Annotated in this window: 52 protein-coding genes and 1 tRNA gene (2 of these 53 running past the window's edge); 27 read left to right on the top strand and 26 right to left on the bottom strand. The window is 64.0% G+C overall.

All coding sequences use genetic code 11. The features are described from left to right. Positions 1-990: the end of a DUF6923 family protein gene (locus BLR66_RS03755; protein WP_143014538.1), read on the top strand. The gene continues 2,328 nt to the left of window position 1, outside the view; the window shows 990 of its 3,318 coding nt (coding positions 2,329-3,318); its start codon lies beyond the left edge, outside the window; the stop codon is at positions 988-990. 89 nt (positions 991-1,079) lie between these two features. Here BLR66_RS03755 and BLR66_RS03750 read toward each other — a convergent pair whose 3' ends face one another. From BLR66_RS03750 to BLR66_RS03740, 3 genes are all read right to left on the bottom strand, one after another. Further along, positions 1,080-1,415, bottom strand: coding sequence for a hypothetical protein (locus BLR66_RS03750; protein WP_143014537.1), 336 nt, complete (start codon positions 1,413-1,415; stop codon positions 1,080-1,082). 203 nt (positions 1,416-1,618) lie between these two features. Then, on the bottom strand, positions 1,619-2,098 hold the full coding sequence (locus BLR66_RS03745) for a hypothetical protein (RefSeq protein ID WP_093280272.1): 480 nt from the start codon (positions 2,096-2,098) through the stop codon (positions 1,619-1,621). A 201-nt stretch (positions 2,099-2,299) separates the two neighbouring features. Next, positions 2,300-3,328 (bottom strand): LysR family transcriptional regulator, encoded by a 1,029-nt coding sequence (locus tag BLR66_RS03740; protein WP_093280271.1) that lies wholly within the window; start codon positions 3,326-3,328, stop codon positions 2,300-2,302. 354 nt (positions 3,329-3,682) lie between these two features. Here BLR66_RS03740 and BLR66_RS03735 point away from each other — a divergent pair, with 354 nt between their 5' ends. The 7 genes from BLR66_RS03735 to BLR66_RS03705 all read left to right on the top strand — a co-directional run bounded on the left by BLR66_RS03735 (position 3,683) and on the right by BLR66_RS03705 (position 13,011). Further along, positions 3,683-4,456, top strand: coding sequence for an SDR family oxidoreductase (locus BLR66_RS03735; protein ID WP_093280270.1), 774 nt, complete (start codon positions 3,683-3,685; stop codon positions 4,454-4,456). After that, positions 4,453-5,658: an efflux RND transporter periplasmic adaptor subunit gene (locus BLR66_RS03730; protein WP_093280269.1), complete on the top strand. Its 1,206-nt coding sequence runs from the start codon at positions 4,453-4,455 to the stop codon at positions 5,656-5,658. Before BLR66_RS03735 ends, BLR66_RS03730 begins: the two co-directional genes overlap by 4 nt. A gap of 211 nt (positions 5,659-5,869) precedes the next feature. Next, positions 5,870-9,046 carry an efflux RND transporter permease subunit gene (locus BLR66_RS03725; RefSeq protein ID WP_093280268.1) on the top strand — a complete coding sequence of 1,059 codons (3,177 nt, stop codon included), beginning with the start codon at positions 5,870-5,872 and terminating at the stop codon, positions 9,044-9,046. Between the two features lie 136 nt (positions 9,047-9,182). After that, on the top strand, positions 9,183-9,917 hold the full coding sequence (locus BLR66_RS03720) for an SDR family oxidoreductase (protein WP_093280267.1): 735 nt from the start codon (positions 9,183-9,185) through the stop codon (positions 9,915-9,917). 88 nt (positions 9,918-10,005) lie between these two features. Beyond that, a complete protein-coding gene (locus BLR66_RS03715) occupies positions 10,006-10,737 on the top strand; it encodes an SDR family oxidoreductase (protein WP_093280266.1) in 732 nt (243 codons plus the stop codon). Next, positions 10,731-12,170, top strand: coding sequence for an efflux transporter outer membrane subunit (locus BLR66_RS03710; RefSeq protein WP_093280265.1), 1,440 nt, complete (start codon positions 10,731-10,733; stop codon positions 12,168-12,170). The genes BLR66_RS03715 and BLR66_RS03710 overlap by 7 nt, the downstream gene beginning before the upstream one ends. Before the next feature lie 136 nt (positions 12,171-12,306). Next, positions 12,307-13,011 carry a pirin family protein gene (locus BLR66_RS03705; RefSeq protein ID WP_093280264.1) on the top strand — a complete coding sequence of 235 codons (705 nt, stop codon included), beginning with the start codon at positions 12,307-12,309 and terminating at the stop codon, positions 13,009-13,011. 105 nt (positions 13,012-13,116) lie between these two features. On the opposite strand, the gene BLR66_RS03700 is transcribed toward BLR66_RS03705, so the two are convergent. The 3 genes from BLR66_RS03700 to BLR66_RS03690 are packed head-to-tail and all read right to left on the bottom strand — an operon-like array spanning position 13,117 to position 15,110. Continuing rightward, positions 13,117-13,713 carry a hypothetical protein gene (locus tag BLR66_RS03700; RefSeq protein WP_218119592.1) on the bottom strand — a complete coding sequence of 199 codons (597 nt, stop codon included), beginning with the start codon at positions 13,711-13,713 and terminating at the stop codon, positions 13,117-13,119. After that, on the bottom strand, positions 13,664-14,278 hold the full coding sequence (locus BLR66_RS03695; protein WP_093280263.1) for a hypothetical protein: 615 nt from the start codon (positions 14,276-14,278) through the stop codon (positions 13,664-13,666). The genes BLR66_RS03700 and BLR66_RS03695 overlap by 50 nt, the downstream gene beginning before the upstream one ends. Beyond that, on the bottom strand, positions 14,256-15,110 hold the full coding sequence (locus BLR66_RS03690) for a tetratricopeptide repeat protein (protein ID WP_093280262.1): 855 nt from the start codon (positions 15,108-15,110) through the stop codon (positions 14,256-14,258). Before BLR66_RS03690 ends, BLR66_RS03695 begins: the two co-directional genes overlap by 23 nt. A 263-nt stretch (positions 15,111-15,373) precedes the next feature. On the opposite strand from BLR66_RS03690, the gene BLR66_RS03685 reads away from it, so the two are divergent. Continuing rightward, a complete protein-coding gene (locus tag BLR66_RS03685; protein ID WP_093280261.1) occupies positions 15,374-15,793 on the top strand; it encodes a hypothetical protein in 420 nt (139 codons plus the stop codon). Positions 15,794-16,060: 267 nt separating this feature from the next. On the opposite strand, the gene BLR66_RS03680 is transcribed toward BLR66_RS03685, so the two are convergent. The 4 genes from BLR66_RS03680 to BLR66_RS03665 form a co-directional block, all read right to left on the bottom strand. Beyond that, positions 16,061-16,429 carry a VOC family protein gene (locus tag BLR66_RS03680; protein WP_093280260.1) on the bottom strand — a complete coding sequence of 123 codons (369 nt, stop codon included), beginning with the start codon at positions 16,427-16,429 and terminating at the stop codon, positions 16,061-16,063. A gap of 11 nt (positions 16,430-16,440) precedes the next feature. Beyond that, positions 16,441-17,277 carry a DUF6929 family protein gene (locus tag BLR66_RS03675; protein ID WP_218119591.1) on the bottom strand — a complete coding sequence of 279 codons (837 nt, stop codon included), beginning with the start codon at positions 17,275-17,277 and terminating at the stop codon, positions 16,441-16,443. A 93-nt stretch (positions 17,278-17,370) separates the two neighbouring features. Then, positions 17,371-17,997: a TetR/AcrR family transcriptional regulator gene (locus tag BLR66_RS03670; protein WP_093280259.1), complete on the bottom strand. Its 627-nt coding sequence runs from the start codon at positions 17,995-17,997 to the stop codon at positions 17,371-17,373. A 22-nt stretch (positions 17,998-18,019) separates the two neighbouring features. Continuing rightward, positions 18,020-18,277: an acyl-CoA-binding protein gene (locus tag BLR66_RS03665; protein WP_093280258.1), complete on the bottom strand. Its 258-nt coding sequence runs from the start codon at positions 18,275-18,277 to the stop codon at positions 18,020-18,022. A 163-nt stretch (positions 18,278-18,440) separates the two neighbouring features. Between BLR66_RS03665 and BLR66_RS03660 the strand changes: the two genes are divergently transcribed. Continuing rightward, positions 18,441-20,429, top strand: a complete 1,989-nt coding sequence (locus BLR66_RS03660; RefSeq protein ID WP_093280257.1) for an SDR family oxidoreductase — start codon at positions 18,441-18,443, stop codon at positions 20,427-20,429. Positions 20,430-20,607: 178 nt separating this feature from the next. Here BLR66_RS03660 and BLR66_RS03655 read toward each other — a convergent pair whose 3' ends face one another. The 3 genes from BLR66_RS03655 to BLR66_RS03645 all read right to left on the bottom strand — a co-directional run bounded on the left by BLR66_RS03655 (position 20,608) and on the right by BLR66_RS03645 (position 23,750). Next, positions 20,608-21,624, bottom strand: a complete 1,017-nt coding sequence (locus tag BLR66_RS03655; RefSeq protein WP_093280256.1) for a restriction endonuclease — start codon at positions 21,622-21,624, stop codon at positions 20,608-20,610. Between the two features lie 220 nt (positions 21,625-21,844). Further along, the gene (locus tag BLR66_RS03650) at positions 21,845-22,384 is read right to left on the bottom strand and encodes a phasin family protein (RefSeq protein WP_093280255.1); all 540 of its coding nucleotides are present in this window, start codon (positions 22,382-22,384) and stop codon (positions 21,845-21,847) included. 100 nt (positions 22,385-22,484) lie between these two features. Next, positions 22,485-23,750, bottom strand: coding sequence for a patatin-like phospholipase family protein (locus BLR66_RS03645; protein WP_093280254.1), 1,266 nt, complete (start codon positions 23,748-23,750; stop codon positions 22,485-22,487). Between the two features lie 129 nt (positions 23,751-23,879). On the opposite strand from BLR66_RS03645, the gene BLR66_RS03640 reads away from it, so the two are divergent. After that, a complete protein-coding gene (locus BLR66_RS03640) occupies positions 23,880-24,593 on the top strand; it encodes a DUF8198 family protein (protein ID WP_093280253.1) in 714 nt (237 codons plus the stop codon). A 57-nt stretch (positions 24,594-24,650) separates the two neighbouring features. On the opposite strand, the gene BLR66_RS03635 is transcribed toward BLR66_RS03640, so the two are convergent. Continuing rightward, positions 24,651-24,926, bottom strand: coding sequence for a polyhydroxyalkanoic acid system family protein (locus BLR66_RS03635; RefSeq protein WP_093280252.1), 276 nt, complete (start codon positions 24,924-24,926; stop codon positions 24,651-24,653). A gap of 87 nt (positions 24,927-25,013) precedes the next feature. Here BLR66_RS03635 and BLR66_RS03630 point away from each other — a divergent pair, with 87 nt between their 5' ends. Beyond that, positions 25,014-25,814, top strand: a complete 801-nt coding sequence (locus tag BLR66_RS03630; RefSeq protein WP_093284290.1) for an FHA domain-containing protein — start codon at positions 25,014-25,016, stop codon at positions 25,812-25,814. Here the strand turns inward: BLR66_RS03630 and msrQ are convergent. Further along, positions 25,783-26,412: a protein-methionine-sulfoxide reductase heme-binding subunit MsrQ gene (gene msrQ / locus BLR66_RS03625; protein ID WP_093280251.1), complete on the bottom strand. Its 630-nt coding sequence runs from the start codon at positions 26,410-26,412 to the stop codon at positions 25,783-25,785. The two genes, BLR66_RS03630 and msrQ, sit on opposite strands and share 32 nt — an antisense overlap. Before the next feature lie 162 nt (positions 26,413-26,574). After that, positions 26,575-27,543, bottom strand: a complete 969-nt coding sequence (gene msrP, locus BLR66_RS03620) for a protein-methionine-sulfoxide reductase catalytic subunit MsrP (RefSeq protein ID WP_093280250.1) — start codon at positions 27,541-27,543, stop codon at positions 26,575-26,577. A 154-nt stretch (positions 27,544-27,697) separates the two neighbouring features. On the opposite strand from msrP, the gene serC reads away from it, so the two are divergent. From serC to aroA, 3 genes are all read left to right on the top strand, one after another. Further along, positions 27,698-28,783: a phosphoserine transaminase gene (serC, locus tag BLR66_RS03615; protein WP_093280249.1), complete on the top strand. Its 1,086-nt coding sequence runs from the start codon at positions 27,698-27,700 to the stop codon at positions 28,781-28,783. Positions 28,784-28,905: 122 nt separating this feature from the next. Beyond that, entirely contained in the window at positions 28,906-30,066 is a 1,161-nt protein-coding gene (gene pheA, locus BLR66_RS03610; protein ID WP_093280248.1) for a prephenate dehydratase, read from the top strand. A gap of 444 nt (positions 30,067-30,510) precedes the next feature. Next, complete coding sequence (aroA, locus tag BLR66_RS03605; protein WP_093280247.1) at positions 30,511-31,824, top strand: 3-phosphoshikimate 1-carboxyvinyltransferase; 1,314 nt, start codon at positions 30,511-30,513, stop codon at positions 31,822-31,824. Here aroA and BLR66_RS03600 read toward each other — a convergent pair. Both BLR66_RS03600 and BLR66_RS03595 read right to left on the bottom strand, forming a co-directional pair. After that, on the bottom strand, positions 31,811-32,383 hold the full coding sequence (locus BLR66_RS03600; protein ID WP_093280246.1) for an energy transducer TonB: 573 nt from the start codon (positions 32,381-32,383) through the stop codon (positions 31,811-31,813). The genes aroA and BLR66_RS03600 overlap by 14 nt on opposite strands. A 119-nt stretch (positions 32,384-32,502) precedes the next feature. Further along, complete coding sequence (locus tag BLR66_RS03595; protein ID WP_093280245.1) at positions 32,503-33,165, bottom strand: energy transducer TonB; 663 nt, start codon at positions 33,163-33,165, stop codon at positions 32,503-32,505. 248 nt (positions 33,166-33,413) lie between these two features. Between BLR66_RS03595 and serS the strand changes: the two genes are divergently transcribed. Next, positions 33,414-34,694 carry a serine--tRNA ligase gene (gene serS, locus BLR66_RS03590; protein ID WP_093280244.1) on the top strand — a complete coding sequence of 427 codons (1,281 nt, stop codon included), beginning with the start codon at positions 33,414-33,416 and terminating at the stop codon, positions 34,692-34,694. 255 nt (positions 34,695-34,949) lie between these two features. Here serS and BLR66_RS03585 read toward each other — a convergent pair whose 3' ends face one another. Continuing rightward, positions 34,950-35,528 carry an FMN-dependent NADH-azoreductase gene (locus BLR66_RS03585; protein WP_093280243.1) on the bottom strand — a complete coding sequence of 193 codons (579 nt, stop codon included), beginning with the start codon at positions 35,526-35,528 and terminating at the stop codon, positions 34,950-34,952. A 116-nt stretch (positions 35,529-35,644) separates the two neighbouring features. Here BLR66_RS03585 and BLR66_RS03580 point away from each other — a divergent pair, with 116 nt between their 5' ends. The 5 genes from BLR66_RS03580 (at position 35,645) to BLR66_RS03560 (ending at position 39,630) form a co-directional block, all read left to right on the top strand. Further along, positions 35,645-36,631: a LysR family transcriptional regulator gene (locus BLR66_RS03580; RefSeq protein ID WP_093280242.1), complete on the top strand. Its 987-nt coding sequence runs from the start codon at positions 35,645-35,647 to the stop codon at positions 36,629-36,631. Between the two features lie 67 nt (positions 36,632-36,698). Further along, positions 36,699-36,788 (top strand) — tRNA-Ser (locus tag BLR66_RS03575). Positions 36,789-36,862: 74 nt separating this feature from the next. Continuing rightward, positions 36,863-37,441 (top strand): HD domain-containing protein, encoded by a 579-nt coding sequence (locus BLR66_RS03570; RefSeq protein WP_093280241.1) that lies wholly within the window; start codon positions 36,863-36,865, stop codon positions 37,439-37,441. Between the two features lie 40 nt (positions 37,442-37,481). Beyond that, complete coding sequence (locus tag BLR66_RS03565; protein WP_093280240.1) at positions 37,482-38,702, top strand: DUF418 domain-containing protein; 1,221 nt, start codon at positions 37,482-37,484, stop codon at positions 38,700-38,702. Between the two features lie 280 nt (positions 38,703-38,982). Further along, on the top strand, positions 38,983-39,630 hold the full coding sequence (locus BLR66_RS03560; RefSeq protein ID WP_093280239.1) for a response regulator: 648 nt from the start codon (positions 38,983-38,985) through the stop codon (positions 39,628-39,630). A 29-nt stretch (positions 39,631-39,659) separates the two neighbouring features. Here BLR66_RS03560 and rne read toward each other — a convergent pair whose 3' ends face one another. Next, positions 39,660-42,854, bottom strand: coding sequence for a ribonuclease E (gene rne, locus BLR66_RS03555; RefSeq protein ID WP_093284287.1), 3,195 nt, complete (start codon positions 42,852-42,854; stop codon positions 39,660-39,662). Positions 42,855-43,275: 421 nt separating this feature from the next. Between rne and BLR66_RS03550 the strand changes: the two genes are divergently transcribed. Further along, positions 43,276-44,256, top strand: coding sequence for an RluA family pseudouridine synthase (locus BLR66_RS03550; RefSeq protein WP_093280238.1), 981 nt, complete (start codon positions 43,276-43,278; stop codon positions 44,254-44,256). 42 nt (positions 44,257-44,298) lie between these two features. On the opposite strand, the gene BLR66_RS03545 is transcribed toward BLR66_RS03550, so the two are convergent. Next, positions 44,299-44,727 carry an energy transducer TonB gene (locus BLR66_RS03545; RefSeq protein ID WP_093280237.1) on the bottom strand — a complete coding sequence of 143 codons (429 nt, stop codon included), beginning with the start codon at positions 44,725-44,727 and terminating at the stop codon, positions 44,299-44,301. 47 nt (positions 44,728-44,774) lie between these two features. Next, positions 44,775-45,116 carry a 4a-hydroxytetrahydrobiopterin dehydratase gene (locus tag BLR66_RS03540; protein ID WP_093280236.1) on the bottom strand — a complete coding sequence of 114 codons (342 nt, stop codon included), beginning with the start codon at positions 45,114-45,116 and terminating at the stop codon, positions 44,775-44,777. Between the two features lie 93 nt (positions 45,117-45,209). On the opposite strand from BLR66_RS03540, the gene BLR66_RS03535 reads away from it, so the two are divergent. Beyond that, entirely contained in the window at positions 45,210-45,806 is a 597-nt protein-coding gene (locus BLR66_RS03535; RefSeq protein WP_093280235.1) for an NfuA family Fe-S biogenesis protein, read from the top strand. 13 nt (positions 45,807-45,819) lie between these two features. Further along, entirely contained in the window at positions 45,820-47,397 is a 1,578-nt protein-coding gene (locus tag BLR66_RS03530) for a hypothetical protein (RefSeq protein WP_093280234.1), read from the top strand. Positions 47,398-47,449: 52 nt separating this feature from the next. Here BLR66_RS03530 and BLR66_RS03525 read toward each other — a convergent pair whose 3' ends face one another. The 4 genes from BLR66_RS03525 to BLR66_RS03510 form a co-directional block, all read right to left on the bottom strand. Then, a complete protein-coding gene (locus tag BLR66_RS03525) occupies positions 47,450-48,361 on the bottom strand; it encodes a hypothetical protein (protein WP_093280233.1) in 912 nt (303 codons plus the stop codon). Further along, positions 48,358-48,705, bottom strand: a complete 348-nt coding sequence (locus BLR66_RS03520; protein WP_093280232.1) for a PadR family transcriptional regulator — start codon at positions 48,703-48,705, stop codon at positions 48,358-48,360. The genes BLR66_RS03525 and BLR66_RS03520 overlap by 4 nt, the downstream gene beginning before the upstream one ends. A gap of 197 nt (positions 48,706-48,902) precedes the next feature. After that, positions 48,903-49,352: a c-type cytochrome gene (locus BLR66_RS03515; protein WP_093280231.1), complete on the bottom strand. Its 450-nt coding sequence runs from the start codon at positions 49,350-49,352 to the stop codon at positions 48,903-48,905. A gap of 7 nt (positions 49,353-49,359) precedes the next feature. Next, positions 49,360-49,770: a c-type cytochrome gene (locus tag BLR66_RS03510; protein ID WP_093284283.1), complete on the bottom strand. Its 411-nt coding sequence runs from the start codon at positions 49,768-49,770 to the stop codon at positions 49,360-49,362. A gap of 304 nt (positions 49,771-50,074) precedes the next feature. Here BLR66_RS03510 and BLR66_RS03505 point away from each other — a divergent pair, with 304 nt between their 5' ends. The 3 genes in view from BLR66_RS03505 to BLR66_RS03495 are tightly spaced (each overlapping or abutting the next) and all read left to right on the top strand, a layout consistent with a single transcriptional unit that may run on beyond the window. Beyond that, on the top strand, positions 50,075-51,184 hold the full coding sequence (locus BLR66_RS03505; RefSeq protein WP_255402378.1) for an efflux RND transporter periplasmic adaptor subunit: 1,110 nt from the start codon (positions 50,075-50,077) through the stop codon (positions 51,182-51,184). Further along, positions 51,181-54,714 (top strand): efflux RND transporter permease subunit, encoded by a 3,534-nt coding sequence (locus BLR66_RS03500; RefSeq protein WP_093280229.1) that lies wholly within the window; start codon positions 51,181-51,183, stop codon positions 54,712-54,714. The genes BLR66_RS03505 and BLR66_RS03500 overlap by 4 nt, the downstream gene beginning before the upstream one ends. After that, positions 54,711-56,132: the 5' end (the start) of an efflux RND transporter permease subunit gene (locus BLR66_RS03495; protein ID WP_093280228.1), read on the top strand. Its footprint extends 1,695 nt past the window's final position; the window shows 1,422 of its 3,117 coding nt (coding positions 1-1,422); its start codon is at positions 54,711-54,713; its stop codon lies beyond the right edge, outside the window. The genes BLR66_RS03500 and BLR66_RS03495 overlap by 4 nt, the downstream gene beginning before the upstream one ends.

The raw sequence follows: 56,132 nt of genomic DNA, 5'->3' as shown, positions 1-56,132 counted from the left end.
GACATCTTCTACCGCTTTCAATTCAACATAGCACCCGGCGTGGATCCAACGATAATGGCGTTGGACATGCAGTTCTACGCGGACAATTCGGTGTTCGAGGTCTGGGTGAACGGCAATGCGCAAGGCGTGCATTCGAACTACGGCGCTGCCGATCCTTATTTCTACACCGGTTTCGTGACAGGAAGCCAAGCCGCGGGCGTCCTCAATGGGCCTTGGCTGAGTGGGCTCAACGAAATCGTCGTGCACATCAAGTCCGGGCCCGGCGCGCAAGCGTTCCTGGCGCAGGTGCTGCCGCCGGCGGCGGTATGCGCACCGGCCACGGTCGCTCTCAACAAGACCTCGCGATTCGTCACCGGCGGTCCGTTCGGCTTCGGTCTGACCAATACCAGCCAGGCCGCAGGCACGATCACCACTGCGACCGCCGATGTCCCCAACCAGATCGACGGCAACACCGCTACTGCCGGCACCACCGAACCTTTCAGCGTCGCTACTTTCGGCAGCGACGTGGTCATCACCGAATCGTCGTTGCCGGCTGGCTGGCTGCTGTCCGATGTTACCTGCACCTCAGCCGGCATCGCCGTAGGCAGCCGCGCGGGCAGTGCGTACACCATTCCCGGCAGCCTGATCGACAGCAGCGCTGAAAGCTTCGAGTGCATTTTCACCAATACGCCGACGGTCGATCTGCGCATCGACAAGACCGCTGCCGCGGCTACGGTGCAAAGCGGCAACACAGTGGCTTATACGATCACGCTCAACAACGATGGCCCAGGTCCCGGCGATGGCGCCGTGATCAGGGATCCGGCGGTCTCGGGCGTGGACTGCAGCACGGGTACGCTGGTTTGCGGCAGTGCTACCGGCGGCGCGGTCTGTCCGGCATCGCCAACAGTGTCGGATCTGCAAGGATCGGGTGTGGTGATTCCCACCTTCCCGGCGGGCAGTTCGATGCAACTCACCCTGACTTGTACGGTGACCGCCACCGGCGCGCCCTGATGCGGAGCAGGCCTTCGCCGATCGCGCCGCGTCGGATCGCGACGGCGCGATCGAACCTTTTAGTTAGTTAAATCGAACCTTTTAGTTAGTTAAAGCCTGACCGCAGTTCGCGCGGAATCCGCGTCCTCCAGCCGTGCCCATGTGGCGGAAACGATCATCTCCGCTTCAGCCCAGTCGATTCGGTCGCAGGCCGCCACGCCGTCCTTGTACTGATGGCACAGATTGGGCAGCAGCTGCTCGGTGGAATTCTTTTCGCGGTTGGGCAGGAAGGTGTCGTAGCCGAACTTGAAAGTGGCGATGTAGCGTTCGAACTCCAGCCCGGACCTGAAGAATGGGCTGTTCGGATAACCGCGGCGCCAGTGCAGCAGTTCCCGCACCATATCCAGCGTCCCGACCGGCAGCGGTAGCACGACGCAGTTGTTCATATGCATAAGCAAGCCTCCGTGGCATGTGCCACCAGCGTCGCCCTTGAAGCGACGTACCAGCTATACAGCACTCATCTGAATGCAACGGTCGGAAGGCCTTGGGACATGCTCAAAGCGAGCAATGCGGACAATATGAGTCGGCCATCGTCTCGCGTCCGTTCAGGTTTGAGAGAAGGCCGCGTCCTGATCGGTGCGATCTGGCGTCAGTCGATCCGATAAACGCGCGCCTTGGGAAGATCTTCGTCCACCTGCAGGAACCAGCGCCCCGCGATGCCGGGGATGACGGCGATCTCGGGCGATTCGAAGGGCTTGCGCAGCTTCATGTTGCCCTTGAGCACCTTCCAGGTCTGGCCGTTCTCCAGTTCGAACACAGTGCCCGGTTCCCAGCCGCTGACCGAACCTTTGAGGCGGCTGCGGATGGGCTGGTCGTTAAGACCTATCAAGGAAGAAGAGGAGGCGCGTTCGGTTTCCGCTTCGGTCTTGCTGGCTTCGACCGCCTTCACCACGTCCTCGCGCAGCAGTCCGTTCAGCAGTTTCAATTGCTCGGCTGAAAGCGTATCCAGGCCGGTGGCCCGCAATTGTTCGGCAGTCAGGCGCTGCTCGATGTCCACGTAAGGCTGCTTGGCCAGTACGGCGAAGGACGCCAGCAAAAGCGTCAAACCAAGAGCGAACTTTGCGGACATGCCGGTTTCTCCAATGGAGCGGCCGGACAGCGCCCGGCATTACGCCCAGGCAACAAGTTTGCGTCGGTTTTGTTTCAGTTCGGAGTCACGTAGGTCGGGGCTACGCCCCCGACGCCACGGCAGGTTTCCGGCTCGCGGGTCGTAACCGCCAGCGCGCGTCGGCCGCGTAGAGCTTGCCCCGCACTGGATGCGGGGGCCGACCTACGACGGAACTACTGCCTCCAGAATCCGTTGCCCGACCGCGGCCGTTTCCTCGGCTTCCGCAGCGTCTTCCTGGCCTTTCTCAAGCCCGGCCTGCGCCATCATCAGCGGGCAGTGCGCACTCATGTAGTCGATATCCAGGTTCAGTCGCTCCAGCAGGAAATCGACGAACGCGCGCACCTTCGGCGACTGGGTGTGGCCGCGGGGGAACACGGCGTTGAGTTCGTACTCGCCGCCTATCCAGCCGGCCAGCACGCGCTGCACATGGCCCATCTCCACGAACGGCCTGACCATCACGTCGGCGGCGATCACCACGCCTTCGCCGCAGAGCAACGCGCCCTTGAGCGCGGCCGGGTCGTTGGCGACCAGGATCGGGTTGACGGTGAAATCGCGGTCGCTGACGCCGTCGTTCAAGGTCCATGCGTAGCTGTTGCCGTGACGGTGCTTGGGCATGGCCAGGGTGCGGTGGTGCTGCAAGTCGTCCGGGTGCAGGGGTTCGCCATGCTTGGCGATGTAGCTGGTGCTGGCGTACACCTGCGTGCGCAGGCTGCCCAGGCGGCGCGCGACCAGATTGGAATCGGGCAGGTTGCCGATGCGCAGGGCGACATCGATCTCGCCGCCGATCAGGTCCAACGGTTCGTTGCTCAACACCATCTCAATGCGCACTTCCGGGTGCCGTGCATGGAATTCGCCTAGTAGCGGCGCGATCTTGTCGATGCCGATGGAGTAGGGCGCAGTGAAGCGCAGCCAGCCGCGCGGGCCGGCATGCAACTGGCTGACCGCGCTTTCGGCTTCGGTCAGTTCGCGCGCGATGCGCTGGCAATGCTCGTAGTAGACGTTGCCGGCTTCGGTCAGGCCCAGCTTGCGGGTGGTGCGATGCAGGAGCTGCGCACCCAGGCGCGTTTCCAGTTCCTGCACTTTGCGGCTGACCGTGGTCTTGGGCAGGCGCAGCGAATTGGCCGCGGCGATGAAGCTGCCGTGCTCGACCACCTTGACGAAGATGAGGGTGTCGTTGAGATCGTGGCTCATGGGGAGCTCCCGAGGGGGTGGACGGAGTATTGGACCGCTGACGGGATTATTATTCCCTTTAATTCAGACTAATCAAGTCCTGATTGCAGGTTTATCTTGTCGGCACTCCCACCAATAGCCAGCTGCCGCCATGCTGTTCTCCCGCTTCTTCCGCCCCGAGCCGGACCCCGAAATCAGCGAAGAGACAACGCTTTCCGAGCTGAGAGCGTTGACCAATCGCTTGTCCGGTACGGCTTTTCGCGAATTCACCTCCCCCCATCGCAGCCAGACCGGCGGCGGGGTGCGGCTCGGGCGAAAGGGTCGCGGGACTATCGCCAGTATTGGGATTATCCCAGCCGCGGGAGTAAAAGTCCCATGAGTGGGATATTGAACCCGGAAGTCCTGGTATTGGGCGCGGACGGCACAGTCGGTTTCGGAGTGGTCGGTGCGTTGCTGGAAGCCGGCAGCCCGGTACTGGCGGTGGGCCGCGATGGTCCGCGCATGCAGGCGCTGGCCGAACACTACGCCGACGAGCCCGCACTGGAGCTGATGACCACCGGATGCATTACCAGCGACGAGGGCGCGGCGAAATTGGCGGCGGACCTGCGCAAGCGCAAGCGTCCGCTACGTGCGGTGTTCGCCAGTATCGCCAGTCCGCTGGAAGGCGGCCGGCTGATCGACAAGCCCACCGACTTCCTGCGCCAGAAGCTGGAAATGGACCTTTTGCCGCATCTGACCGCCGCGCGCCACCTAGTGCCGCTGCTGGCCGAGAACGAGGTCGCTTCGCATTACATCCTGATAGGCGGCCCATATGCCGAACGGGGCTGGGCGGGCTATGGCCACGCTTCCATCACCGCCGCCGCGTTGCGCATGCTGACCAACGTGTTGCACGAAGAGTCGCAACCGTTGGGCGTGCGCGTGCAGATGCTGTCCGTCGACCATCCGGTATGCACGCCGGAAAACGCGCGCAATGCCTGCGCCGAATGGCCCAGCGCCATGGCCGTAGGCCGCCATGCGGTGTCGTTGCTGACCCGTACCGAGCGCGCGCAGCCGGTGGTGCGTTTCGACGCCGGCCGCGCACTGACGCCGCCGCGTCCTCTTTTCAGCAGTTTCCCTCTCCCCTTGTCCACCCACGAGACCAACCAATGAAAGCCATTTCCTTTCTCGAAAATCGTGCCCTGCGCACCACGGCGCTAGGCGTGGTACTGGCGCTTACCGTCGCCGTCATCGCCGGCTGCAGCGGCCAGGCCGCCGAAACCGGCATGCCGCCGCCGCCCGAAGTGAGCGCTGCGCCGGTGCTGGTCAAGCAGGTCAGCCAGTGGGACGACTTCAGCGGCCGCGTGGAGGCGGTGGAGAACGTCGACCTGCGTCCGCGCGTGTCCGGCTACATCGAACGCGTGAATTACGAAGAAGGCCAGGAAGTCCGCAAGGGCGACGTGCTCTTCACCATCGATTCGCGCAGTTATCGCGCCGAACTCGCACGCGCCCAGGCCGATCTGGCCCGCGCCCGCAGTCAGGCCGAACTGGGCCGCAGCGAAGCGGCGCGCGCCAAGAAGCTGTCCGAACTGCAGGCCATTTCCACCGAGTCCTACGAGCAGCGTCGCTCGGCCGCCGCCGAGGCGCAGGCCAATGTCGCCGCCGCCCAGGCCGCAGTGGACGCTGCGCGCTTGAATCTTGAGTTCACCCAGGTGCGTGCGCCGATCAGCGGCCGCGCCGGCCGCGCGCTGGTCACCGCCGGCAACCTGGTCAGCGCCGGCGATGCGGCCAGCGTGCTGACGACGCTGGTGTCGCTGGACAAGATGCACGTGCACTTCGATACCGACGAACGCACCTTCCTGCATTACGCCGAGTTGGCGCGCAAGGGCGAACGCCCGAGCGAAAACGGCGCAGGCGTGCCGGTGCAGGTGGGGCTGGTGGGCGAGGACGGTTTCCCGCACACCGGCGTGGTCGATTTCCTCGACAACCAGGTCGACCCGGCCACCGGCACCATCCGTGCGCGCGCCTTGCTGGACAATGCCGACCGCGTGTTCACGCCCGGCCTGTTCGCACGGGTCCGTGTGCTGGGCAGCGGCGAGTTCAAGGCGATGCTGATCGACGACAAGGCGGTGCTGACCGACCAGGACCGCAAGTATGTGTACGTGGTCGACGGCAAGGGCCAGGCCCAGCGCAAGGACGTGCAACTGGGACGCACCGCCGATGGACTGCGCATCGTTGAAAGCGGACTGGCCGCCGGCGACAAGGTGATCGTCAGCGGCGTACAGAAGGTGTTCTTCCCAGGCATGCCGGTTAAAGCCAAGACCGTCGTGATGGGCGCACCCGAGCCCGCACCGCAGACCGTAGCAATGAAGTAACAAAGCCCCTCCCTTGCGTAGTCCCCCAAGGGGACGTCCTTCGGGGCGCAGGGGAGGGTTGGGGAGGGGTGCTTTTTGCGCTTACTCCCCGAAGGCAAGAGCTTCCCCCATCCGCCCTTCGGGCACCTTCCCCGGCAAGCGGGAGAAGGGTTCGACTTTCTGCTTTCCAGGAAGAAGGGTTCTCTTTTTTCAGTTACCAGGAAATCCACCCATGGACTTCTCAAGATTCTTCATCGACCGGCCGATCTTCGCCGCGGTGTTGTCGATCGTGATCTTCGCCGCAGGCCTGATCGCGATCCCGATGCTGCCTATCGGCGAATACCCGGAAGTGGTGCCGCCCTCCGTGGTGGTGCGCACTGTCTATCCCGGCGCCAACCCCAAGGTGATCGCCGAAACCGTGGCCACGCCACTGGAAGAAGCCATCAACGGCGTCGAGGACATGATGTACGTCAAGTCCATCGCCGGCTCCGATGGCGTGCTGCAGCTGACCGTCACCTTCAAGCCCGGCGTCGACGCCGATGACGCGGCGGTGCGCGTGCAGAACCGGGTCAGCCAGGCGCTGGCGCGACTGCCCGAGGACGTACGCCGGCAGGGCGTGACCACGCAGAAGCAGTCGCCGGTGTTCCTGATGGTGGTGCATCTGGTGTCCACCGACGGCAAGTACGACTCGCTGTACTTGCGCAACTACATGCGTCTGCACGTGAAGGACGAACTGGCCAAGATCCCGGGCGTCGGCGACGCGCAAGCCTTCGGCGGCGGCGACTACGCCATGCGCCTGTGGCTGGATCCGGAAAAGGTCGCCTCGCGCGGCCTGACCGCCAGTGACGTGCTGCGTGCGGTGCGCGAGCAGAACGTGCAAGTTTCGGCCGGCCAGCTCGGCGCCGAACCGATGGCCAACGGCAGCGATTTTCTGTTGCCGATCAACGCCAAGGGCCGCCTCAGCACCGTCGAGGAGTTCAACGACATCGTGCTCAAAAGCGGTGCCGCTGGCGAGATCGTGAAGTTGTCCGACGTGGCCCGCATCGAGCTGGCCGCAGGCGATTACACCCTGCGTGCGCGCCTGGACGGCATGAATGCCGCGGCCATCGGCATCTTCCAGGCCCCCGGCGCCAATGCGCTGGAAATCCGCGACTCGGTGATCGCCAAGATGGACGAGATCGCCAAGACCCTGCCGCCGGGCGTGGAATACAAGTCGATCTACGACACCACCATCTTCGTGCGCGATTCGATCAAGGCGGTGGTGACCACGCTGCTGGAAGCCACATTGCTGGTGGTGCTGGTGGTGATCCTGTTCCTGCAGACCTGGCGCGCGTCGATCATTCCGTTGATCGCGGTGCCGGTATCCATCGTCGGCACCTTCGCCGCGTTGTATCTGCTCGGCTTCTCGATCAACACGCTGACCTTGTTCGGCCTGGTGCTGGCCATCGGCATCGTGGTCGACGACGCCATCGTGGTGGTGGAGAACGTGGAACGGCACATCGAGCTGGGTGCGAGCCCGCTGGAGGCCGCGCACCTGGCGATGAAGGAAGTGTCCGGGCCGATCATCGCGATCGCACTCGTGCTGTGCGCGGTATTCGTGCCGATGGCCTTCTTGACCGGCGTCACCGGCCAGTTCTACAAGCAGTTCGCGGTGACCATCGCCATCTCCACGGTGATCTCGGCGATCAACTCGCTGACCCTGTCGCCGGCGCTGGCGGCCAAGCTGCTGAGGCCTCACGACGCGGCCAAGGATGCGCCTTCGCGCTTGATCGATCGCCTGTTCGGCTGGGTGTTCCGCCCGTTCAACCGCTTCTTCAACAAGAACTCGCAGCGTTACGAGGGTGCGGTGTCGCGCGCGCTCGGCAAGCGCGGCGCGGTGTTCGCCGTGTACGTGGTGCTGCTGATCGGTGCGGGCGTGATGTTCAAGGCGGTGCCGGCGGGCTTCATCCCGTTGCAGGACAAGCTGTACCTGATCGCGGGCGTGAAGATGCCGGAAGGCGCGTCGATCGAGCGCACGGACGCGGTGCTGAAGAAGATCGCGACGATCGCGAAGGGAATCGAGGGCGTGGAAAGCGAAGTTGCATTCCCCGGCCTGAACCCGCTGCAGTTCACCAATACGCCCAACAACGGCGTGGTGTTCTTCACCCTGAAGCCGTTCGACCAGCGCAAGAACAGCGCAGCGGCGATCACCGCCGAGTTGAACCAGAAGATCTCCGGTATCCAGGAAGGCTTCGCGTTCGCGCTGATGCCCCCGCCCATCCAGGGCCTTGGCAACGGTTCGGGCTGGTCGCTGTTCGTCGAGGACCGTACCAATCTGGGTTACGGCGCGCTGCAGACCGCGGTGCAGTCGTTCCAGGGCGCAGCCTCGCAGACGCCCGGCCTGGGCTTCCCGATCAGCAGCTATCAGGCCAACGTGCCGCAGCTGGACGCGGAAGTGGACCGGGTGAAGGCCAAGGCCCAGGGCGTACCGCTGACCGAGTTGTTCGACACGCTGCAGACCTACCTGGGTTCGGCCTACGTCAACGACTTCAACATGTTCGGCCGCACCTGGCAGGTGATCGCGCAGGCTGACGGCCAGTTCCGCGACAATGTGGAAGACATCGCCAACCTGCGCACGCGCAACGCCAACGGCGAGATGGTGCCGATCGGTTCGATGGTGAACATCAAGCGGACCTACGGCCCGGACCCGGTGATCCGCTTCAACGGTTATCCGGCGGCCGACCTGCTGGGCGAGGCCGACCCGCGGGTGATGTCCTCGGGTGAGGCGATGGCCAAGGTGACCGAACTGGCCGGGCAGGTGCTGCCGCCGGGCATGGGCATCGACTGGAGCGACCTGAGCTACCAGCAGGCCACCCAGGGCAAAGCCGCGCTGGTGGTGTTCCCGCTGGCGGTGCTGCTCGCCTTCCTGGTGCTGGCCGCGCTGTACGAAAGCTGGACCCTGCCGTTGGCGGTGATCCTGATCGTGCCGATGACGCTGCTTTCCGCGTTGGCCGGCGTGTGGCTGACCGGCGGCGACAACAACGTGTTCGTGCAGGTGGGCCTGGTGGTGCTGATGGGTCTGGCGTGCAAGAACGCGATCCTGATCGTCGAGTTCGCCCGCGAACTGGAAATGCAGGGCAAGGGCATCGTCGAGTCCGCACTGGAAGCGTGCCGCCTGCGTCTGCGTCCGATCGTGATGACCTCGGTGGCGTTCATCGCCGGTACCGTGCCGCTGGTGCTGTCGCACGGCGCGGGCGCCGAAGTCCGCTCGGTCACGGGCATCACCGTGTTCGCGGGCATGTTGGGCGTGACCCTGTTCGGTCTGTTCCTGACCCCAGTGTTCTATGTCGCGCTGCGCAAGCTGTCCGGGCGGCCGCTGGTCCAGCACGGCGAATCCACAATGTCGTCATCCCACGCAGTACAGGCTTGATGGCGAAAGCAGGAAACGGATAGCGCCGGTTGGCGGCGCGACCCATCCTATCGATCACATGTCATATCGACCGCATGGGCGGCGCCAATCCGCCGCCCTGCATCAGCTACTCCCCCACAGAATCGGAGCATCCCCCATGAGCAACACCTCCAAGACCGCACTGGTTACCGGCGCCACCCGCGGCATCGGTTTCGAAACCGTCCGCCAGTTGGCCCAGACCGGCGTCCACACCCTGCTGGCCGGGCGCGATCGCGCCAAGGCCGTCGAGGCGGCGCTGAAACTGCAGGCCGAAGGCCTGCCGGTGGAAGCGATCGTCCTCGACGTGACCGATACGGCCAGCATCGCCGCCGCCGCGGACGAAGTGGCGAAGAAATACGGCCACCTCGATATCCTGGTCAACAACGCCGGCATCCTGCGCGACGAGCAGGGCAAGAAGATTTCGGAACAGACCTTGCAGGCCTGGCGCGAGACCTTCGACACCAATGTGTTCGGCCTGATCGCCGTCACCCAGTCGTTCCTGCCGTTGCTGCACAAGTCGCCGGCCGGGCGCATCGTCAACGTGTCCAGCCTGCTGGGCTCGATGACGCTGCACAGCGATCCTTCTTCGCCCATCTACGATTTCAAGATTCCCGCCTACAACGTCTCCAAGAGCGCGGTGAACGCCTGGACCGTGCAACTGGCTTACGAGCTGCGCGACAGCAAGGTCAAGGTCAACACCATCCATCCGGGCTACGTGAAGACGGACATGAATGCGGGCGAGGGTGAGATCGATGTTCCGGACGGCGCCAAGACCAGTGTCGCATTGGCGTTGATCGACGACGCCGGTCCCAACGGTTCCTACCGCTACCTCGACAACGTCCTTCCCTGGTGAAGAACGGACGGGCCGTACGAACGGTCTGTGCGCAACAGAACAATGTGAAAACGTCCTGCGCGCAACGCGCGCGTCAACGGAGTAGATCATGAGCAACAATCAGAAAATCGCGCTGGTAACCGGCGCAACCCGCGGCATCGGCCTGGAGACGGTTCGCCAGCTCGCCAGCGCCGGCGTGCATACGCTGCTGGCCGGGCGCGATCTGGCCAAGGCGCGCGAGGCCGCCCAGGCGCTGAAGTCGGAGGGGCTGCCGGTGGAAGCCATCGCACTGGATGTCAGCGACGCGGCCAGCATCGCCGCTGCCGCCAAACAGGTCGAAGCCAGCCACGGACGGCTGGACATCCTGGTCAACAACGCCGGCATCTTCAAGGACGACTTCGCCAAGACGCCTTCCGAGCAGAGCCTGGAGATTTGGCGCGAGACCTTCGACACCAATCTGTTCGGCATGGTAGCCGTCACCCAGGCCTTATTGCCGCTGTTGCGGCGCGCGCCGGCCGCACGAATCGTCAATCTTTCCAGCAGCCTAGCTTCGCTGGCGTTTCATAGCGATCCGGGTTCGGAACTCTACGATTTCAAAGTTCCGGCCTACAACGTGTCCAAGACGGCGGTCAATGCGTGGACCGTGCAGCTGGCCTATGAGTTGCGCGATACCGCGATCAAGGTCAACGCCGCCGATCCGGGTTCGGTGAAGACCGACATGAACAGCAATGGGCAGCTCGAATTGGCCGATGGCGCCAGCACCAGCCTTGGCTTGGCGCTGCTCGACGCCGCCGGCCCGACCGGTACGTTCCAGCATCGCGGCGAGGTGCTGCCATGGTGATCCGTACCCTCACTGTCGCCGTCGCCAGCGTGTTGCTGGCGGCCTGCACCGTAGGCCCGGACTACGTACGTCCGAACCTGCCGGCGGTCGATCAGTTCTCGAACAATCCATCGCAACAGGCCGCGCAAGCGACGCCCGCGGTGGACATGGAGTTCTGGCGCAGCTTCGGCGATCCGGTGCTCGAGAAGCTGGTCGACGAAGCGCTGCTTTCCAATCACGATCTGCGCATCGCGCTGGCGCATTACGAACAAGCCAACGCATTGCTGCGCAATTCGAAGTACGACCGTCTGCCCACATTGGGCGCCAGCGCCGAAGCCAGCGACGCGCGCAGCAGCAGCGACCAACTGCCGGGCGTGGACAGGCCGGGGCGCGACAACGACCAGTACAGCGCCGGCATCAGCGCGTTGTGGGAGCTGGATTTCTTCGGCCGCATCCGTCGCGGCATCGAGGCCCAGCGAGCCGAGACCGAGGCCAGCGCGGCCGATCTGGCCGCCGCGCAGGTGGTGCTGGTGGGCGATGTGGCGGAAACCTATTTCCGCCTGCGCGGTTTGCAGGAACAACTGCGCATCGCGCAACAGAACGCCGACAACCAGGCCCAGACCCTGCGGTTGATCGGTCTGCGCAGCAGCGCGGGCCTGAGCAGTACTTTCGAGGTCGATCGCGCCAGCACGCAGCTGGAGAACACACGTTCGCGGGTTCCCGCGCTGCAGTCGGCGATCGCTGTGGCCACCCACCGCATAGCGGTGCTGGTGGGCAAGACGCCGGAAACGGTACTCGACGGACTGGATTCGGCCACGCCGCTGCCTTCGTTGCCGGAAACCATCGCCGCAGGCACTCCCGCTGACTTGCTGCGCCGCCGTCCCGACGTGACCGCGGCCGAGCGCAGGCTGGGCGCGGCCACCGCGCGTATCGGCGTGGCGACCGCGGACCTGTTCCCGCGCTTCACGCTGGGCGGGCTGATCGGCACGCAGGCGCTGGATGCCGGTGCGCTGTTCGAACGCGATAGCGAAACCCGCCTGATCTCGCTCGGCATCGATGGTTCCTTCCTCAATGTCGGGCGGGTGCGCTCGCGCATCGCGGCAGCGAATGCTGCCACGGCCGCGGACCTGGCTGCGTACGAACAGACGGTGCTGCTGGCGTTGGAGGAAACCGAGAACGCGTTGGTCCGCGTTTCCCGCAGCGCCGAGGAGAACGCGCACCTGGAACGCGCCGCCGCTGCCGGTGCACGCGCTACGGCCACCGCGCGGTTGCGCTACGACAACGGCGCCATCGATGTGCTGGACGTGTTGGAAGCCGAGCGCGCCAGCCTGCAGGCCGAGGACGAATTCGCCCAGGGCAGGGTGCGCAACACGGTCGCGGTGGTGTCGCTGTACAAGGCATTGGCGGGCGGTTGGCCGCAGTACGTTCCGAAGGAAAGCACGGCGTCGCGATAGGACCGAAAAGCGTTACTGTTCCGGTGAAATAGCCGCTATTATTCTAAATACAGAACAATTAGTCGGTTTCGGGGGCCTTACTTCGCAGGGGTAAGGCCCTCATCCTTTTGCGCACCCATCCACTGGAGCGCAAAACATGATCACCCTGCGACCCGCCGGCGAGCGCGGCCACGCCAACCACGGCTGGCTGGATTCCTGGCACAGCTTTTCCTTCGCCGGCTACCAGGACGACGACCATGTCCACTGGGGTCCGCTACGCGTCATCAACGAAGACCGCGTGGCCGCCGGCCGCGGATTCGGCGAACACGGCCATCGCGACATGGAGATCGTCAGCTACGTGCTGGACGGCGCGCTGGGTCACAAGGATTCCATGGGCACCAGTTCCAGCATCGTGCCGGGCGACGTGCAGCGCATGAGCGCCGGCACCGGCGTGCAGCATTCGGAATTCAACTACAGCGATGCGGGCACCACCCACTTCCTGCAGATCTGGATCATCCCGGCCAAGCAGGGGGTGAAGCCGTCTTACGCACAGAAGAATTTTTCCGCGGAGGAAAAACGTGGGCGGCTGCGGCTGGTGATCAGTCCCGATGGTGCGGACGGGTCGGTCGATATCCACCAGGATGCGCGGATGTTCGCGGGGCTGTTCGATGGCGATGAACGCGCGGATCTGACGCTGGCTCCTGGCCGGCTGGGTTACGTGCATGTGGCGCGCGGCGAAGTCGTGGCGAACGGCCGCAAGCTGGTCGCGGGCGATGCGCTGCTTTACCAGGACGAAGCTTCGGTAAGCCTGGCCGAAGGACAGGGCGCGGAAGTGCTGGTGTTCGACCTGCCGCGGATGTGATCCGCAGATTTGTAGAGCCGAGCTTGCTCGGCTGCTTTTTCTCGTGTCGAAGAGCAGCCGAGCAAGCTCGGCTCTACAAGGCGCAGGTTCTGTTGCTGGACGGGATCAGACAGCTCCCGCTTGCAGCTGGTTTTTCGCGGCGCGCAGGAGAATCTCCGAATAGAGCTTGTGGAAACCGAGCAGCAAGCGGAAACCGGCACCGATATTGTTACCGTCCGCTCCCGGGCCTTTGGGCGGGACGACGGCGGAGCCGAAATACAGTCGCGTGCCGGACCCCGAAGATCCCGTGAGCGGAACGGCCATCAGCCATGATCGGGTGCGGCCGTGCATATCGCACAGCAGCAGTTGGTCGTCGCAACGATCCTCCACCGTCCATGCGGAAAAAGCGTCGAGATCGCCCTGTGCGAGCTTCTTCGCCTGCGCATCGGTGGAAGGTTTGGCGACGGCCCACTTCAGGATCGATCTCTCCAGCTTGAACACCCAGGTGGTGTAGAAAGCCTCCACGAAGGCGGCTTGGCTGACCGTCTTGTCGAGGTCGGTCGAATAGCAGTCGGTATACGCGCCTTCCTGCAGGCGATAACGGCCAAGCAGCGAAACGTCCGGAAGCGGGCAGGGACGGATGGATGACAAGTCCGGTTCCTGCGACAGGCGGTCAGGGTTTGGCGGGCAGGGCAGGAATGGCCGGATGTTTGCGCCACGCATCGGCCGGGTCTTCCAGCAGCGAAATATCCGGGATGCGGTATTCGCAACCCAGCAGCACCATGCCTTCCAGACCCGGCGCATCGGCATTGAAGATCACCAGCGCGTGCTGGTCGTCCAGAGCGCCGGACAGCGGCGATTCGCTGGATTGTTCCAGCGCTTGTTCCAACTGAGCGGTTACCGCATCCAGCGAGCCCTGCACCGCCATCATCACCCGATTCGGTGCGATCACGATGACGTCGCTTTCGTTGCCCCAGGCGGATATGGGTTCTTCAAGCCGATACACATCCAGCATCGGTTGGCTGTGCTGGCGGTAGGTCTGGCGGAAATCCTCCTCGCGCTCGTCGCGGATTTCCTGCATCAGGCCCGGGTAGCGCTCGTAGCTGATCCGGCAAGTGAGCGCATCGGCCAAAGCGTCGGCCCCCGCGCTTGCGCCCGCCGGCGGGACGGCGATCGGTGGAGCAGCGGCGGTCGCGGATTTCCCGGCGGGCGTCTGCGCGATCGACAGGCAGGCGCACGCGTACAGCGATGCGCCCAGCAGCGATTTATTCGAGCTGCGATTGCGCATATGCCGCGTCCAGCGCTTCCATCGCGTCCTTGGGTTTCAGCTTGCCGGCTTTTTCGAAGGCGCCGGCGGCGGCGTCTTCCTTCTTCTCGCCGTACAGCAGCAACAGCACGTTGCCGTGTTCGACATGGGCGATAGGGGAATCAGGGGTGAGCTTCAGCGCGGTCTTGATATGCGACTCGGCCTCGGCGGCTTTGGCCCCGTAGGTCAGGCCGCCGATCATGGCGCCGATCTTGCCGATGATCTCGGCGTGGTACAGCGCCAGCGCGGTATGCGCTTCGGCGTGCTTGGGCGCCAGTTCCAGAGTGGCGTTGAGCGATTCGCGCACCTTGCCTGCGATGCCCTGCTTCAGCGCCTTGGCGATGCTCAGGCCCTGGCTGTAGCGGCCCAGCGCGAAGGCGTGGCGGTAGTGGCTGTTGGCTTCGCCTGGCAACGCTTTCACCGCCGCTTCGGCCAGTTTGGCGGCCTGTTCGAAACGCTTGAGTTTTTCGGCGTCGTCATCGACCAGGTAAGTCGCGTGGATGCCCAGCGCCTTCACCGCGACCGAGGCGCCGAGCGGACCGAGCGCTTCGCCGGCTTCGAACGCGGCTTGGAAATCCCCATGGTGGAAGGCGCGCCAGGCATCCTGCAGTTTCGTCGAAAGGGAGGTGGCGTCCAGCCCCTTGGCGGCTTTGCCGGCGGCATCCAGCAAGGCTTGCGCGCGCTTGGCGTCGGGGTAGGGTTCGTTGTCGCCCGCATGCAGCGCGGGCCATGCTTTCTTCAAGGCATCGCCGGCATAGGCGAAGGCCTTGGCGTCGTGCGGAAACGCGGCCCACTTCGATGATTTTCCCGCCATGTTCAAATCCCCTCCAAGGAATTGATGACGAGCATGGCGGGCGGCACGGCAGCTGGCAAGTCTGGCGAGTCTCGTGGGAGCGGCGTCCCGCCGCGAGCCCTTGGCAAGACAAGCGACGAATGTTTCAGTCCCTAGAGCAAAAGCTCGCGGCGGGACGCCGCTCCCACGTCTTCGATTCTGGGCCGCTAGTGTGTTTGCTCCAGCCTCGCTGGGCAGTATCCCTGCGTAAACCGGCCATCGTGGCCGGTACCCCGGAGCCCCCCATGGCCGCCAAGAAGAAAACCAAATCCAAGGTGCAGGAAACCACCCTGCGTCACCTGTGGCTCGCCGGTCTGGGCGTGGCTGCCGTCGCCCGCCGCGAAACCGTGAATGCCGCCAACGATGCCGTTGCCAAGGTCGTGTCGCTGAAGAAGCAGGCCGGCAAGTTGGCCGATGAAGCCCAGGCCAATGTGCTGGGCGGCATCGCCAGCGTGCGCGAACAGGGCGAGGCCAAGGCCAGCCAGTTCAGCGCCGAAGTCGAAGCGCGTCTGGCCCCGGTACTGGTCAAACTGGGCCTGAAGCCGGCACCCAAGAAAACCACCCGCGGCCGCAAGCCGGTGAAGAAAGCGGCCGCCAAACGCGCCCGCGCCACCCCAGCCCGCAAGCCGGCCGCCAAGCGCGTGGTGCGCAGGACGCGCGGCTGATCAGGATTCAGAAAGAACCCGTTCAAGAGTTTTCAATAGTCCGGAAAAATAGTCCCGTCATCCCCGCGAAGGCGGGGATCCAGGGACTTTAGCTCTTGGCTTTTCTGCAAAGCGTGAAGTCGCGGCATGAAAGACACTGGATCCCCGCCTTCGCGGGGACGACGAGTCGATGGTGCTGGTGGCTGCGGCGCTCTTGGCGGGCTTCTTAGCGGTCTTCTTTGCGGGTTGACTCATGGAAACCTCCTTGCATCGGTGAATGATCGCCGGCTACAACGGCTCGCCGATATACAAAGTGTGGCCCTGGTCGTCGTGGATGACGACCTCTCTCGTATTCCAGGGTGTTTCGTGCACGTCTTCTACCAGGAGGACATCTTTCGCCTTTAGTTTCGCAGCGAACTCGATCACGTCATTGGTCTGAAGATAGAGATGGAAATGCCCGCCCTGGTCGACATACGGAATCGAGGGGTCCTTATCATCGACAAGCTTCAGATGGAAAACCTGGCTGCCTGTGCGAATCCCAGTATAGAAATCCTGGTAGTTGAACTCGACGGAGAACCCGAGCTTCTGCGTATAGAAACGGATGGACGAGGCCATGTCGGTCGTACGCAGTTGCGGGATTATGCCTGTGATCGCCATCTGGCCCTCCTTTAAACAGGAATCTCAGCTATCAGCAGTTTCGCTGGTACGCTTGCATCGTCCGCATCGGTCACCAGGAGCAGGCTTATGCGGTCGCCTTCGACTGTCGCATGGATGCCTTCGACCTTTTCGGTAGGTTCGAGCCGAAGCATGGTTTCCACACGGTCATCGGTTCCGATGATTCCAATGGCGGCGCCTACGCAGGGACCATCCTGATAACTGTCTTCCGTGTTTTCCGCGACTGCGCTGAATACGAACCGGCCGTCAGGCAGGGCTGTGCCATCAGTGAAAGAGAGCGGGGCACCTTCGATCGCGCCAAGGTCAAAGAACCGTACGTGACTTGCGGCAACTTGGGAGACATTTGCGGTTTCGGGATTCGTCGCGCGGAAGATTTCGCACAAAGAAAACGAAATCAACGCGCTTTCCGGCTGCGCCTTGCTTCCGCGCTGGAGAAGTACCAGCTCATCTGCGACCACCACGGCACCTTCGATGTTCAAGGCAGGGAACTTGCTCTCCAGAGATGAGTAGAAGGGCGTCAGGTCGCATGGACATGGCTCTCCGGCAATGAGGCCGGATTCGTCGAGCTTCACTACGGCGCCGGTACGCCGGTTGGGCCTGGACCCCGAAGCAAGCGCCAGCAGAGCGCCATGCGGATATCCGGGAAAGCTCGGTAGCCGGACAAGCGCTTCGAGGTCGGGCTTGAGCGCTTTGCGTTCGGCAGAGGCATCGGGGAGCTCGCCAGGGAAAAGCCGGACCAGCGTGCCGGCTCCGATTCCACTATTGTCGAACACGCCCAAATGAAGCTCATCGTCAGCAATTACATAGAGGAACCTGCCGACGACGACCATGCCGCTCGCCGCGCTGATGTGCCGGGCACTGTCCGCGTTCTGTGGCGATGCCAGAGTCAGTTCGCGAATGAACCTCGTGGACAGCACCGCGTTCTAATCCAGATAAGCCTGCGTCAACGTATTCAAATGCACCCGCTCCGCATCGCGCAGGAACGGAGCCAGCAGCATCATCACCTGTACGATGCCATGGCGGATTGCGACCTGTTCGTCCTTGTCGCCGCGGGCGGCGGCGTAGTTGAGCCAGAAAGTGGCGATGACCAGCACGTTGGTGGCGGTGCCGGCCAGTTCCGCGGCCGAGGCGCGCATGATGCCGGCCTGCGACAGGCCGCGCATCACCGCGTGCGCGCTGTCGTCGGCGCGCTTGAGGATGCGCGCGAAACGCATGCGGATGCGCCGGTTGCGGCTGAGGATCTCGACCAGGTCGCGGTACAGGAACCGGTAGTCCCAGATGCACTCGAACACCAGATGCAACTGCAGCCAGATGTCTTCCAGTTCCGGCAGGCGTCCGGACGGCGTCGCCAGGGCCGCGTCCATGCGCTCTTCATAGCGCGCGAACAGCTGCTCGATGATGTCGTCCTTGTTGCGGAAGTGGTAGTACAGATTGCCCGGGCTGATCTCCAGCTCGTCGGCGATGTGGTTGGTGGTGACGTGTGGCTCGCCCTGCGTGTTGAACATCGCAAGCGAGGCATCGAGGATGCGTTGGCGCGTATCGCGTGCCACCAGGATCTAATCCGGCGCCGGGTCAGGCGGTCAGCTTCTTCACCAGATCCACGTACTTCTTTTGCGCCTCTTCCTGCGAAGTGCCCTTCAGCTTGGCCCAGGCTTCGTACTTGGCGGTGCCGACGAAATCGAAGAACCCCGGCTTGTCGCCGCTGATGTCGCCTTCCGAACCCTGCTTGTACAGCGCATACAGGCGCAGCAGAGTGTCGTTGTCCGGACGTTCGGACAGGCCCTGGATCGCCTTGGATGCCTGTTCGAAGCTGCTTTTCAGATCTGCCATGTAAAGATCCCTCCCAGTGATCGCGCGCATCACACCACGAGGGGCAGGACGGGTCAATGCCATTCCATACGCGGCGGCATTGTCGAACAGCGCCATCTCTGGCAACTTAGGCCGCAGGGGCGCAGCGGAGGGGCCGCGCCCAAACACCAGGGATAGACCGCACATGAGTTATTTCGTCACCGGCGCCACAGGATTCATCGGCCGCTACCTGGTCACCAACCTGCTCAAGCGCAGCGGGACTGTATATGTCCTGGTCCGCAAGGATTCGCAGAAGAAATTCGACGCCATCGCCAAGAAGGCGGGCTGGGACCTCAAACGCGTCAGCGTGGTCTACGGCGACATGACCAAGCCCAAGTGCGGGCTCACGCCAGGCCAACTGCGTACGCTGTCGGGGAAGGTGAAACATTTCTTCCATCTGGCCGCCATCTACGACCTGGCCGCCAGCGCCGAAGCCCAGCGCGCCGCCAATATCGACGGCACCCAGCATGCGCTGGATCTGGCGGCGGCCATCAAGGCCGGAACCTTCCACCACACCAGCTCCATCGCGGCCGCCGGCCTGTACCCGGGCATCTTCCGCGAAGACATGTTCGACGAGGCCGAGGGCCTGGACGATCCTTATCTGCGCACCAAGCACGATTCGGAAGGGCTGGTGCGCAACGAGAAGCGCCTGCCATGGCGCATCTACCGCCCCGGCATGGTGGTCGGCCATTCGCAAACCGGCGAAATCGACAAGATCGACGGCCCCTATTACTTCTTCACCCTGATCAAGAAACTGCGCGAGACGCTGCCGCCGTGGATGCCGGTGCTGGGTATCGAGGGCGGACGCATCAATATCGTGCCGGTGGATTACGTGGCCGACGCCATGGACCACATCGCGCACAAGCCCAAGCTGGACGGCCACACCTTCCACCTTACCGATCCGGAACCCATGCGCGTGGGCGAAGTGCTGAACGCCTTCGCCCGCGCCGGCCATGCGCCGGAGATGACCATGCGCGTGGATGCGCGCATGTTCGCCTTCGTGCCCAGCGGCATCCGCGGCGCGGTCGGCAACTTGCCGCCGGTGAAGCGTTTCATCGGCATGTTGCTGCGCGACTTCAAGATTCCGAAGGAAGTGCTGAAGTTCATCACCTATCCCACCCGTTTCGACAGCCGCGAAGCCGAGCGCGCGCTCAAGGGCAGCGGCATCGCGGTGCCCAAGCTGGAAGGTTACGCATGGCGGTTGTGGGACTACTGGGAACGGCACCTGGACCCAGACCTGTTCATCGACCGCACCCTGAAGGGCAAGGTGCGCAACAAGGTGGTGGTGATCACCGGCGGTTCGTCGGGCATCGGCCTGTCCACCGCGCAGCGCGTGGCCGAGGCCGGCGCGATAACCGTAATCGTCGCGCGTGGCGAAGAAGAGCTGTTCAAGGCCCGCGACGAAATGAAGAAAGCCGGCGGCAAGGTCTTCGCCTACACCGCGGACCTGGCCGACATGGCCGACTGCGACCGGCTGGTGAAACTGGTGCTGGAAGAGCATGGCCACGTCGATATCCTGATCAACAACGCGGGACGCTCGATCCGCCGTTCCATCGAGGCCAGCTACGACCGCTTCCACGATTTCGAACGCACCATGCAGCTGAACTATTTCGGCAGCATCCGCCTGATCATGGGCTTCATGCCCACCATGACCCATCGCCGCAAGGGCCACATCATCAACATCAGCTCGATCGGCGTGCTGGCCAGTTCGCCGCGTTTCTCGGCGTACGTGGCGTCGAAAGCGGCGCTGGACGCCTTCAGCCGCTGCGCGCAGGGCGAGCTGTCGGGCAAGGGCATCAGCTTCACCACCATCAACATGCCGCTGGTGAAGACGCCGATGATCGCGCCGACCAAGATGTACGACAGCGTGCCTACGCTGACTCCGGAAGAGGCTGCGGACCTGCTGGTGAAAGCCATCATCGAGAAACCAAGCCGCATCGCCACGCGCCTTGGCATTTTCTCGGCGTTGATCAACGCCGTGGCGCCCAAGGCTTATGAGGTGATCATGAGCACGGCGTTCGAACTGTTCCCCGATTCGGCCGCCGCCAAGGGCGACCGCAAGGCGCTGAAGGAATCGGCGCCCAGCCAGGAGCAGATCGCATTCGCTTCGCTGATGCGCGGCGTGCACTGGTAGCCGCACTGCCTGCCGTGGCTCGTCGTCCCCGCGAACGCGGGGATCCAGCGACTTAAGCTTTCTGCAAACCTATGGTCGCGGTACGAAAGACACTAGGTCCCCGCCTTCGCGGGGACGACGGATCTCTTTTACGAGATATTTCAGAGATCTTGGACAGGCTCTTGAAGCGGCGCTTCCGTTAAAGCGGGCACTGCCGCCAGCGAACTTGATCGGTGCTGCCCTGGGGTGGATTCATCTGCACCCGGGTGAACTCCAGATCGGGGTAGGCCTTCAGCTGGCTGCAGACCAGCGGCCAGGCGTCTTGTTCGGGGACGATGCGGTCCACGGCAAGGGTCGAGCGCGATATCCAGACGCCGCGGCTGATGCCCGGAGTCTTGGACAATTTCCTGGAGATTTCCGCACGGTGCTTTTCGGTGTCGGCTTCGGTCGCAGCTGCGGTAGCGCCGGCGGCGGGTGCTGTGGTCGCAGGCGCAGGCGCAGGCTTGGGTGCCGTCGCAATGCCGGATGCAGGGGCGGCGGGTGCAATGGCAGGTTTGCCGGTCTCCGCGGCGGGCGTCGCGGGAGCAGCCGATGCTGGAGTCGGCACCGGCGCCGATTCGGGGGCCAGTACGCCTGGAAAAGCCAACGCCGACGCCAGCCCCAGGGTGAACGCTCCCAGCCAGGCGATGCCGATGTGGCGGCGCGCGCGGGATGAGGCATTGCCGACGATGCGGCGCTGCAGGTTGCCTTCCACCATCGGCTTGACCGTTGGCCAGAGCAGGGGGCCATCGATGACTTCGATGTTGTACCGGGCCGCTTTTTCCACGCCGCCCTTGTCCAGCACGCCCTCGGTCACCAGGATCCCGCCCTGCACGCCGCGCAGGCGGATCTCGGAAGCGAATTCGTCGACGGCGGCGGAACCGATGCGGTAGGCCGAACCATGCTTGCAGGCCAGCAACAGCTGCTTGCCCTGGCCGGAGAGCAGGAAACTGGAGCCATGCTCCTGGCTGTCTTCGTTTGCGATGGGAATGCGCCCCAGCCCGCGCAGCTCCATGGCTTCCAGGATCAGGCGGGAAAAATCGCGCCAGCGCATTCCGGCAAGCGCCAGCAAGCCGGCCGCGGTTTCATCGTCGCGCCGGCGGACAAGCCAGAGATAAGCAGTGGTAACGGCACCCACCAGGAGCGTAATGACCGATCCGAACAACCAGGCGGGCATGATTACCTTTCAAGCGATACGAGGAAACTCACATTCTACGCCAGCACCCGATGGCGCCGATTTGCTTACGGGCACGAAAAAGCCCGCCAGTCCGAAGTCGTAAGGGGAGGGGAGCATACGTACTTCGAGTGGACTGGCGGGCTAGTAACGATTGTTACGCTTTATATTGTGCCTTGCAACAATTTTTTGGGAGCAGTGTGTGCTGCGGTTTAGTCGCGGCTTATTTAGCCGCTTTGCGCGCGCGCTTGCTGGCCGGTGCGGCCTTTTTCGCTGCGGGTTTCCTGGTCGCGGCCTTCTTTGCGGCGGTCTTGCGCGGCGCGGCGGCGCCACCGAGTTTGCGCAGCTCCCCGTTCAACGAATCCACGCGGTCGATCAGGGCGCTGAGGTCCTCGCGGCTGGGCACTTCCAGGCGACGCAGCGCGCGCTGTACGCGTTCTTCGAACACTTTTTCCAGGCGGTCCCAAGTGTCGGAGGCGCGTTCGCGCGCCTGGCCGACCGTGCTTTCGACCGCGTCGCGCACCGCACCGACCTTGCCGCCGGCGACCTTGCGGGTGAGCTGTTCGACCGAAAGGCCTTCCTTCACCAGCGTTTCGAAAAGCTTGCTGCCTTCGGCCTGGGCGCGGCCGAACGCGCCGACGCCGGCAAGCCACACCTGCTGCGCCGATTCGCCGAGGTTCTTGGAAAGACGTTCGGCCTGCGCCTGCAGGTTGGGGTTGTTCGCGGAGGTGGTCTTGCGCGCGGTTTTCTTCAGCTTGGCCATGGGTTCCGTCGACAAATCGAATGATTGAGGAAGCCGAAGAATCAACCGCTTGTCTAGAGCTTTCACACCAGCTCGCGAAGATGGATGGCCTTGCCGCGCTTCAACCGGTCGGTTTCAGCGCGCGCGGGGCACGTCGGGCGCGGCGCTTGGCCACCACCTGGTCCACGTCGTCCAGCGCACGCCGCAGGCGCGCGGTGGTTTCGGTCATGCGCGGAGTCACGTCCAGTCCGTCCAGCAAGGAGCGGTGGCGGTCGTTGATGATTTCCTCGCGCAGGCCGATGCCGTGCGCGGCCAGCATGGGCCGCAGCACGTCGGCGCGTTTGCGCAGGTCGGCCAGGGTATTGCGGTAGGCGAGCTGGCAGACGCGGTGGCGCGCGGAGAAACTGAAAAGATTGGTGAAGAACAGCTCGCTGTCCTCCGCATTCGGCTCGAACACCAATTGGTCGATGTTGGGGAACTGGTGCGGGTATTTCTCCATGCCGATCTGCATGCGCGACTGCAACAGGGTGCGCAGGGTCTGCGACAGCACGGCGGGCAATCCGCCGCTGGCCAGGCCGCGCCGTTCTTCCTCGCCGGCCTGCGGCGCGGCATTGCCGGCGTCGAAGGGCACCAGCGGATTGATGCCTATCATCAGGTCGATGCCGCGTTCCAGTACGGTGGAGGCGTGCATGGTCCGGCGCAGGGCGCCATCGAGGAAATGGCGGCCATTGATCTGCACGGGGGAATACAGGCCCGGCAGGGCCGAGCTTGCCTGCACGGCCTGCGAGATAGGCACGCCGTCCCAGCCTTTTTCGCCGAAGCGCACCGCTTCGCCGCTGTCCAGGTCCACCGCCACCACGAACAAATCCGCGCCGAGCGTGCGGAAATCGTTGCTGCGGCCTCGGCGGGTGAAGATGTCGCGCAGGAAGCTTTCCACGCCCTCGCTGTCGAACAGGCCGGTCGGCACCAGCCCGCCGAAACGCAAAATCAGGTCCGACAGCCGCGTGGCCTTGCGCGGGTTGAGCATCAGCCGGCGCGCCCAGTCCGCATACAGACCGGGCAGGGTGGCGGCGCGGCGCAGGTACTCGCCCACGTTGGGTTTGAGGAATATTTCCGGACGGAACTCGGCATCGTCGCTGGTGCCGGTGATGAAGATGCGGCACATTTCGGCGGTGCTCATGCGGTTGGCCAGGCCCGCGGCGAGGAAAGCGCCCGAACTGACGCCTACATAGCAATCCATGCGGGTCAGGTCCAGGCCGTCCATCGCCTCATCCATGGCCCGCAACGCACCCAGTTCGTACATGCCGCCGATGGGGCCGCCGCCCGCGATGGCAAGGCCGATGCGCCCGCCTGAGCCGCGTTTCTGGGCACTATGAAGTGAGAGCATGCACGGTCCGCTTGCGAAAAACTATCCGAGTTTAGCCGACAAGGTCTAGAGCTTGTAAACGTTGTTTGGATTGAACCGGGGGGCGCATTGCGCTTGCGGTCATGGGCCCCGCACGGGATCATCGCCGGCATGGCACGTGGCAATCCCCTGATCGATCGGCTCGGACGCCGCCTGGCGTGCCATCAAGCCCTTCACGACCACAAGCGCGAGCCCCGCAACCGACTGCGTTGGCTGCCGGTCCTGCGCAGTTGGCAGACCAAGCGCTTGGAAACCAGTTTCGAGCATTTTCTCCACGATCCGCAGCGGCGTGCGGCGGCGCTGTTCTTTCTGACCGACGTTTACGGCGACCGCGACTTCAGCAAGCGCGACGCCAATGTCGCCAAAGTCCTGCCGATGATGCAGCGGCTGTTGCCGACCGCAGTGCTGGGAACGGTGGCCGATGGCATCGAACTGGGCGCGCTTACCCATGCCCTGGACCTGCGCATGGCCGATGAATTGCAGCGCATCGCGCCTAACCGCAAGCGGCTGGATGCCGAGTTGTATGGGAAGGCCTACCGGGAAGTGGGACACCGGCGTTTGCGCCGGCATCAGATCGACCTGATCTCGGGCGTGGGCGTGGGCTTGGCCCGCGCAGTGAAGACGCCCGGCGTGGCCATGCTGCTGCGCTTGTCGCGCGGACCGGCCAAGGCCAGCGGACTGGCGGAGCTGCAAGGCTTTCTGGAACGCGGCTTCGCCGCTTTCGCCGCGCTGGGCGACGGCAAGGCGTTCGTCGCCGATATCGAAAAATCCGAACGCGTAGTGGCCAAGCGCTTGTTCGAAGCCGACCCGGATCCCTTCCGGTAGGTCGGAGCTACGCCCCCGAGGCCTTGACCGTCCGTGCGTCGGGGGCGTAGCCCCGACCTACCCGAATTTCTCGTTGAGCACGCGCCTGATTTCGGACTCAATGGGGTCCTTCAGCATCGACAACATGAAGCCGAGCTGTGCGGTGACGTGCAATTTCTTCGGCGACAGTTCGATCTTTCCGTCGACCCCGGAGCGGTTGAAGGTCAGCGTGTCGCCGTCCCACTCGTGCTGCATGCCGAAGCGCTCGGCCAGTTTTTCGGCAACGTCTTCCAATGCCTTGCGCGCCTGTTTCGGCGTCTTGGAGTGTTCGTGGTGGATGTCGATGCTGGGCATGTACGTGGTTCCTGTCGTTCGTTGTCTATTGTGCGCAAGCGCGTCGCCGAGTCCAAGCCGCAACGCGGCATGTTAGTCTCCTGCGGCGTGGAAAACCTCAGACTTCATTTCGGCAACCGCCAACAACCTGATCGCGCGCTGGTCACCGGCGTGCATCGTATCGTGCGCGAAGCCAGCGGCCTGCTGGGCGTAGGCGACAACGCCCAAGGCGCCTTGCTGGCCCAGTTCTGCATGGACCGTCGCGGCCTGTGGCTGCAGGTGGCCGCGGGCATCCGGGGCGTCCACGTCAACGGCAGGCCGGTGCAGCGCATGGCGCTGGTGCGCGCCGGCGACTCGATCTATCTCGACGGCGCCGAGATCCTGGTGCAGGCCTCGCACCAGGGCCTGGACGCGGTGCCGCCGGCCGATCCAGCCGACAGCGATCCGCGCATCGTTCTTCGCGGTGTGGGCGGCAAGCACCATGGCCGCGCTTTCACCTTGTCGCAACCCTGCCTGGTCGGCCGTGCGGCCGACGCGGCGATCCGTATCGACGATACGGATTTCGCGGAGCGCCACGCCCAGTTGGAACGCCGCGGCGACCGCGTGCTGTTGCGCGGCTTGAGTTCGACTGCGGGAAGCATGGTCAACGGCGTCATGGTGCGCGATGCGCTGCTGGCGGCCGGCGATCAGGTGGCTTTCGGCAGCCAGCACCGGTTCCTGGTGGAGGTGCCCTGGCAGGAAGCCTCCGGGGAGGCTGCGGGCTTGGCCGACGACGGTGGCGAGGAGGGAGCCGGGTCGGACGCAGTTCCCGTCAACAAGCCTTCCATGCGGCGTTGGCCATGGCTGTTGCTGGCGGCTCTTTTCCTGGCCGCGATGCTCAGTGCGCTGTTGCTGTTCGGCGCCGGCTGAAGGCTTTCCACGCGCGCCAGCCCAGCAGTACCGTCAGGATCGAGGCGTACAGCAAAGGTTCGCGTATGTCGGATTTCACCAGCCACCAGAAATGCAGCACCGCCAGCACGCCGGCAGCGTAGACCAGTTTGTGCAGGCGTCCCCAGTTGCGCCCCAGACGCCTGATCCAACCCTTGGTGGAAGTGACGGCCAAGGGCAACAACAGCAGCCAGGCGCTGAAACCCACGGTGATGTACGGGCGCTTCACGATCTCGGCGAATATCTGCGTCCAATAACCGCGCAAGTCCAGTCCCAGGTAGGCGGCGAAGTGCAGGCAGGCGTAGAAGAACGCATACAGGCCGATCATGCGGCGAAAGCGGATCAATACCGCCTGTCCGGTCAACTGCCGTAGCGGCGTAATGGCCAGGGCGACCATCAGCAGACGCAATGCCCACAGGCCGAGGCGGTGCTCGATCTCGGCCACCGGGTCGGCGCCCAGAGCGTCGCTGTTGTTCTGCCAGACGTCGTAAAACTGCCAGGCCAGGATCGCCACCGGCGTCAGCGCGGCAAGGTGTACGAGGGTCTTGGCGGCGATGATGCCGATGGAGGTCTTGGCCATTCATTACCAGGTGTGTGGGGTTCAAAGAAGAGAAAGAACGCCGTTCGTGGTGAGCCTGTCGAACCACGCTTTTCGAAGGGAAATAAAACGGCCGTATATTTAAACAAATCGCAAAGAGCGTGGTTCGACAGGCTCACCACGAACGGGTTATCGGAATCTCGGTCAATACCATTTTTTCAGGTCGAGCCCGGCATACATCGAACCCACCTGCGCGGCATAGCCGTTGAATAGCCGGGTGGGGATGCGTTCGGCAAAAAGCTTGCTGGCGTTGCCGGCGATGCGGCGCTCGGTCTTCTGGCTCCAGCGCGGGTGGTCGACGGCCGGATTGACGTTGGAAAAGAAACCGTACTCGGAAGGCTGCAGGTCGTGCCAGGCCGTTTCCGGCATTTTTTCCACGAACTTGATCTCCACGATCGACTTGATGCTCTTGAACCCGTATTTCCACGGCACCACCAGCCGCAGCGGCGCGCCGTTCTGCTGCGGCAGCGGCTTGCCGTACAGGCCAGTGGCCAGCAGGGTCAACGGATGCATGGCCTCATCGATACGCAGGCCTTCACGGTATGGCCAGTTGATCGAGTTGTAGCGTACGCCCGGCATCTGCTTGGGGTCGGCCAAGGTAGTGAAGGCCACGTACTTGGCCTTGGAAGTGGGCGCGAACTTTTTCAGCACCTCGCCCAGCGGTACCCCCAGCCATGGGATCACCATAGACCAGCCTTCCACGCAGCGCAGCCGGTAAATGCGCTCTTGCGGCGTCAGTCCCTTGATCAGATCCTCCATGGAGATGCGGCCGGGCTTGGCGCATTCGCCGCTTACCGCGACCGACCACGGCCTGGTCTTCAGGGTCTTAGCGGCGTTGGACGGGTCGGTCTTGCCGGTGCCGAATTCGTAGAAATTGTTGTAGCTGGTGATATCGGCGAACTTGGTCAATTCCTCGGTGGTGCTGAAACCGGAGCGCGCCTGTGCAGGGGTGACCACGGTCTTTGGCGGGGCAGGCGGTTCGGCCTCGGCGCAACCGGCCAGAGTCAGCGCCGGGGCCATGGTGAAGGCCTGCAGGAAGGTGCGGCGCTGGCGGTAGACCGACTCGTCGGTGATCTGGCTGGCGGGGATTTTCAGTGCATCGCGGAGTGACATGGCGGTGTTCCTTGGGATAGCCCAACTATAGAGGCGGGCAGGCGGCAAAAGGTTTCGCGGCCGCACGGTCCAGACAGCACAAGTTACGTTTGAAACCAGGACTGCTCTGGCTGCTGCGCTGCGGCATACTATGGATCCACTTTGCAGGCCCCTCATGACCCGCGTCTTCAATTTCAGTGCCGGCCCCGCCACCTTGCCGGAATCAGTACTGCTGCAGGCCCAGGCGGAAATGCTCGACTGGAATGGCGTAGGCGCCTCGATCGTGGAGATCAGCCACCGCAGCGCCGATTTCATCGCGGTGGCCGCCGAGGCCGAAGCCGACCTGCGGACCCTGGTGGGAATTCCGGATGATTACGCGGTGCTGTTCCTGTCCGGAGGCGCCACCACCCAGCAGGCTTTGCTGGCCCTCAACTTTACCGCGCCCGGCCAGACCGTCGATTACGTGGTGACCGGCCACTGGGGCAAGACGGCGATCAAGCAGGTCGCACCGTACGCCAAGGTGAACATAGCCGCCGATGGCGAACCGGGGGGCTTCCGCGACATTCCCGCACGCGACAGCTGGAAGCTCACCCCCGATGCAGCCTACGTGCACATCACCGCCAACGAAACCATCCATGGCGTCGAATTCCGCAATACGCCCGAAGTCGGCGCCGCGCCGTTGTTCGCCGACTTCAGCTCCAGCATCGCCTCCGAACCCATCGACGTCACCAGGTACGGCGTGATCTACGCCGGCGCGCAGAAGAACCTGGGGCCGGTGGGCGTGGCGGTGGTGATCATCCGCCGCGACCTGCTGGAACGCAGCGGCCAGCCGCGCGCCGACATCTTCGACTATCGCTCGCACGCCGCGCGCGATTCCATGCTCAACACGCCGCCCACCTGGAACTGGTATCTGGCCGGACTGGTGTTCAAGTGGATGCTGGCGCAGGGCGGGGTGGCGGAATTCGCCCGCCGCAGCGCAGTGAAGTCGAAGCTGGTCTACGACGCCATCGACGCTTCGGGCGGTTTCTACCGCAACGAAGTGGTGCCGTCGGTGCGTTCGCGCATGAACGTTCCGTACTTCCTTCCCGACGAGACGCTGACGGCGCGCTTCGTGGCCGAATCGAAGGCCGCGGGCCTGCTGGCGCTGAAAGGCCACAAGGCGGTCGGCGGCCTGCGCGCCTCGTTGTATAACGCATTGCCGGTGGAAGCCGCACAGGCGCTGGTCGACTTCATGCGCGATTTCCAGCAACGCAATGGATAAAGCCCAATTCCGCGTAGGAGCGACGTAAGTCGCGATGGTGTCTTCGACCAGTAATCGATTCGCGACTTACGTCGCTCCTACGTCCAGATCAAGTCCAGATTGATGAAAGCACCGGATTAGCCATGACCCCCAAACCCAAGAAGAAAGCGGCGAAAGCCGCCAAGCCCGTCGCGAAGAAAGCCGCCAAGCCCGACACGGCAGCAGCGCCGGTTCTGGCTGACGTGCGTGCCCATATCGACGGCATCGACCGCCAGATACAAGGTCTGATCGCCGACCGGGCCGCGTATGCGCTGCAGGTCGGAAAAGCCAAGGGCAAGCTCGCCGCCGCCGTGGACTATTACCGCCCCGAACGCGAGGCCCAGGTGCTGCGCATGGTGGTGGACCGCAACCAGGGCCCGCTCAGCGATGAAGTGCTGGTGCACGTATTCCGCGAAATCATGTCCGCCTGCCTGGCCCAGCAGGAGCCCTTGAAAGTCGGCTTCCTGGGCCCGGAAGGCACCTTCAGCCAGCAGGCGGTGATGAAGCACTTCGGCCGCTCCGCACACGGCCTGCCGCTGGCCAGCATCGAGGAAGTGTTCCAGGAAGTGGAGAACGGCAACGCCGATTTCGGTGTGGTGCCAGTGGAGAATTCGGGGCAGGGCACCATCCAGGTCACCCTGGACATGTTCCTCACCTCCAACCTCAAGATCTGCGGCGAAGTCGAACTGCGCGTACACCAGTACCTGCTGTCGCGCACCGGCCGCATCGAGGACATCGAGCGCATCTACTCGCATCCGCAGTCGTTCGCACAGACTTCTTCCTGGCTGCGTTCCAATCTGCCCAAGGTCGAGAAGATCCCGGTTTCCAGCAACGCCGAAGGCGCGCGCCGCGCCCGCAATTCGGACGACGCGGCGGCCATCGCCGGCGAAAGCGCCGGCCATGTGTACGGGCTGAAGAAAGTCATCATGGCTTCGATCGAAGACGACGCCGACAACACCACCCGCTTCCTGGTGATCGGCCGGCAGATATTCCCTTCCTCGGGCCACGATCGCACCTCGGTGCTGGTGTTCATCCGCGACCAGCCCGGCGCGCTGTTCAATGTGCTGAGCCCGTTCGCGCGCCACGGCATCAGCATGAACCGCATCGAATCGCGGCCTTCGCACCACGCCAAATGGGAATACGGATTCTTCATCGACCTGGCCGGCCATGTCGAGGACGAGTCGATGAAGAAAGCGCTGGCCGAACTGGAAGCGCATTCGGCACAGATCAAGGTGCTGGGTTCGTATCCGGTGGCGGTGCCCTAAGTGCTCTAGGCTTCGGCTTTGCTCCAATAGCCCCGTGAGACGCGGCAAGCGGGCCGGGTAAACCCCGCAGGGGCGGCGCACAAGGATGTGCGCCGTTTCCGGAGGCGCAGGATGCGCCTTACGGAAATTCCCGGCCCGCTTGCGGACCCGGTGGCTTCATCGCCGGGCGCGACGTTAGGGCGGCTTTCTTTTGGTTACTTTTCTTTGCCGTTCAAAGAAAAGTGACTCGCGCAAAGCGCGAAACGCTCTTGATCTGCTTCTGAGACGCTAAAGCAAAAAGCAAAATCAAGAGCACCCCTCCTCAATCCTCCCCTGCGCTGCGCGCAAGGGAGGAGGCAGAAGCGGAGCAAGTGCAAGATCAAGATGGATGACCAGCCATTCGGCTGTTGAAAAACGCTTCCAGCGTTCGCTGGGATGACGGTACGAGCTAGCAGGATTCATAGAATGACTGAAAGGCAAAACTGGACCGTTTCTCCCGGGCAAGCGCTGCGCGGCGAAATCGAGATCCCGGGAGACAAGTCGGTCTCCCACCGCGCGGTGATGTTCGCCGCCCTGGCCGACGGCATCTCCCACATCGACGGCTTCCTGGAAGGAGAAGACACCCGCGCCACCGCCGCGATCTTCTCGCAGCTGGGCGTACGCATCGAAACGCCTTCGCCCTCGCAACGCATCGTGCACGGCGTAGGCGTAGACGGCTTGCGCGCGCCCGCAGCGCCCCTGGACTGCGGCAATGCCGGTACCGGCATGCGCTTGCTGGCGGGCCTGCTGGCCGCGCAGGACTTCGACAGCGTGCTGGTGGGCGACGAATCGCTTTCCAAGCGCCCCATGCGCCGGGTCATCGATCCGCTGGCGAAGATGAGCGCGCGCATCGACTCCGAGCCGGGCGGCGTGCCGCCCTTGCGCATCCATGGCGGGCAGCCCATGCGCGGTATGGACTACACCTTGGAAGTGGCCAGCGCGCAGGTCAAGTCCGCAGTGCTGCTGGCCGGGCTGTATGCGGAAGGCGAAACCGTGGTGCGCGAACCGCACCCGACCCGCGACTACACCGAACGCATGCTCTCGGCGTTCGGCGTGGACATCGAATTCTCACCGGGCCATGCGCGCCTGCGCGGCGGACAGCGCCTGCGCGCCACGGATATTTCGGTGCCGGCCGATTTTTCCTCGGCCGCCTTCTTCATCGTCGCGGCCAGCATCGTTCCCGGTTCGGAACTGCGCCTGCGTGCTGTCGGACTGAACCCGCGTCGCACCGGCCTGCTGATCGCATTGCGGGCGATGGGTGCGGACATCGCAGAAGAAAACCGCAACGAGCACGGCGGCGAACCCGTAGCCGACTTGGTCGTGCGCCACGCGCCGTTGCGCGGCATCGAAGTGCCGGTGGAAATCGTGCCGGACATGATCGACGAATTCCCCGCGCTGTTCGTCGCCGCGGCCTGCGCCGCCGGCAACACGGTAGTGCGCGGCGCCGCCGAACTGCGGGTCAAGGAATCCGACCGCCTGGCTTCCATGTCGGTGGGGTTGCGCGCGCTGGGTATCCGGGTGGACGAAACTGCCGATGGCGCCACCATTTTTGGCGGCCGGATCGGAGGCGGCGCGGTCGACAGCCATGGCGACCATCGCATCGCCATGGCTTTCAGCGTGGCCGCCCAAGTGGCGTCGGGCGAAGTCGCAATCGACGACGTGGCCAATGTGGCCACGTCGTTCCCGAACTACGATGCGTTGGCGCGAAGCGTCGGTTTCGGAACCTTTACTGGTTCTTGAACTCCACCGGCACCACCACCGCGCCCGGTACCGCCTTGCCGTCCTTCATCGCCGGCTCGAAGCGCCATTTGCGCACGGCATCGGTCACCGCCCGGTCCAGGTCGCGGCTGCGTTCGCCGCTGCGTTCCACCACTTGTACATCGGTGGGATTGCCGTTGGCGTCTACTTCCACGCGCACGCTCACGCTGCCTTCCACGCCGGAGCGCAGCGCTTGCGGCGGGTATTTCGGGGTCTGATTGCCGGCCAGGGGAGAAGGATCGCGGTTGATTTTGGCCACCGGCTTGGGCTTGGCCACCGGCTTTTTCTCTACCGGTTTCTTGTCCGCCACTACGGCCGAAGGCGCCGCTGTTTCATCTACCACCGCCGGCTGCTGGGTGGCGGCAGGCAGGTCGCGGGCTTCGGTGGCCTCGCGTTTTCCGTACCACCACAGGCCCAGCGCAACCAGCGCCACCAGCAGGAGTAGCCAGAGCAGCGCGCTGCTGGTGCGCGGTGGTGCGACTACGGGCGCATCGGGATCGACGCTGTTGTAACCGGGATCGTTCGGATTAGGTGTAGACATGCTTGACCTCCCTGAACATGTGGATGAACAGGTGCGAGTCTTGCATGCGGGTTTGTTGCGAAAGCGTCACGGCACCGTGAAAGCGGCCGCCGGGAGCCGTAGCCGTTCAGGTTCCGAATTTACTCGTCGGCCTTGAAATCTATGGGAATCACCAGGCTCGATGCTATAGCTTGCCCATCGCGCTGCGCGGGCATGAAGCGCCACTTGCGCACCGCTTCCATGGCGGCGCGATCCAGGTCGCGCGAACCGCTGCGCTGCACCAGCGCCACGCCCGCCGGTGCGCCGTTGACGTCCACTTCCACCCGCACCAGCACCGTGCCACTTTCGCCCCTGCGCAATGCGTCACTGGGATAACGCGGCGGCGGCGTCTGCCCGCTGAGCGGGACCGGCTGGTCGCCCGGCGCGAGCACTATCCCGGCGGCAGCCGGAACGCCGGCTTCGGGGGCTGTGGGCTGGGCCGTTTCGTCGATGGGCGTTGGCAAAGGCGGTGGAGGTGCGGTTTCCACCAGTTGCGGGCGCTCGGTCGGTCCGGCACCGGTGCCGGCTGAGGGCATGTCGCTGGCGCCGTCGCCGCCGGCCAGGGGTTCCGGCAAGGCTTCCAGTTCGCTCAACGGCTTGCCGGGTGCGGTGGGTTCCACTTTGTAGAACGCCTGGTCGCGCCCCATCCACCACACGATCAGGAACAGCACCAGGCCGATGCCGAAGGCGATACCGGCGATACGCAGGGCGCTGCGCGGTAGGCGGAAAACGTAATCGTGTTCGGGCGGGTTCGAAGCGGGCATGGCGGGTTCCGGTGGGCTGCCCGCGATTCTGGCATAGCCCAGGCTAGCCGGGCGAGGCAGGGCATCGCATAAAAAGCGATAATTAAGGCGAATCGCAAGACACCGTTTCGATCGTCATTCCCGCGAAGGCGGGAATCCAGCGACTTTGCTTGAAAGCTTGAAGTCGCTGGATCCCCGCTTTCGCGGGGACGACGCCTAGCTTCTTTTGTTTTCAGATATTCACGAATCCACTTCAGCGAATCCATTTCATGCTCGATCCGACCCTGCTTCGCACCCAGCCCGCCGAACTGGCCCAACGCCTCAAAACCACCCGCGGCTTCGACCTGGAAGTGGATCGTCTGCAATCGCTGGAGTCCTCGCGCAAGCAATTGCAGACCCGCACCCAGGAACTGCAGAACCTGCGCAACACCCGCTCCAAGGCCATCGGCCAGGCCAAGGCCAAAGGCGAGGACACGGCGGCGTTGATGGCCGAAGTGGCCGGCTTCGGCGAAGAGCTGAAGGCTTCGGAAGTCGAGTTGGAGCGCATCCGCGGCGAGATCGAGGCCATCGCGCTGGGCATTCCCAACTTGCCGCACGACAGCGTGCCGCCGGGCAGCGACGAGAGCGGCAATCTGGAAGTGAGCCGCTGGGGCACGCCGCGCACCTTCGATTTCGCGGTCAAGGACCATGTGGAACTGGGCGCGCGCCACGGCTGGCTGGATGGCGACGCGGGCGCGAAACTGTCGGGTGCGCGCTTCACCGTGCTGCGCGGCCAGCTCGCTCGCCTGCACCGCGCCTTGGCGCAGTTCATGCTCGATCTGCACAGCAACGAGCACGGCTACGAAGAAACCAACGTGCCGTTGATAGTCAACGAAGACTCGATGCGCGGCACCGGCCAGTTGCCGAAATTCGAAGAGGATCTGTTTTCCACCGTCGTCGGCGAATCCAAGCGCTATCTGATTCCCACCTCGGAGGTCCCGCTGAGCAATATCGTCCGCGACGAGATCCTGGAAGACGTCGCATTGCCGTTGCGCATGACCTCGCACTCGATGTGCTTCCGCGCCGAAGCCGGCAGCCATGGCCGCGATACCCGCGGCATGATCCGCCAGCACCAGTTCGAAAAGGTGGAGATGGTCTCCATCGCGCGGCCGGCCGAAAGCTACGACGAGCACGAGCGCATGACCCGCTGCGCCGAAGTGGTGCTGGAGAAACTGGGCCTGCCGTACAAGCGCATGCTGCTGTGCACGGGAGACATGGGCTTCTCGGCCACCAAGACCTTTGATCTGGAAGTCTGGTTGCCGTCGCAGGACACCTACCGCGAGATTTCCTCGTGCTCCAACTGCGAGGACTTCCAGGCCCGCCGCATGCAGGCACGCTGGCGCAACCCCGCCACCGGCAAGCCGGAACCGGTGCATACGCTCAACGGCTCGGGCGTGGCCGTGGGCCGGGCGATGATCGCGGTGATGGAGAACTATCAGAACGCGGATGGGTCGATCACTGTGCCGGAAGTGCTGCGGTCTTATATGGGTGGCGTGGAAACCATCGCTTAATCTTCCAGCCGACACAAGAGAAGAGCGGCGTCATCCCAGCGAAAGCTGGGATCCATTTTGACTTTGTTTTTGTTTGTGCTTTTAGGCTTTTGTGGTCCGGCTCCTCGCAGCTTCGCACCAAGCCAGATCAAGATCAAAATGGATCCCAGCTTTCGCTGGGATGACGATCGGAAGTCGACACGCTCACCCACGTATCCATAAAAAAGCGGGTCTGCACAGGCAGACCCGCTTCGATCGGCACGAACATCGTGTTCGTTACGCAGCCAGCCGCACCGGCTCCGGAACGGAAGCCAGCGCCCCGGCGATCGCATCGCTGCGGTGCTGCGGCGAATACGCTACGCCTTCGGCGCGTACGAATTCGATATCGGTCACGCCCAGGAAACCGAACACCTGGCGCAGGTAGGCTTCCTGGAAATCCGTCGGCGAGCCGGTATGGATGCCACCGCGGCCGCTGGCGATGATGATCTTCTTGCCGCCCGCCAGACCTTCCGGCCCTTTCTCGGTGTATTGGAAAGTCTTGCCCGCCACCGCTACGCGGTCGATCCAGGCCTTCAAGGTCGAAGGAATGGAGAAGTTGTACATCGGCGCGCCGATCACCAGCACGTCGGCGGCCAGGAACTGTTCCATGGTGCGTGCCGCGTCGGCCGCTTCTTCCGGATTGGCCTGGGCCAGCGACTGGCCGGTCAGATGGGGCAGGGGATCGCTATCCAGGTCGCGGTATTCGACCTGCAACTGCGGGAGTTTGTCCTGCCAACGGGCTACGATGGCGGCGGTGAGTTCACGGGTGACCGAGCCGGTGCCCAGTGCACTGGAGTCGAGGTGCAGGAGTTTCATGTTGGCTATCCACTTAGGAAGCGGCGGCGCCGCGTTGGATACCAAGGTAGATTGTTGTATAAATAGAATAAAGATGGTTTAATGTCACTAATTGTTCTGAATATGGAATTACCGCCATGCAGGATCTGAATGACCTTTATTACTTCGCCATGGTCGTGGACCACGGCGGTTTCGCTGCCGCCGAGCGCGCGCTGGGTATTCCCAAGTCGCGCCTGAGCCGGCGCATCAGTCAGTTGGAAACCGACATGGGCGTACGCTTGCTGCAGCGCTCCACTCGCCGATTCGCGGTCACCGACGTGGGCATGAGCGTGCATCGCCATGCGCAGACCATGCTGGCCGAGGCCCAGGCCGCCCGCGAAGTAGTGGACCGCCTCAGCGCCGAGCCGCGCGGGGTAGTGCGCGTCAGCGTGCCGGTGGAAGTGGCGCAGACGCAATTGCCGAAGATCCTGCCGGCCTTCCTGGACAAGTACCCCAAGGTCCGCCTGCAGCTGCACGTCAGCAACCGCCGCGTAGACTTGATCAACGAAGGCTACGACGTGGCGCTGCGCGTGCGCGCCAAGCTGGACGACGATGGCAGCCTGGTCATGCGCAGTTTCGGCCAGATCCGGCAGTTGATGGTCGCCAGCCCCAAATACCTGGCCCGTGCGGGCCGGCCCAAGAATCCGGACGAGCTCACCGATCACGTGACCCTCAGCACCAGCGAGGACGAAGCCCGTCAGCGTTGGGAGCTGCATGGTCCGGACGGCGATATCGTCCGGGTGGATATCCAGCCGCGGCTTTCGGGTTTCGATTTTCCGCTGCTGCAGTCGATGGCCAAGGATGGTTTCGGCATCACTCTGTTGCCGGAAACGGTCTGCGCCGAAGCGGTGCGCAAGGGCGAGCTGGAAGTGGTGTTGCGCGACTGGACCTTGCCGCAAGGCATCTGCCACGCCGTGTTCGCCTCGCGCCGCGGCATGCTTCCTGCCGTGCGCGTGTTCATCGATTTCCTGGCCGAGCACCTGCCCAAGGAAATCGAGTCCTCGCGGCTGGATTGCGGCGGCAAGTGCGATGAGACGAAGCAGGGCGAGGAACTGCCCGAGATAAAGGTCAAGAAGGCCTCGTAGGCAAGCACGCGCGCTTCATGGGAAAATGCCGCGCGACCCGCAATGGGCCGCCTGCAGCAACAGCTTCGGAGAGATGGCCGAGCGGTTTAAGGCACCGGTCTTGAAAACCGGCGTGGTAGCGATACCACCGTGGGTTCGAATCCCACTCTCTCCGCCAATGCATGGATCGCCACACTACCAGTCGAGCGTCGTGCGCTGACAGGATCGGATTCCCTTCAGACGAGCCACGGCATGCAACAGATCATCGATTTCATTCTTGAGCTGGACAAGCTGAAGGCCGTGACGCGCAAGATCCGTCTCCGCGACGCGGACCGCTACGAGAATTCCGCCGAACACAGCTGGCAGATCGCGCTGCTGGCATCGTCGCTGGCGGCTTACGCGGAAGCTTCCGTCGATATCGACCGGGTGATCCGCATGCTGCTGGTGCACGATATCGGCGAGATCGATACCGGCGACACCATGGTGTTCGTCGAAGGCAACTGGGAAGAACGCAAGACCGCGGAACTGGCTGCGGTGACGCGGATATTCGGTTTGCTGCCGGAGGCGCAGGGCGCGGAGTTCATGGTGTTGTGGAAGGAGTTCGAACGCGGCGAAACCGCAGACGCCCGTTTCGCCAATGCCGCCGACCGCGCCATGCCCGTATTGCTCAACTTGGCCAACGCAGGGCAGAGCTGGCGCGAGAACGGGATAAGTTACGAGCGAGTAGTGGCCCGGGTGGGGCTGCCGATCGAGGTGGGCTGTCCCGCATTGTGGGATTACTTGCAAAGCCGGCTCGAAGAAGCCCGCGGCAAGGGATGGTTCGGGGCCTGAGGCCGGCCTGTTTCCGTTGCGAAAGACGTTTGCAACAGCAATGCAGCAGCTTTCCCCAACGCAGTACGGCAGTCCCAGCGCGGAAGGCGAGCGTCTCGAACTGATCGACGCATTGCGCGGTTTCGCACTGGCCGGCGTGTTGCTGGTTAACCTAAGTTCTTTCACCCTCTACGCCTTCCTGGACGATGCCGCGCGGGCGGCGCTGCCGACCGCCGGTTTCGACCGCGTGGCCGATGCGATCGAATCGCTGCTGGTCGAGGAAAAAGCGATCACGCTGTTCTCGATGCTGTTCGGGCTGGGCTTCGCCCTGCAGCTGGAGCGGGCGCAAACACGGGGTTCGGCCGGGTCGCGGCTGTATCTGCGCAGGATCGGCGTGCTGCTGCTGTTCGGCGTTATCCATTCCTACCTGTTCTGGTGGGGCGACATCCTGCTGATCTATGCGCTGATGGGTCTGCTGCTGGTTCTCTGCCGCAAGCTTTCGTCGCGTGCATTGCTGTTGCTGGGCTTGTCGGTGGCGCTGGTGCTTCCGGCGTTGATCGAACCATGGATGGAGGCGCTGCTGGAAGGCATGCCCGCGCAGGACACGGTGGAGAGGGCCAACCTAGCGGCGTTTTCATCTCCGCACTGGACGACGGCGCTGGCGCAGAACATGGTTTTTTCCAATTGGGCCTACGTTGTCTGGTGGGATGTGTGGCCCTTCGTCTTCGGGCGTTTTCTGCTGGGCTACTGGGCTGGCCGTGCAGGCTTGCTGCAACGGCCGGAAGTCCATCGGGAGACGCTGAATCGCCTTTTCATCGCCACAACGATCGTCGGCGCGGCCGCGACGGGGTTCGGGTATTTCGAGGAGTCGCTGGAAACTAATATTTCGGCCTTCGCGGGGCAACCGGGATTAGCGCTGCTGCGCATCATCCTGCGCGCCGGCCCCTTGGCTCTGGGCGTCGCTTACGCCGCCGGCTTCGCATTGCTGTTCCTGCATGCTTCATGCCGGCGCTATCTGCGTGCGCTGGCTCCGGTGGGGCGCATGGCGCTGACCAATTACCTGTTGCAGACGGCGGTGTGCCTGTCGGTGTTCTATGGCGCAGGGCTGGGTGTCGGGCCCAGGTATGGTCTTGTCGGCATATTGTCGGCGTGGATCGTATTGTTCGGAGCGCAGATCTTCTTCAGTCGCTGGTGGTTATCGCGCTATCGTTTCGGTCCGATGGAATGGTTGTGGCGCAGTCTGACTTATGCGCGTCGGCAACCGCTGAAACTCATTGCGTAGGTCGGGGCTACGTCCCCGACTTGCGGAGTAGGTGGGTTTCCCATGCGTCGGGGACATAGCCCCGATCTACGGGGATGCGGGTCGTTTGAAGGAAGCGTGACCGCTGGAGGATGCGCAACCGGAGCGAATAAGTAGAATGCCCGCAACCAGCCGCTTCTGAGAAATGTTGGTTACGTTGTCTGGCCTTGTTTTTCACCGCTTCCAAAGGAAAGTGTGAGTTGCTTCGTATCGATTGCCGAAGCTACTCTCGCGATGGGAGTGTCACTGAGGGGAAACAAGGATGACGATACGCGTATACCTGATCGACGATCATGCGCTGGTGCGGACCGGCATGAAGATGATATTGGCCGGCGAAGTGGACATCGAGGTCGTGGGCGACGCCGACAATGGCGAAGACGCGTTGCGCCAGATACGCAGCCTGAAACCCGATGTGGTGTTGTGCGATCTGCATCTTCCCGGAATGAGCGGGCTCGAAATCACCGAGCGCATCGCCCGCGGCGACCTAGACACCAAGGTGATCATCGTATCGGTGCTGGAAGACGGTCCGCTGCCCAAACGTCTGTTGGAAGCCGGCGCTTGCGGATACATCGGCAAAGCCGGCGATGCGGGCGAACTGCTGCGCGCGGTGCGCGAAGTGGCGCGCGGCAAGCGCTACCTGGGTACGAATGTCGCGCAGAACATGGCGCTTTCCAATGTGAGCGGAAGCGCCTCGCCCTTCGATGGATTGTCGCCGCGGGAGCTGGAGGTGGCGATGCTGCTCATCCAGGGACTGCGCCAGGAAGACATCGCCAAGCGCCTCAGCCTGAGCGCCAAGACGGTGAACACGCACAAGACGCGCTTGTTCCAGAAGGTCGGCATCCAGGACAACATCGCACTGGCGCGGCTGGCCGCGCAGTACGGATTGCTGGATCCCGCGCATTCGCTGTAGCGAACACGCGGGATGCCCGACCGCTTAAATCAGGCGCTACGTTCGCTGCCCTGGTCTTTTTCTTCTTCGCTGGCCGCTTCGTCGTTTTCGGCAAGCAGGGGAAGATCGTGCTCTTCGTGCTTTTCCACGACCGCCGCCGGCTGCGGGGCGGGCATGGGCTCGAACAAGTGCCGCGTGACCGAAGACGGCGTGTCGGCATCGGCGGTGAAGAACAGCGAACCGGTATTGCCGACCGCCGGCCGCACCGGCGCGGGCTTGGGCGGCTCGACGGCGGCCACGGGCGCTGGAGTCGGTACGACGACTTCGTGCACGGCTTCAGGCGTGGTTTCAGGCTCGGCGGCTTGCGCGACAATCGAGGCCGCTTCCGCGGGGGCCGGATTCTCGACTAGGGTGAAGCTCTCGACGGTATCGTTGTTCAGGATTTCCTGAGCCGTCGCATTGGCTTCGGCCGGCGTGGCGATCGCCAAGGACTCGGTCTGTGCGGCGACCGATTCGGTCCTCCATTCGACGGAAGGTGCCGTCGCTGCTGGCTCTGGCGTTTCGACTACGGCCGCTGGTTTCGTTTCGACCGCCGCCGGAGCGACAGCAACGGACTCGGGCGTGGCCGCTTCCGGAGCGGGGCGGACCTGCTCGGCAACAGGTGCGGCAACGGCGAGCGTCGCCACCACCGGTGCGGCGGGCGCCTGAGCAGCAGGACGTGCGGCGGGGCTGGCGGCAGGGGTTTCGTCATCGAAATCGAACTCGGGTTGCGAGCCGTTGGCGATGATGACCTGAGGTTGTTCGTCGTCGCCGAAATCCTCCGAGCCGCTGCTTTCATTGCTGGTGCCGGTTTCGCCCGCGCCACGGCGCCTGCGGCGTCCACCGCGACGACCACGGCGGCGGCGGCCGGTGCCGTCTCCGGTATCCGCGGTTTCGCCTTCGCTGGAATCGTTGGCGGCTGCTGCGACCTGCATGGAAGAAGCTTCTTTTTCTTCCGTGGCGGAGGCGGCGGGCGCGGCGCTGACGGCAGCGGCGGGGGCTGTTGCAGGCAACGATGCAGCCGATGTCGCCGCAACCGCTGCTGTCGCTGCGATAGCCGGCGCCACGGTCAGATCGGCTGTTTCCGCCGCATTTTCCTGCTGGGGCTGCCTGGGCGCATCGTTGTTGCGCGGCTGACGCGGCGGACGGCCGCTGTTCTGGCCTGCCTCGTTCTGCGGCTTCTGCTGCTTGGGCTGGTTTTGCTGTTGCTTGGGTTGCTGCTGCTGTTTCGGCTGTTCGTTGCGCTGCTTCTGCTGTTGGCCGCCCTGAGCAGCGGGCTGGGCGTTCTGCGGCTTGGGACCGCGCTGCTCATCGCGGCGCTGGCCGCCCGCGTTGCCGCGACCCTGGTTCTGCTGGTTTCCGCGGCCGTCGCGGCGCTGGCCGTTGTTGCGGTCGTTGCCACGGTCATTCCGCTGGCGGTTTTCGTGCTGGCGGGTTTGCTCGGCCAAAGTGGCGTTGGAGGTTTCGCTGGAGCCGCCGCCGAACACGCGCTTCAACCATCCCACTACGCCGCCGGAGGCGGCGGCTGCGGGTGCGGACGCAGCGGGCGCCTTGACGAATGCAGGAGCGGGCGCTGCCGCTTCCTCGCGCTCTTCGCGGATCGGCGCGGGCTGGCTGTGCTTGACGTGGGTGACCGCGGGCGCGGGAATGTTCAACTGCGCCTTGGTCAATGCGTGCACGGGCAGCTTGCGTGGGGTATTGCGCTGGTAGCTGGGCTTGGAGGTTTCCTCGCCGAGCTCGTTCTCGCGGATGCGGGTGACTTCGTAGTGCGGCGTATGCAGCGCTTCGTCGGCGACGATGACGATGGGCGCGTCGTGGCGCTTTTCGATTTCACGCAACGCGTTGCGCTTTTCGTTGAGAAGGAAGTTGGCAATCTCCACCGGGGCCTGCACCAGCACCTGTCCGGTGTTCTCCTTCATCGCATGCTCTTCGGCCACGCGGATGATGGACAGCGACAGCGATTCGATGCTGCGCATGCGGCCGTGGCCTTCGCACTGCGGGCACACGATCTGGCTGGATTCGCCCAGCGAGGGGCGCAGGCGCTGGCGGCTCATTTCCATCAGGCCGAAACGCGAGATGCGGCCGATCTGCACGCGCGCGCGGTCGTACTTGAGTGCGTTCTGCAGGCGGTTTTCGACGTCGCGCTGGTGCTTGCTGCTGGACATGTCGATGAAGTCGATGACCACCAGGCCGCCCAGGTCGCGCAGGCGCAACTGGCGGGCCACTTCGTCGGCCGCTTCCATGTTGGTCTGGAAGGCGGTGTCTTCGATGTCGCTGCCCTTGGTGGAGCGCGAGGAGTTGACGTCGATCGCGGTCAGGGCTTCGGTCTGATCGACCACGATGGAGCCGCCCGAGGGCAGGCGCACGTTGCGCTCGTAGGCGCCTTCGATCTGCGACTCGATCTGGAAGCGGTTGAACAGCGGAATGTCGTCGGTGTAGTGCTTGAGCTTGCGCAGGTTGTGCGGCATCACCTGTTCTATGAACTCCTTCGCCGTGGCGTAGAGCTCAGGGGTGTCGACCAGGATCTCGCCGACGTCCGCACGCAGGTAGTCGCGCAGGGCGCGCACGATCAGGCGCGACTCCTGGTAGATCAGGAACGGGGCCGGCTTGCTGAGCGCGGCTTCGGCGACCGAGCGCCAGACCTGCAGCAGGTAGTCCAGGTCCCATTGCAGTTCCTCGGCGTCGCGGCCGACGCCGGCGGTGCGGATGATCACGCCCATGTCTTCGGGGATGACCAGCGCGTCCATCGCTTTCTTCAGCTCGGCGCGGTCGTCGCCCTCGATCCGGCGCGAGACGCCGCCGGCGGTGGGCGAGTTGGGCATCAGCACCATGTAGCGGCCGGCCAGCGAGATGAACGTGGTCAGGGCGGCGCCCTTGTTGCCGCGCTCGTCCTTGTCGACCTGCACTACGACTTCCTGGCCTTCGCGCAGGAGTTCCTTCAGGCCGGCCTTGTTGTGGTCGACGCCTGCCTGGAAATAGTCGCGGGAGATTTCCTTCAGCGGCAGGAAGCCATGGCGTTCGCCGCCGTATTCGACGAAGGCCGCTTCCAGGGAAGGCTCGAGCCGGGTGATCCGGCCTTTATAGATGTTGGACTTCTTCTGTTCTTTGGACGGTTGTTCGATATCGATGTCGTACAGGGTCTGTCCGTCAACGATGGCGACGCGCAGTTCTTCTTCCTGCGTCGCATTGATCAGCATACGTTTCATTGTGCGTTCCTCGCGCGCTGCTACCGCGCGGAACACCGTGGGTTTCGCATTCTGGATACTGCTCGCCACCCCTCGCGCAGGCGCGAACGGGGCAGGGTTGGTTTCCAGCGCTGCAACACCACGGCAGGCCGCGGGAGCGCTTTGGTTCATTTAACAAATATGTTTCGGACCGGAGGCTGCCCGGGAATAACCCTTGCGCCTCACGGGGCATGTTCAGCTACCGACGTCTGACGCATCGGGCGATATCCGGATTCGCCGACCAGCCGCGGTAACATTCACAGCCCCGAGGGCGGTGGCTACGCACTTTGCCGGAATCGCGGGAAGCTGGGCTTCTGGCCCGCAGCATCGTGAAGATGCTGGTTAACTTCCAGCGAAATCAAACCCTTATCTCGCCCCCCGAGTGTATCAGAATAAAAGACGGATGACCGATCAGCCCCCCGCAAGCAAGCCCGAAGGGGCCACCAAGACCGCCGTTCGCACCATCAAGGTGCCTGAAGACCGCGACGGGCAGCGCCTGGACAACTTCCTGCTGGGCCAGCTGAAGGGCGCCCCGCGCAGCCTGGTCTACAAGCTGGTGCGCAGCGGGCAGGTCCGGATCAACGGCGGGCGGGCCAAGGCGGACCGCAAGCTGCTGTCCGGCGACGAGGTTCGTATTCCACCCGTCAGTCTCAGCGATCCGGAAGACAAAGCCCCGCCGCCGAGCGGGTTCCTGCAACGGCTGGAAGCGGCGATCGTGTTCGAGGACGCGCGTCTGCTGGTGCTGAACAAGCCCACTGGCGTGGCCAGCCATGGCGGCAGCGGCATCAGTCATGGCGCCATCGAAACCTTGCGGGCGCTGCGGCCCAACATGAATCTGGAACTGGTGCACCGGCTGGACCGGGATACCTCCGGCCTGCTGATCGTGGCCAAGAAGCGTTCCGCCTTGACCGAGTTGCAGGCGCTCATGCGCGAGGAGGGCGGCACCGGCATCAACAAGCGCTATCTGACCCTGCTGATCGGGCGCATGCCCGATGGAACCATGAGCGTGGATGCGCCGTTGCATGTCGGCCTGCGCCAGGGCGGAGAGCGCCATGTGCAAGTTAATGCGATCGGCAAGGAGTCGGTAAGTCACTTCAAGGTGCTGGAGCGGCGCAGCGGACACTCGTACTGCGAAGTCAGGATCGAAACCGGACGCACCCACCAGATCCGCGTGCATGCCCAGCACATCGGCCACCCGGTGGCAGGCGACGACAAGTACGGCGATGAGGCGGTCAACAAGCGGTTGCGCGAACAGGTGGGGCTGAAGCGTCTGTTCCTGCATGCGGCGTCGTTGGAGTTCGCGCTCGATGGCGGGAGGGCGCCTTATGTGCTGAATGCGCCGCTTGCGGACGATCTGGCCGCGGCGCTGGATCGTCTTGCCTGATCTGTAGGTTCCTGTGCGTCGGGGACGTGGCCCCGACCTACGTCAGGATTTCGCGTCGAGCGCGAAGCACTGGCTCGGCCGTTCGGCCGGAGGCGTGAACCGCACTGGCACCTGCAGGCCCTGCACGACCGGTTTGCCGTTGCGGGTGGCCGCTTCGAAGATCCAGGTGTGCACGGCTGACTTGGCCGAGGCGTCCAGTTTGGGCTGGCCGCTGCTGGCGAGCAGTTTCACTTCCACCGGCTTGCCTTCGACGCCGACCACCACATTGAACACCGCGGTGCCGCCGATGTTGGCGCAGGCCAGTTCGATGGGGTAGTCGGGCTTGGGTGTCTGCACCGCGGTCAGCGGGGTGGAGGGAATCGCCGCCACGACCGGAGCGTCATCGCCGCAGCCGGCAATCAGGGAAAAGGAAAGCGCCAGGAAGGTGCAGGCCGCGCGTGGAAAAACGCGGTGAATCGGGTTGGTGTCCATATCGGCAGTTTCCGGAGTGGGAGTGGAGTCGGCGCGCTGGCCCGGATTCAATTGGCAAGCAGGTCGGCCTTGGCCGCGCAGATAAAATCGTTCTCGCTGAGACCGCCCACGTCGTGCGTGGAGTAGCGCACGACGGCGCGGTTGTAGTGAACCCCAAGATCGGGGTGGTGGTCCTCGGTATGGGCGACATAGGCCAGCGCGTTCACGAAGGCCATGGTCTGGTAGTAGTTGTCGAAATGGAAAATCCTGCACAACGCGCGGCCTTCCTCGACCAGATCCCAACCCGGGACCTCAAGGATCAGTTCAGCCACGCGGGCCTGGGTGAGTTTGTGTTCGCTGCCCTTGAGCGGCAGGCAATGCGCTTGGGCCAGGGGGATCAGGTCGGACATGGGGGCTTCCTCGGCGTGGACTGGCTGAACGTAACATCCATGCCGTTATGTGCTCGAATGAGCGTCTAACAATAGGGTGGCTAGAATAGCCGCATGATCCATATCTCCGACACCGCCCAGACCCATTTCCGCAAACTGATCGAACGCGAAGCGCTGCCCGGCCTGGGCGTACGGCTGAGCGCGGTCGATCCGGGCACCGCGCGCGCCGACGCGCGCCTGGAGTTCGCCGAACCGCGCGATCTGGTGGGCGACGAATGGGCGGTCGATTGCGAAGGCTTCACCGTCTATATCGATGCGCAAAGCGTCGCCTGGCTGGATGGCGCCGAGATCGACTACGTGACCCAAGGCGCCGGCAGCCAGCTCACCATCAAGGCGCCGAAGATCAAGGGACAGGCGCCAGCCGAATCCGCCTCGCTGGTGGAACGCGTGCGGTGGGTGGTGGAGAACGAAATCAACCCGCAACTGGCCCAGCACAAGGGCAGGGTGGCGGTGGAGCAGGTAAGCGCGGACGGCGTGGTGCTGCTACGTTTCGGCGGCGGCTGCAACGGCTGCGGCATGGCGGACGTGACCCTGAAGCAGGGTATCGAGAAGACCCTGATGGCGCGCGTTCCCGGCATCACCGCGGTGCGCGACGTCACCGATCACGATACCGGCGACGCACCGTACATCCCGCGCGACAACGCGGCCTGATTCCCGCTTTCCGGTGACGAGAGCCGCCGAAATCATCGCAGCGCTGCAGGCGGGCAAGCCAGCGCCCATCCTGGAACGCCACACCGGCATGCCCTACGGCTGGGGCCTGTGGCTGCGCGCGTTGAGGGAAAAGCTGGGCGTGATCCGTCACGACAGCGCCGAGGCCATCGTCCGGCTATTCGCCGAACGGCCCGTGCCCGAAACTCCGCGCCGTCCGTTGGCGTTGAACCGCTGGCAGGCTTTCCGCTCGATGTTCTACCAGGACTGGGGCCCGCCGCTGCGCGAGGACCGCAGACTGCGCTGGTTCGCCGGCGGCATCAGTTTCTTCATGCATCTGCTGTTCGTGCTGTTGCTGATGCTGCTGGCGATGATCAAATTGCCGCCTCCACCGGCGGCCGAAGATGAGAGCCGCGTGCAGGTCGAGTTCATGGGCCAGGGAACTCCCGAAGAAGAAGGCGGTGGACCGCCTGCAGCGCAATCAGAATCCGCCGCCGCTGCCGCCGCGCAGTCGGCGGCGGCTCCGTCTTCGAGCGCGCCTGCAGAAACCGCGCAGGCTTCGGCGGTGCCGCAACAGGAAGTTCCCGCGCCCGCTCCGCCGGTGGCGCAGCAGAACGTGCAGGTTACCGAAACGCCTGCGCCCACCACGACGTTCGTGTTGCCGCCCGCTACTCCGCGTTCTGTGGAAATCGCGCCGCCGCAGCTCAAGCCGCGCGAACTGGGCGTGCCGACCCGTGAGGTCACGGTAGTGGAAACGCCCCCAGCGCAGCGCGAACTGCCGCAACGGGAGATCGCGACCCCGCAGATCGCCCAGCCCACCCAGGAAGTCCGGCAGCGTGAGATCGCGGCGCCGTTGCCGCAGATTCGCAGCGCACAGGTTCCTTCGCGTGCAATCGCTGCGCCCGAGTTGCGCGCGCCAGCGCAGAGTGTGCGTCAGGTCGAGATAGCGGCACCCAATCGCGGTACGGCCTCTTCCAGCAGTACGGCCAATACGACCAGCCCTTCCACCACCGGCGATTCCGCGCGCGCCCCCAGCGCACAGCAGGGCACGCAACCGAACTCGACCGCCGCCGGTTCTTCCGCCGCCGCCAACCGTCCCGGCGGTCTCGCCACGCCCACCCGCGGGGACGACTGGGGCGACTCCACCCGCAATACGCCCGGCTCGACGACCGGCGGCCGTGCAGGCGATGGTCCTGGTCTGTTCAATGCCGATGGCAGCGTGCGCGTGCCTTCCAACGCCACCGGCGACACGGCGCGTCCCGGTGCGCCCGGTTCCAAACAGCAGCAGCGCGCCGACGCCGATCGCGCCAACAAATGGCTAGAGCGCCCCGAGTTCCCTTACGAGCCCGGCATGTTCGACAAGTACTGGCGTCCGACCAACGAATCGCTGCTGGGCGAATGGGTGCGCCGCAATATCCGCGAAGTGGAAATGAAGATCCCGGGCACCAACAAACGGGTGAGATGCGTGGTGTCGATCCTGCAGGCCGGTGGAGCCTGCGGTTTGTTCGATCCCAATCTCAACGAGCAGCCGGCCGTGGCACGGCCGCCGCCGGATATTCCGGTCAAGCGCAATCCGATCCCTACCGATAGTTGATCGGCCCACTGCGGCCGGCATTGCCGGGCCGCGCAGCTTGCCTGAGCCTGGACTAGGTTCCGGACGCTTTGACCTTCGGCGCGTGGATCCGTGGTCGCCGACGGTAAAGCTCGTAGGCCAGGGACGCCACGATGATGACTACGACCAATCCCAAACCGGCCTTGGCGCCTTCGTCGGTCGCCGGAGACAGGAAAATATTTCCCGCCGTCATCCACCACAGGAGCAGCACCACGAACCCCAGGGCGAAAGCAGTGGACAAACGCCGCGTCAGTTTCGACCAGCGGCCCTTCAGCATGGCTACGAACATGGTGGCGAAGCCGCCTAGCCACAGCAGGATCACCGGTGGCGCGCGCTCACGCAGGAACGTCGGATCGAAGGCGAAGATTCGCGGCATGGGTTCGGGCAGCAGCGCAGCTGTCCACGGCAGGCAGATCATGAATGCCACTCCGATGGCATACCAAGCCAGGCCGAAAGCCATGGCGTTGCGGTTGATCCGTTCCGGGTCGACGGTGCGGGGGTTCCAGGTCCGCTTGAACATCCCCGACTCGCGAGCGAACATGCCGATCAACGCCATCGTCACCATGAATCCCGGCCACCAGAACGCACCCAGGCCCCAGCTGAACCACCAGGCGACCACGGGTTGTCCATCGAACACGCGCGGAAGCGTCAGTGCCCATTGCAGGGCTATGCCTCCCAGCGACAGCAGCGCGAAGGTCTTGGTCTGTTCGGCGGGAATGATCGCCACCACGCCGGGAGGGCGATAGCGCGCCGCCACTTCGGTGGGCGCGCCGAAGTCACGCAGCATGTCCAAGACCGCATCATCCGTGGCCGCGTCCTGCGTCCTCTCGGCCAGCATCTGGGTCAGCAGATCGCGAAGCTCGAAGCCGATTTCGTTGCGCTCCTTGCGGGGCAAGTGGCGCATCACCTCGGCTACATAGGCTTCGATCACGTCATTCGAGCTCATTTGTCACTCCTCTCAAGTAGTCCGGCCATGGTCCCGACCAGGGCGTTCCAGGTGGCGGTCAGTTCGACGAGCAGCGCCTCGCCAGCGTCGTTAAGCCGGTAATAGCGGCGCGGCGGGCCGTCTTCGATCCGCCACTCCGAAGCCAGCAGGCCCTGGCCTTCCAAGCGGCGAAGCAAGGGATAAAGCGTGCCTTCCTCGATCGGCATTCCGCGCAGCGCCAGGGCCTGGCGCAGGGAATAGCCGTACTGGACTTCGCGCAGCTGGGACAGCACCGCCAGCACTAGCGCGCCACGACGGAGCTCAAGTTCCAGCTTTGGGGTCGGGTTGGAGTTGGGTTCTACCATACGGCACCTGATAATGTTTGACACACATTACAATGTGATACACAGTATGTAAAGAGGGTAGGACGGAATTTTTTGCTCCAGGGTCGCTGGCGCGGGCTGTGGCGCTTCTGGGCAGGGCCGGCCAATCGAGTCAAACGGCCAAAAAAAACCCCCAGCAGGCTGGGGGTCGGAAGACTTGAATGGCTTGCCTGGTGGGCTCAATCGACGCCGTGCAGGTCACGCAGTTTCGAGGGGCGCGAGCCGAAGTAGGCGGCCAGGTCGGAAATCTCCTGGTCGGTCAACGCTGCTGCTTGCGGCGTCATCTGCGGATTCTGACGGTCGCCGGCCCGGTAGGCCTGAAGCGCGTGGGCGATGTAGTCGCCGTACTGGCCGCCGAGCTTGGGATAGGTGGGATCGATGGGCGCATTGCCTTCGGCGCCGTGGCAATCGATGCAGCTCTGCTTGGTCGCTTCGCTCTTCACCTGCGCGCGTTTCTCGCCGGCGGCGATGTGGCCGTCGGGCAGGCCGGCGGACGAGCTGGAACCATGTTCGCCGCTGGCATGGCCGGGATCTTCGGCGGCGACTTCGTTGTTCTGGGAGCAGGCGGCCAGGGCGAGGGCGGCGAGCAGGGCGATGGCTAGACGCGGGGCGTGCACGGCGTTCGACATGGGCGGCTTACTTCACAGAAGAGAGATAGGCGGAAATATCGGCGATGTCCTGGTCAGAGAAACTCTGGGCCTGGGCTTGCATCGTCGGGTGCTTGCGGTTGCCTTTCTTGTATTCGGTCAGCGCCTGGGTCAGGTACTCGGCCGACTGGCCGCCGATGCGGGGCACATGGAAGCTGGGATAGGCGTTCTTGTAGCCGGTAACGCCGTGGCAACCCTGGCAGGTATAGGCCAGAGTGCGGCCGGCCTGGGCGTTGCCGACCAGTACGGCGGGCGTTGCCGGGGCTGGCGCAGCGGCCGCAGGAGCGGGCGCTGCCTCGGCGGGCTTGGCGGCCGAGGGGGCAGGGGTTTGGGCGGTAACAACGGCCACCGATAGGGCGGCGGCCAAGGCAAGGCAAGCGGCGAGCGGCAGCGGTCGCATCATGTCGTAATCCGGGACTCTCTCATTGCGCGCGCTACGTCCAACCGCAGCGCTTGGCTGCGGCAAGTATAGCGTGCGACTCCCGAAGCCTGCCATCCGTAGCTTGCTAGCCGGTTCGTGCGAGCAGGCGCATGCTGTCGGTCGCGGCTTCTTTTTTTTGGCAGCCAACACACTTCACGACGCAAGTCACCATGACCTTCGGCGCATGCCGTACCCGTACTTGGGTGATATACCTATGTACAACACCTAACAACCACCCGGTACCACCATGTCTCGACCCGACTTCATCGCAGGCCGTCTCTCGATGCGTGCGCTCCGTGCGTCCGCGCTTATCTGTGTTTTTGTGTTCGCCCTGGCCGCCTGCAAGAAAGGGGATGGAGAAGCCCAGGCCAAGCCGGGCGATCCGCCGAAAGGGCCGGATGCGGTACCGGTGGAAGTCGCCAAGGCGGCCCATCGTCCGGTCGCAGCAAGCTATACCGGCACCGCGGCGCTGGAGCCGCGCGGAGAATCGCAGGTGGTGGCCAAGACCTCAGGTGTGGCCTTGGCGGTGATGGTGGAAGAAGGCCAGGTAGTCCGCGCCGGTCAGCCGCTGGTGCGGCTGGATCCTGACCGCTCGCGTCTGGCCGTGGCCCAGGCTTCGGCGCAGATGCACAAGCTGGAAAACAACTACAGCCGCGCCAAGCAGCTGGTCGCCCAGCAGATGATCAGCGCCAACGACGTGGACCAGATCAAGTTCGATCTGGAGAACGCGCGCGCCCAGTACACCATGGCCACGCTGGAGCTTTCTTACACCACGGTGGTGGCGCCGATCTCCGGCGTGATCGCCTCGCGCTCGATCAAGACCGGCAACTTCGTGCAGATCAACACGCCGATTTTCCGCATTGTCGACAACTCGCGGCTGGAAGCCACGCTCAATGTCCCCGAACGCGAGATCTCCACGCTTAAGGCGGGCCAGCCGGTCGAACTGGCCGCCGACGCGCTGCCGGGCCAGACCTTCACCGGCACCGTGGACCGCATCGCGCCGGTGGTCGATTCGGGCAGCGGCACTTTCCGGGTGGTCTGCACCTTCGCCGGCGACGGCCTGCTGCAGCCGGGCATGTTCGGACGCATCAAGATCGATTACGACAAGCGCGCCGACGCGCTGGTGGTGCCGCGCGTAGCGTTGCTGGACGACGATGGCGATCCGGCGGTGTTCGCGGTGCGCAACGGCAAGGCGGCACGGGTTTCAGTCAAATTGGGCTATATGGATGGCGAGTGGGTGGAAATCCGCGAAGGCCTCAAGCCGGGCGACGGCGTGGTAACCGCCGGCAAGATCGCGCTGCGCGACGGCACGCCGGTGGAGGTCATTGGCGATGCCAAGAAGAAGACCGCCACCGCCAAGGTGGAGGTTGAAGCAGCCGGTAAGAAGAAATGAGCGGCCACGGCCCCGACCGGGGGGCTCCGGATCACGGAGCTGCGGGCCCCGAAGCGAACGATCCCTTGGCGCCGCCTGCCGGTCTGACCGGCGGCGGACTGGTGGAATTCTCCACACGCCGCCGCGTCACCGTGGCGATGTTCTGGGTCACCATGTTCCTGTTCGGCTGCATCGCGCTGGCCGCGTTGAAGGTCAACCTGCTGCCGGACCTCAGCTATCCCACCCTGACCGTGCGCACCGAGTACACCGGTGCGGCGCCTTCGGAAATCGAGACTTTGATTTCGGAGCCGGTGGAAGAAGCCGTCGGCGTGGTGAAGAACCTGCGCAAACTGAAATCCGTTTCGCGCACCGGCCAGAGCGACGTGGTGCTGGAATTCGCCTGGGGCACCGACATGGACCAGGCCAGCCTGGAGGTGCGCGACAAGATGGAAGTGCTGCAGCTACCGCTGGAAGCCAAGGCGCCGGTGCTGCTGCGTTTCAATCCCTCCACCGAGCCGATCATGCGGCTTGCGCTGTCGTCGAAAGTCGCCGGCAAGACCGAGGCCGATTCCGTCCGCCAGCTCACCGAGCTGCGCCGCTATGCCGACGAGGACCTGAAGAAGAAGCTGGAGCCGGTTGAAGGCGTGGCCGCGGTCAAGGTCGGCGGCGGCCTGGAAGACGAAATCCAGGTCGATATCGATCAACAGAAACTCGCGCAGCTCAATCTGCCTATCGACACGGTGATACAGCGCCTGCAGCAGGAGAACATCAACATTTCCGGCGGCCGTCTGGAGCAGGGTTCGCAGCGCTATCTGGTGCGTACCGTCAACCAGTTCGCCACCGTCGAAGAAATCCGCAACATGCTGGTCACCACGCAGAGCGGCGGCAGCAATGCCGCTGCCAGCGCGGCGGCGCAAATGGCGGCCATCGCCGCCTCCACCGGCGATGCGGCGGCCATGGCGGCGGCGGCTTCGGTGCAGAGCGCGAACTCCTCATCGTCCAGCACTATCGCTGGCGGCATGCCGGTGCGCCTGAAGGACATCGCCGATGTGCGCCAGGGCTACAAGGAGCGTGAAGGCATCATCCGTCTGGCCGGCAGCGAAGCGGTCGAGCTGGCGATCTACAAGGAAGGCGACGCCAACACGGTCGCCACGGCCGACGCCATCCAGGCGAAGCTGGAGCAAATCAAAAGTCAGGTTCCGCCGGACGTCGATCTCACTCCCATCGACGACCAGTCTCAGTTCATCCGCCATGCCATCAGCGACGTGAAGGTGGACGCGGTGATCGGTGGTTTGCTGGCGATCCTGATCATCTTCCTGTTCCTGCGCGATGGCTGGAGCACCTTCGTGGTGGCGCTGTCGTTGCCGGCTTCCATCGTCACCACGTTCTTCTTCATGGACCAGTTGGGCCTGAGCTTGAACGTGATGTCGCTGGGCGGCCTTGCGCTGGCCACCGGCCTAGTGGTGGACGACTCCATCGTAGTGCTGGAAAGCATCGCCAAGGCACGGGAGCGGGGCTTAAGTGTGCTGCAGGCCGCGATCACCGGCACGCGCGAAGTCAGCATGGCGGTGGTGGCTTCCACTTTGACCACCATCGCGGTGTTCCTGCCGCTGGTGTTCGTGCAGGGCATCGCCGGGCAGTTGTTCCGCGACCAGGCGTTGACGGTGGCCATCGCCATCGCGGTGTCGCTGGTGGTGTCGATGACGCTGATCCCGATGCTTAGCGCATTGAAGGGCAGGCCGCCGATGGCCTTCCCGGAAGAGGCTCCGCATCCGGACTGGCAGCCTAAGTCGCGCTGGCAAAAACCTCTCGCGGCCACCGAGCGCGGCATCGGTATTGGTGTGCGCGGCGTCTTCTTCGGCATCGTATGGTTCTTCATCCGGATCTGGCGCGGCCTGGTGGCCATCGTCGGTCCGGTGATGCGCAAGGCCAGCGATCTGGCGATGATGCCTTACGACCACGCCGAACGTGGTTACATGAAGCTGTTGCCCGGTTCATTGCGCCGTCCCTGGCTGGTGCTGGGCTTCGCCGCGGCGGCATTTGTCCTGACCATGATGACCGTGCCGATGCTGGGTGCGGACCTGATTCCGCAGCTAGCGCAGGACCGCTTCGAGATGACGGTGAAACTGCCGCCCGGCACGCCGTTGCGCGAAACCGACAGTCTGGTGCGCAGCTTGCAGCAGACGCACGCCAAGGATGAAGGCATCCGCGCGCTGTACGGCGTCAGCGGCACCGGTACGAGACTGGATGCCAGTCCTACCGAGAGTGGCGAGAACATCGGAAAGATCACCGTGGTGATGGCCGATGGCGGCAGCAAAGAGCTCGAGGCAGAGGAAACCGAAAAGCTGCGTGCGTCGATGAAGGATCATCCGGGCGCGCAAGTGGATTTCCGCCGTCCGGAACTCTTCAGTTTCTCCACGCCGCTGGAAATCGAGTTGCGCGGTCAGGATCTGGACACGATCCAGCGCGCGGGCCAGAAGATGGCGGCCATGCTGCGCGCCAATCCGCACTATGCCGACGTCAAGTCGACGGTGGAGGAGGGCTTCCCCGAAATCCAGATCCGCTTCGACCAGGACCGCGCCGGTGCGCTGGGCCTGACCACGCGCCAGATCGCCGACATAGTGGTCAAGAAGGTGCGCGGCGATGTGGCCACGCGCTACAGCTTCCGCGACCGCAAGATCGACGTGCTGGTGCGTGCGCAGGAATCGGATCGCGCTTCGGTGGAAAGCATCCGCAAGCTGATCGTCAACCCGGGCAGTTCGCGTCCGGTGACGTTGGAGTCGGTGGCGGAGGTGGTCTCCACCACCGGACCCAGCGAAATCCATCGCGCCGACCAGGTGCGCGTGGCCATCGTCTCGGCCAATCTGCGCGATATAGATCTGGGCGGTGCGGTGAACGAAGTGCGCGACATGGTCGCCGAGAACAATCTCGGCGCTGGCATCGGCATGCACATCGGCGGGCAGGGCGAGGAACTGGCCGAATCGGTCAAGGCGCTGCTGTTCGCCTTCGGCCTCGCGATCTTCCTGGTCTACCTGGTGATGGCTTCGCAGTTCGAATCACTGCTGCATCCGTTTGTGATCCTGTTCACCATCCCGCTGGCGCTGGTGGGCGCGGTGCTCGCGTTGCTGCTGACGCGTTCGCCGGTGTCGGTGGTGGTTTTCATCGGCCTGATCCTGCTGGTAGGCCTGGTGGTGAAGAACGCGATCATCCTGATCGACAAGGTCAACCAGTTGCGCGAGGCCGGCGTTGCCAAGCGCGAAGCACTGGTGGAAGGCGCCCGCTCGCGTCTGCGACCCATCATCATGACCACCTTGTGCACGCTGTTCGGCTTCCTGCCGCTGGCGCTGGCCTTCGGCGAAGGCGCGGAAGTGCGTTCGCCGATGGCGATCACCGTGATCGGCGGCCTGCTGGTTTCCACGCTGCTGACGCTGGTGGTCATCCCGGTGGTGTACGACCTGCTGGACCGCCGTTCGGACGAGTATTACGCCGAACGCGGCCGCCTGCATCGCGCTTCCTTGGAAGCGGACAGTGAAGGGCTCGAACCCGCATGAGCATCGCCGAACTGAGCATCAAGCGGCCGGTCAGCGCGATCATGCTGTTCGTGTCGTTGACCGCGATCGGGCTTATCGCCGCGTTCCGTCTGCCCTTGGAGGCTTTCCCGGAAGTGTCGCCGCCCTTCATCTTCGTGCAGTTGCCCTATGTGGGCTCGACACCCGAGGAAGTGGAGCGCACAGTGCTGCGGCCGGTGGAAGAGACGCTGTCCACCATGCCCGGCATCAAGCGCATGGACACCAGCGCCAATGCCGACGGCGCGCAGCTTTTCATCCAGTTCACCGATTGGGAGCGGGATGTCGCCATCGCCGCCTCCGATGCGCGGGAGCGCATCGACGCCATCCGCGACGATCTGCCGGACGACTTGCAACGCTACTTGGTGCTGAAGTTCTCGACCACGGATCAGCCGGTGTTGCGCGTGCGTCTGGCCAGCGACATGGACCTGGCCAGCTCTTACGACATGATCGACCGCGAGTTCAAGCGGCGCATCGAGCGCATTCCCGGTGTCGCGCGCGTGGATATCTCCGGCGCCCAGGCCAACGAGGTGGAGATCGCGATCGACCAGGATCGCTTGACCGCGCACAACCTGGGCCTCAACGATCTGACCACGCGCCTGCAGGCGATCAATTTCTCGGTCTCCGCCGGCACCATCACCGATGGCGGGAGCCGGCTGCGCGTGCAGCCGGTCGGCGAGCTGACCGACCTGCAGCAATTGCGCGACCTGGTGATCGGCAACAACGGCGTGCGTCTGTCAGACATCGCCGAGGTGCGTTTGAAACAGGAGCGCACGACCTTGGGCCGGCGCCTGGACGGCAAGAAGGCGGTGGGTTTGGACATCTTCAAGGAGCGCAGCGCGAATCTTGTCGAAGTCTCCAAGCGCGCGTTGGCTGAAGTTGAGGAAATCCGCAAGGAACCTTCGTTGAACGACCTGCAGATCAAGGTCATCGACAACCAGGGCGACAACGTCACCACTTCGCTGATAGAGCTCGCCGAGGCCGGCGGTATCGGTCTGGTGCTGTCCATCGCGGTGCTGTTCTTCTTCCTGCGCCATTGGCCCTCGACCATGATGGTCACGCTGGCCATTCCGATCTGCTTCATCATGACCCTGGGCTTCATGTACTTCGCGGGGGTCACGCTCAACATCCTGTCGATGATGGGCCTGCTGCTGGCCATCGGCATGCTGGTGGACAACGCCGTGGTGGTGGTGGAGAGCATCTACCAGGAACGCGAGCGCATGCCCAACCAGCCGCGGCTGGCGTCCATCGTGGGCACGCGCCACGTGGCCATCGCGCTGTCGGCCGGTACGCTGTGCCATTGCATCGTGTTCGTGCCCAATCTGTTCGGCGAGCGCAACTTCCTCAGCATCTATCTGTCGCAGATCGCCATCACCATCTCGGTGTCGCTGCTGGCCTCGTGG

This window comes from Pseudoxanthomonas sp. CF125 (assembly GCF_900104085.1).
Taxonomy (GTDB): domain Bacteria; phylum Pseudomonadota; class Gammaproteobacteria; order Xanthomonadales; family Xanthomonadaceae; genus Pseudoxanthomonas_A.
The sequence above is the reverse complement of the archived record's forward strand: the minus strand, read 5'-3'. Positions and strand labels throughout refer to the sequence as shown.

Bases quoted from the DNA above. Each gene is read 5' to 3' on its own strand.
- BLR66_RS03750 (WP_143014537.1), bottom strand. From the start codon at position 1,415: ATGAACAACTGCGTCGTGCTACCGCTGCCGGTCGGGACGCTGGATATG.
- BLR66_RS03745 (WP_093280272.1), bottom strand. From the start codon at position 2,098: ATGTCCGCAAAGTTCGCTCTTGGTTTGACGCTTTTGCTGGCGTCCTTC.
- BLR66_RS03740 (WP_093280271.1), bottom strand. From the start codon at position 3,328: ATGAGCCACGATCTCAACGACACCCTCATCTTCGTCAAGGTGGTCGAG.
- BLR66_RS03735 (WP_093280270.1), top strand. From the start codon at position 3,683: ATGAGTGGGATATTGAACCCGGAAGTCCTGGTATTGGGCGCGGACGGC.
- BLR66_RS03730 (WP_093280269.1), top strand. From the start codon at position 4,453: ATGAAAGCCATTTCCTTTCTCGAAAATCGTGCCCTGCGCACCACGGCG.
- BLR66_RS03725 (WP_093280268.1), top strand. From the start codon at position 5,870: ATGGACTTCTCAAGATTCTTCATCGACCGGCCGATCTTCGCCGCGGTG.
- BLR66_RS03720 (WP_093280267.1), top strand. From the start codon at position 9,183: ATGAGCAACACCTCCAAGACCGCACTGGTTACCGGCGCCACCCGCGGC.
- BLR66_RS03715 (WP_093280266.1), top strand. From the start codon at position 10,006: ATGAGCAACAATCAGAAAATCGCGCTGGTAACCGGCGCAACCCGCGGC.
- BLR66_RS03710 (WP_093280265.1), top strand. From the start codon at position 10,731: ATGGTGATCCGTACCCTCACTGTCGCCGTCGCCAGCGTGTTGCTGGCG.
- BLR66_RS03705 (WP_093280264.1), top strand. From the start codon at position 12,307: ATGATCACCCTGCGACCCGCCGGCGAGCGCGGCCACGCCAACCACGGC.
- BLR66_RS03700 (WP_218119592.1), bottom strand. From the start codon at position 13,713: ATGCGTGGCGCAAACATCCGGCCATTCCTGCCCTGCCCGCCAAACCCT.
- BLR66_RS03695 (WP_093280263.1), bottom strand. From the start codon at position 14,278: ATGCGCAATCGCAGCTCGAATAAATCGCTGCTGGGCGCATCGCTGTAC.
- BLR66_RS03690 (WP_093280262.1), bottom strand. From the start codon at position 15,110: ATGGCGGGAAAATCATCGAAGTGGGCCGCGTTTCCGCACGACGCCAAG.
- BLR66_RS03685 (WP_093280261.1), top strand. From the start codon at position 15,374: ATGGCCGCCAAGAAGAAAACCAAATCCAAGGTGCAGGAAACCACCCTG.
- BLR66_RS03680 (WP_093280260.1), bottom strand. From the start codon at position 16,429: ATGGCGATCACAGGCATAATCCCGCAACTGCGTACGACCGACATGGCC.
- BLR66_RS03675 (WP_218119591.1), bottom strand. From the start codon at position 17,277: ATGGTCGTCGTCGGCAGGTTCCTCTATGTAATTGCTGACGATGAGCTT.
- BLR66_RS03665 (WP_093280258.1), bottom strand. From the start codon at position 18,277: ATGGCAGATCTGAAAAGCAGCTTCGAACAGGCATCCAAGGCGATCCAG.
- BLR66_RS03660 (WP_093280257.1), top strand. From the start codon at position 18,441: ATGAGTTATTTCGTCACCGGCGCCACAGGATTCATCGGCCGCTACCTG.
- BLR66_RS03655 (WP_093280256.1), bottom strand. From the start codon at position 21,624: ATGCCCGCCTGGTTGTTCGGATCGGTCATTACGCTCCTGGTGGGTGCC.
- BLR66_RS03650 (WP_093280255.1), bottom strand. From the start codon at position 22,384: ATGGCCAAGCTGAAGAAAACCGCGCGCAAGACCACCTCCGCGAACAAC.
- BLR66_RS03645 (WP_093280254.1), bottom strand. From the start codon at position 23,750: ATGCTCTCACTTCATAGTGCCCAGAAACGCGGCTCAGGCGGGCGCATC.
- BLR66_RS03640 (WP_093280253.1), top strand. From the start codon at position 23,880: ATGGCACGTGGCAATCCCCTGATCGATCGGCTCGGACGCCGCCTGGCG.
- BLR66_RS03635 (WP_093280252.1), bottom strand. From the start codon at position 24,926: ATGCCCAGCATCGACATCCACCACGAACACTCCAAGACGCCGAAACAG.
- msrQ (WP_093280251.1), bottom strand. From the start codon at position 26,412: ATGGCCAAGACCTCCATCGGCATCATCGCCGCCAAGACCCTCGTACAC.
- msrP (WP_093280250.1), bottom strand. From the start codon at position 27,543: ATGTCACTCCGCGATGCACTGAAAATCCCCGCCAGCCAGATCACCGAC.
- serC (WP_093280249.1), top strand. From the start codon at position 27,698: ATGACCCGCGTCTTCAATTTCAGTGCCGGCCCCGCCACCTTGCCGGAA.
- pheA (WP_093280248.1), top strand. From the start codon at position 28,906: ATGACCCCCAAACCCAAGAAGAAAGCGGCGAAAGCCGCCAAGCCCGTC.
- aroA (WP_093280247.1), top strand. From the start codon at position 30,511: ATGACTGAAAGGCAAAACTGGACCGTTTCTCCCGGGCAAGCGCTGCGC.
- BLR66_RS03600 (WP_093280246.1), bottom strand. From the start codon at position 32,383: ATGTCTACACCTAATCCGAACGATCCCGGTTACAACAGCGTCGATCCC.
- BLR66_RS03595 (WP_093280245.1), bottom strand. From the start codon at position 33,165: ATGCCCGCTTCGAACCCGCCCGAACACGATTACGTTTTCCGCCTACCG.
- serS (WP_093280244.1), top strand. From the start codon at position 33,414: ATGCTCGATCCGACCCTGCTTCGCACCCAGCCCGCCGAACTGGCCCAA.
- BLR66_RS03585 (WP_093280243.1), bottom strand. From the start codon at position 35,528: ATGAAACTCCTGCACCTCGACTCCAGTGCACTGGGCACCGGCTCGGTC.
- BLR66_RS03580 (WP_093280242.1), top strand. From the start codon at position 35,645: ATGCAGGATCTGAATGACCTTTATTACTTCGCCATGGTCGTGGACCAC.
- BLR66_RS03570 (WP_093280241.1), top strand. From the start codon at position 36,863: ATGCAACAGATCATCGATTTCATTCTTGAGCTGGACAAGCTGAAGGCC.
- BLR66_RS03565 (WP_093280240.1), top strand. From the start codon at position 37,482: ATGCAGCAGCTTTCCCCAACGCAGTACGGCAGTCCCAGCGCGGAAGGC.
- BLR66_RS03560 (WP_093280239.1), top strand. From the start codon at position 38,983: ATGACGATACGCGTATACCTGATCGACGATCATGCGCTGGTGCGGACC.
- rne (WP_093284287.1), bottom strand. From the start codon at position 42,854: ATGAAACGTATGCTGATCAATGCGACGCAGGAAGAAGAACTGCGCGTC.
- BLR66_RS03550 (WP_093280238.1), top strand. From the start codon at position 43,276: ATGACCGATCAGCCCCCCGCAAGCAAGCCCGAAGGGGCCACCAAGACC.
- BLR66_RS03545 (WP_093280237.1), bottom strand. From the start codon at position 44,727: ATGGACACCAACCCGATTCACCGCGTTTTTCCACGCGCGGCCTGCACC.
- BLR66_RS03540 (WP_093280236.1), bottom strand. From the start codon at position 45,116: ATGTCCGACCTGATCCCCCTGGCCCAAGCGCATTGCCTGCCGCTCAAG.
- BLR66_RS03535 (WP_093280235.1), top strand. From the start codon at position 45,210: ATGATCCATATCTCCGACACCGCCCAGACCCATTTCCGCAAACTGATC.
- BLR66_RS03525 (WP_093280233.1), bottom strand. From the start codon at position 48,361: ATGAGCTCGAATGACGTGATCGAAGCCTATGTAGCCGAGGTGATGCGC.
- BLR66_RS03520 (WP_093280232.1), bottom strand. From the start codon at position 48,705: ATGGTAGAACCCAACTCCAACCCGACCCCAAAGCTGGAACTTGAGCTC.
- BLR66_RS03515 (WP_093280231.1), bottom strand. From the start codon at position 49,352: ATGTCGAACGCCGTGCACGCCCCGCGTCTAGCCATCGCCCTGCTCGCC.
- BLR66_RS03510 (WP_093284283.1), bottom strand. From the start codon at position 49,770: ATGCGACCGCTGCCGCTCGCCGCTTGCCTTGCCTTGGCCGCCGCCCTA.
- BLR66_RS03505 (WP_255402378.1), top strand. From the start codon at position 50,075: ATGCGTGCGCTCCGTGCGTCCGCGCTTATCTGTGTTTTTGTGTTCGCC.
- BLR66_RS03500 (WP_093280229.1), top strand. From the start codon at position 51,181: ATGAGCGGCCACGGCCCCGACCGGGGGGCTCCGGATCACGGAGCTGCG.